General features: G+C 71.1%; 51 protein-coding genes (2 of these 51 only partly in view). 24 read left to right on the top strand and 27 right to left on the bottom strand.

The features are described 5' to 3' along the window. The 3 genes from ACWD2L_RS01175 to ACWD2L_RS01165 form a co-directional block, all read left to right on the top strand. On the top strand, positions 1-366 hold the end of the coding sequence (locus ACWD2L_RS01175; RefSeq protein WP_351330306.1) for a cellulase family glycosylhydrolase. The gene continues 1,563 nt to the left of window position 1, outside the view; 366 of the gene's 1,929 nt are visible here — the last part of the coding sequence; its start codon lies beyond the left edge, outside the window; it ends in the stop codon at positions 364-366. 6 nt (positions 367-372) lie between these two features. Next, complete coding sequence (locus ACWD2L_RS01170) at positions 373-2,613, top strand: glycoside hydrolase family 3 N-terminal domain-containing protein (protein ID WP_351330308.1); 2,241 nt, start codon at positions 373-375, stop codon at positions 2,611-2,613. Between the two features lie 89 nt (positions 2,614-2,702). Beyond that, a complete protein-coding gene (locus ACWD2L_RS01165; RefSeq protein ID WP_351330310.1) occupies positions 2,703-3,599 on the top strand; it encodes a hypothetical protein in 897 nt (298 codons plus the stop codon). A 41-nt stretch (positions 3,600-3,640) separates the two neighbouring features. Here ACWD2L_RS01165 and ACWD2L_RS01160 read toward each other — a convergent pair whose 3' ends face one another. Then, positions 3,641-4,459, bottom strand: coding sequence for an alpha/beta fold hydrolase (locus ACWD2L_RS01160; RefSeq protein WP_351330312.1), 819 nt, complete (start codon positions 4,457-4,459; stop codon positions 3,641-3,643). Between the two features lie 47 nt (positions 4,460-4,506). Continuing rightward, positions 4,507-5,178: a DUF4097 family beta strand repeat-containing protein gene (locus ACWD2L_RS01155; RefSeq protein ID WP_351330314.1), complete on the bottom strand. Its 672-nt coding sequence runs from the start codon at positions 5,176-5,178 to the stop codon at positions 4,507-4,509. A gap of 250 nt (positions 5,179-5,428) precedes the next feature. On the opposite strand from ACWD2L_RS01155, the gene ACWD2L_RS01150 reads away from it, so the two are divergent. From ACWD2L_RS01150 to ACWD2L_RS01140, 3 genes are all read left to right on the top strand, one after another. Further along, a complete protein-coding gene (locus ACWD2L_RS01150; protein ID WP_351330316.1) occupies positions 5,429-6,187 on the top strand; it encodes a GbsR/MarR family transcriptional regulator in 759 nt (252 codons plus the stop codon). 53 nt (positions 6,188-6,240) lie between these two features. Next, entirely contained in the window at positions 6,241-7,215 is a 975-nt protein-coding gene (locus ACWD2L_RS01145) for an ornithine cyclodeaminase family protein (protein ID WP_351330318.1), read from the top strand. Between the two features lie 91 nt (positions 7,216-7,306). Then, positions 7,307-8,038, top strand: coding sequence for a class I SAM-dependent methyltransferase (locus ACWD2L_RS01140; protein ID WP_351330320.1), 732 nt, complete (start codon positions 7,307-7,309; stop codon positions 8,036-8,038). Between the two features lie 8 nt (positions 8,039-8,046). On the opposite strand, the gene ACWD2L_RS01135 is transcribed toward ACWD2L_RS01140, so the two are convergent. Genes ACWD2L_RS01135 through ACWD2L_RS01105 form a run of 7 tightly spaced genes read right to left on the bottom strand, consistent with a single transcriptional unit; the run spans position 8,047 to position 15,621 of the window. After that, entirely contained in the window at positions 8,047-8,859 is an 813-nt protein-coding gene (locus ACWD2L_RS01135) for an SDR family NAD(P)-dependent oxidoreductase (RefSeq protein ID WP_351330322.1), read from the bottom strand. Between the two features lie 4 nt (positions 8,860-8,863). Beyond that, positions 8,864-10,357 carry an aldehyde dehydrogenase family protein gene (locus tag ACWD2L_RS01130; protein WP_351330324.1) on the bottom strand — a complete coding sequence of 498 codons (1,494 nt, stop codon included), beginning with the start codon at positions 10,355-10,357 and terminating at the stop codon, positions 8,864-8,866. After that, positions 10,354-11,202, bottom strand: a complete 849-nt coding sequence (locus ACWD2L_RS01125; protein ID WP_351330326.1) for an ATP-binding cassette domain-containing protein — start codon at positions 11,200-11,202, stop codon at positions 10,354-10,356. The genes ACWD2L_RS01130 and ACWD2L_RS01125 overlap by 4 nt, the downstream gene beginning before the upstream one ends. After that, entirely contained in the window at positions 11,195-12,235 is a 1,041-nt protein-coding gene (locus tag ACWD2L_RS01120; protein WP_351330328.1) for an ABC transporter ATP-binding protein, read from the bottom strand. Before ACWD2L_RS01120 ends, ACWD2L_RS01125 begins: the two co-directional genes overlap by 8 nt. After that, on the bottom strand, positions 12,232-13,107 hold the full coding sequence (locus ACWD2L_RS01115) for an ABC transporter permease (RefSeq protein ID WP_351330330.1): 876 nt from the start codon (positions 13,105-13,107) through the stop codon (positions 12,232-12,234). The genes ACWD2L_RS01120 and ACWD2L_RS01115 overlap by 4 nt, the downstream gene beginning before the upstream one ends. Then, a complete protein-coding gene (locus tag ACWD2L_RS01110; RefSeq protein ID WP_351330332.1) occupies positions 13,107-14,054 on the bottom strand; it encodes an ABC transporter permease in 948 nt (315 codons plus the stop codon). The genes ACWD2L_RS01115 and ACWD2L_RS01110 overlap by 1 nt, the downstream gene beginning before the upstream one ends. Before the next feature lie 16 nt (positions 14,055-14,070). Next, the gene (locus tag ACWD2L_RS01105; protein WP_351330334.1) at positions 14,071-15,621 is read right to left on the bottom strand and encodes an ABC transporter substrate-binding protein; all 1,551 of its coding nucleotides are present in this window, start codon (positions 15,619-15,621) and stop codon (positions 14,071-14,073) included. A 122-nt stretch (positions 15,622-15,743) separates the two neighbouring features. On the opposite strand from ACWD2L_RS01105, the gene ACWD2L_RS01100 reads away from it, so the two are divergent. The 4 genes from ACWD2L_RS01100 (at position 15,744) to ACWD2L_RS01085 (ending at position 19,413) form a co-directional block, all read left to right on the top strand. After that, positions 15,744-17,174, top strand: coding sequence for an amidase (locus ACWD2L_RS01100; RefSeq protein ID WP_351330335.1), 1,431 nt, complete (start codon positions 15,744-15,746; stop codon positions 17,172-17,174). Continuing rightward, positions 17,171-17,947: a FadR/GntR family transcriptional regulator gene (locus ACWD2L_RS01095; RefSeq protein ID WP_351330337.1), complete on the top strand. Its 777-nt coding sequence runs from the start codon at positions 17,171-17,173 to the stop codon at positions 17,945-17,947. The genes ACWD2L_RS01100 and ACWD2L_RS01095 overlap by 4 nt, the downstream gene beginning before the upstream one ends. A 104-nt stretch (positions 17,948-18,051) precedes the next feature. Further along, positions 18,052-18,249 carry a hypothetical protein gene (locus ACWD2L_RS01090; protein WP_351330339.1) on the top strand — a complete coding sequence of 66 codons (198 nt, stop codon included), beginning with the start codon at positions 18,052-18,054 and terminating at the stop codon, positions 18,247-18,249. 27 nt (positions 18,250-18,276) lie between these two features. Further along, complete coding sequence (locus ACWD2L_RS01085) at positions 18,277-19,413, top strand: NAD(P)/FAD-dependent oxidoreductase (protein WP_351330341.1); 1,137 nt, start codon at positions 18,277-18,279, stop codon at positions 19,411-19,413. 27 nt (positions 19,414-19,440) lie between these two features. Here the strand turns inward: ACWD2L_RS01085 and ACWD2L_RS01080 are convergent, their stop codons facing one another. Beyond that, complete coding sequence (locus ACWD2L_RS01080; RefSeq protein WP_351330343.1) at positions 19,441-21,384, bottom strand: primary-amine oxidase; 1,944 nt, start codon at positions 21,382-21,384, stop codon at positions 19,441-19,443. Positions 21,385-21,583: 199 nt separating this feature from the next. On the opposite strand from ACWD2L_RS01080, the gene ACWD2L_RS01075 reads away from it, so the two are divergent. After that, a complete protein-coding gene (locus tag ACWD2L_RS01075) occupies positions 21,584-23,068 on the top strand; it encodes an aldehyde dehydrogenase (RefSeq protein ID WP_351330345.1) in 1,485 nt (494 codons plus the stop codon). 157 nt (positions 23,069-23,225) lie between these two features. Here the strand turns inward: ACWD2L_RS01075 and ACWD2L_RS01070 are convergent, their stop codons facing one another. From ACWD2L_RS01070 to ACWD2L_RS01045, 6 genes are all read right to left on the bottom strand, one after another. Further along, complete coding sequence (locus ACWD2L_RS01070; protein ID WP_351330347.1) at positions 23,226-23,984, bottom strand: SDR family NAD(P)-dependent oxidoreductase; 759 nt, start codon at positions 23,982-23,984, stop codon at positions 23,226-23,228. Next, positions 23,981-24,343 carry a hypothetical protein gene (locus tag ACWD2L_RS01065; RefSeq protein ID WP_351330348.1) on the bottom strand — a complete coding sequence of 121 codons (363 nt, stop codon included), beginning with the start codon at positions 24,341-24,343 and terminating at the stop codon, positions 23,981-23,983. The genes ACWD2L_RS01070 and ACWD2L_RS01065 overlap by 4 nt, the downstream gene beginning before the upstream one ends. 56 nt (positions 24,344-24,399) lie before the next feature. Then, on the bottom strand, positions 24,400-25,545 hold the full coding sequence (locus tag ACWD2L_RS01060; protein WP_351330349.1) for an acyl-CoA dehydrogenase family protein: 1,146 nt from the start codon (positions 25,543-25,545) through the stop codon (positions 24,400-24,402). Between the two features lie 125 nt (positions 25,546-25,670). After that, positions 25,671-27,173: a PAS domain-containing sensor histidine kinase gene (locus ACWD2L_RS01055; protein WP_351330351.1), complete on the bottom strand. Its 1,503-nt coding sequence runs from the start codon at positions 27,171-27,173 to the stop codon at positions 25,671-25,673. Between the two features lie 9 nt (positions 27,174-27,182). Next, the gene (locus tag ACWD2L_RS01050) at positions 27,183-27,812 is read right to left on the bottom strand and encodes a response regulator transcription factor (RefSeq protein WP_351330352.1); all 630 of its coding nucleotides are present in this window, start codon (positions 27,810-27,812) and stop codon (positions 27,183-27,185) included. Continuing rightward, complete coding sequence (locus ACWD2L_RS01045; RefSeq protein WP_351330353.1) at positions 27,809-29,281, bottom strand: APC family permease; 1,473 nt, start codon at positions 29,279-29,281, stop codon at positions 27,809-27,811. The genes ACWD2L_RS01050 and ACWD2L_RS01045 overlap by 4 nt, the downstream gene beginning before the upstream one ends. A 155-nt stretch (positions 29,282-29,436) precedes the next feature. Here ACWD2L_RS01045 and ACWD2L_RS01040 point away from each other — a divergent pair, with 155 nt between their 5' ends. Beyond that, positions 29,437-30,471 carry an AraC-like ligand-binding domain-containing protein gene (locus tag ACWD2L_RS01040; RefSeq protein WP_351330354.1) on the top strand — a complete coding sequence of 345 codons (1,035 nt, stop codon included), beginning with the start codon at positions 29,437-29,439 and terminating at the stop codon, positions 30,469-30,471. Between the two features lie 25 nt (positions 30,472-30,496). Here ACWD2L_RS01040 and ACWD2L_RS01035 read toward each other — a convergent pair whose 3' ends face one another. Next, entirely contained in the window at positions 30,497-31,036 is a 540-nt protein-coding gene (locus tag ACWD2L_RS01035) for a flavin reductase (protein ID WP_351330355.1), read from the bottom strand. A gap of 98 nt (positions 31,037-31,134) precedes the next feature. Here ACWD2L_RS01035 and ACWD2L_RS01030 point away from each other — a divergent pair, with 98 nt between their 5' ends. Then, complete coding sequence (locus ACWD2L_RS01030) at positions 31,135-31,821, top strand: hypothetical protein (protein ID WP_351330356.1); 687 nt, start codon at positions 31,135-31,137, stop codon at positions 31,819-31,821. 25 nt (positions 31,822-31,846) lie between these two features. Here the strand turns inward: ACWD2L_RS01030 and ACWD2L_RS01025 are convergent, their stop codons facing one another. Both ACWD2L_RS01025 and ACWD2L_RS01020 read right to left on the bottom strand, forming a co-directional pair. Further along, positions 31,847-33,226 carry a C1 family peptidase gene (locus ACWD2L_RS01025; protein WP_351330357.1) on the bottom strand — a complete coding sequence of 460 codons (1,380 nt, stop codon included), beginning with the start codon at positions 33,224-33,226 and terminating at the stop codon, positions 31,847-31,849. A gap of 138 nt (positions 33,227-33,364) precedes the next feature. Next, the gene (locus tag ACWD2L_RS01020; RefSeq protein WP_351330359.1) at positions 33,365-33,751 is read right to left on the bottom strand and encodes a VOC family protein; all 387 of its coding nucleotides are present in this window, start codon (positions 33,749-33,751) and stop codon (positions 33,365-33,367) included. A gap of 251 nt (positions 33,752-34,002) precedes the next feature. Here ACWD2L_RS01020 and ACWD2L_RS01015 point away from each other — a divergent pair, with 251 nt between their 5' ends. The 4 genes from ACWD2L_RS01015 (at position 34,003) to ACWD2L_RS01000 (ending at position 38,405) form a co-directional block, all read left to right on the top strand. Further along, complete coding sequence (locus ACWD2L_RS01015) at positions 34,003-35,205, top strand: NAD(P)/FAD-dependent oxidoreductase (RefSeq protein ID WP_351330361.1); 1,203 nt, start codon at positions 34,003-34,005, stop codon at positions 35,203-35,205. Between the two features lie 70 nt (positions 35,206-35,275). After that, positions 35,276-36,715: an MBL fold metallo-hydrolase gene (locus ACWD2L_RS01010; RefSeq protein WP_351330363.1), complete on the top strand. Its 1,440-nt coding sequence runs from the start codon at positions 35,276-35,278 to the stop codon at positions 36,713-36,715. Next, positions 36,712-37,551 (top strand): sulfite exporter TauE/SafE family protein, encoded by an 840-nt coding sequence (locus tag ACWD2L_RS01005; protein WP_351330365.1) that lies wholly within the window; start codon positions 36,712-36,714, stop codon positions 37,549-37,551. Before ACWD2L_RS01010 ends, ACWD2L_RS01005 begins: the two co-directional genes overlap by 4 nt. A 53-nt stretch (positions 37,552-37,604) precedes the next feature. After that, the gene (locus ACWD2L_RS01000) at positions 37,605-38,405 is read left to right on the top strand and encodes a GntR family transcriptional regulator (RefSeq protein ID WP_451187042.1); all 801 of its coding nucleotides are present in this window, start codon (positions 37,605-37,607) and stop codon (positions 38,403-38,405) included. A 24-nt stretch (positions 38,406-38,429) separates the two neighbouring features. Here the strand turns inward: ACWD2L_RS01000 and ACWD2L_RS00995 are convergent, their stop codons facing one another. After that, complete coding sequence (locus ACWD2L_RS00995; RefSeq protein ID WP_351330368.1) at positions 38,430-39,602, bottom strand: FAD-dependent monooxygenase; 1,173 nt, start codon at positions 39,600-39,602, stop codon at positions 38,430-38,432. A gap of 76 nt (positions 39,603-39,678) precedes the next feature. On the opposite strand from ACWD2L_RS00995, the gene ACWD2L_RS00990 reads away from it, so the two are divergent. Then, the gene (locus ACWD2L_RS00990; protein WP_351330370.1) at positions 39,679-40,251 is read left to right on the top strand and encodes a TetR/AcrR family transcriptional regulator; all 573 of its coding nucleotides are present in this window, start codon (positions 39,679-39,681) and stop codon (positions 40,249-40,251) included. A gap of 34 nt (positions 40,252-40,285) precedes the next feature. Here the strand turns inward: ACWD2L_RS00990 and ACWD2L_RS00985 are convergent, their stop codons facing one another. The 3 genes from ACWD2L_RS00985 to ACWD2L_RS00975 form a co-directional block, all read right to left on the bottom strand. Then, a complete protein-coding gene (locus ACWD2L_RS00985) occupies positions 40,286-40,897 on the bottom strand; it encodes a TetR/AcrR family transcriptional regulator (protein ID WP_351330372.1) in 612 nt (203 codons plus the stop codon). Positions 40,898-41,101: 204 nt separating this feature from the next. After that, positions 41,102-42,553 (bottom strand): flotillin family protein, encoded by a 1,452-nt coding sequence (locus ACWD2L_RS00980; RefSeq protein WP_351330374.1) that lies wholly within the window; start codon positions 42,551-42,553, stop codon positions 41,102-41,104. A 101-nt stretch (positions 42,554-42,654) separates the two neighbouring features. Next, complete coding sequence (locus tag ACWD2L_RS00975) at positions 42,655-43,170, bottom strand: hypothetical protein (protein ID WP_351330376.1); 516 nt, start codon at positions 43,168-43,170, stop codon at positions 42,655-42,657. Positions 43,171-43,347: 177 nt separating this feature from the next. On the opposite strand from ACWD2L_RS00975, the gene ACWD2L_RS00970 reads away from it, so the two are divergent. Next, positions 43,348-44,409, top strand: coding sequence for a PucR family transcriptional regulator (locus ACWD2L_RS00970; protein WP_351330378.1), 1,062 nt, complete (start codon positions 43,348-43,350; stop codon positions 44,407-44,409). Positions 44,410-44,579: 170 nt separating this feature from the next. Here the strand turns inward: ACWD2L_RS00970 and ACWD2L_RS00965 are convergent, their stop codons facing one another. The 3 genes from ACWD2L_RS00965 to ACWD2L_RS00955 all read right to left on the bottom strand — a co-directional run bounded on the left by ACWD2L_RS00965 (position 44,580) and on the right by ACWD2L_RS00955 (position 49,301). Continuing rightward, positions 44,580-46,502, bottom strand: a complete 1,923-nt coding sequence (locus ACWD2L_RS00965) for an alkyl/aryl-sulfatase (protein WP_351330379.1) — start codon at positions 46,500-46,502, stop codon at positions 44,580-44,582. Between the two features lie 206 nt (positions 46,503-46,708). Further along, entirely contained in the window at positions 46,709-47,803 is a 1,095-nt protein-coding gene (locus ACWD2L_RS00960; protein ID WP_351330381.1) for a zinc-binding dehydrogenase, read from the bottom strand. Between the two features lie 37 nt (positions 47,804-47,840). Next, entirely contained in the window at positions 47,841-49,301 is a 1,461-nt protein-coding gene (locus ACWD2L_RS00955; RefSeq protein ID WP_351330383.1) for an aldehyde dehydrogenase, read from the bottom strand. 204 nt (positions 49,302-49,505) lie between these two features. Here ACWD2L_RS00955 and ACWD2L_RS00950 point away from each other — a divergent pair, with 204 nt between their 5' ends. The 5 genes from ACWD2L_RS00950 (at position 49,506) to ACWD2L_RS00930 (ending at position 55,329) form a co-directional block, all read left to right on the top strand. Beyond that, positions 49,506-50,663, top strand: coding sequence for an acyl-CoA dehydrogenase family protein (locus ACWD2L_RS00950; protein WP_351330385.1), 1,158 nt, complete (start codon positions 49,506-49,508; stop codon positions 50,661-50,663). Between the two features lie 44 nt (positions 50,664-50,707). Continuing rightward, entirely contained in the window at positions 50,708-51,862 is a 1,155-nt protein-coding gene (locus tag ACWD2L_RS00945; protein ID WP_351330387.1) for a thiolase family protein, read from the top strand. A 9-nt stretch (positions 51,863-51,871) separates the two neighbouring features. Next, positions 51,872-52,765 (top strand): acyl-CoA thioesterase, encoded by an 894-nt coding sequence (locus tag ACWD2L_RS00940; RefSeq protein ID WP_351330389.1) that lies wholly within the window; start codon positions 51,872-51,874, stop codon positions 52,763-52,765. Between the two features lie 14 nt (positions 52,766-52,779). Continuing rightward, positions 52,780-53,544 carry a crotonase/enoyl-CoA hydratase family protein gene (locus tag ACWD2L_RS00935; RefSeq protein ID WP_351330391.1) on the top strand — a complete coding sequence of 255 codons (765 nt, stop codon included), beginning with the start codon at positions 52,780-52,782 and terminating at the stop codon, positions 53,542-53,544. An 84-nt stretch (positions 53,545-53,628) separates the two neighbouring features. Next, a complete protein-coding gene (locus tag ACWD2L_RS00930; RefSeq protein ID WP_351330392.1) occupies positions 53,629-55,329 on the top strand; it encodes a class I adenylate-forming enzyme family protein in 1,701 nt (566 codons plus the stop codon). 68 nt (positions 55,330-55,397) lie between these two features. Here ACWD2L_RS00930 and ACWD2L_RS00925 read toward each other — a convergent pair whose 3' ends face one another. Then, on the bottom strand, positions 55,398-56,959 hold the 3' portion of the coding sequence (locus tag ACWD2L_RS00925; RefSeq protein WP_351330394.1) for an alkyl/aryl-sulfatase. It continues 310 nt past the right edge of the window; only the last 1,562 of its 1,872 coding nucleotides appear in the window; the start codon falls outside the window, past its right edge; the stop codon is at positions 55,398-55,400.

The following is a 56,959-nucleotide window of genomic DNA, read 5'->3' as shown; positions in this document are numbered from 1 at the left end:
GCGACGGACGCGCACGGCCGTCCGGCGCTGCTCGTCAACGAGATCGGCGCGGGCCGGACGATCCTCGCCACGTACCCGCTGGAGCACATGGCCGCACGCTCGGCGCAGGTGAACCCGGAGCAGACGCACCGGCTGTACGCGGCGCTCGCCGATGTCGCGGGCGCGGCTCGCCCGGTGACCGTGGACACGCCGCTGGTCAGCGCGGACACCCTCGTACACGAGGACGGGCGGCGGTTCTTGTGGCTGGTCAGCCAGGCGGAGGAGGAGCTGACGGTGCGTCCGTCGGACCGGCTCGGCAAGCCGCTCGACGAGGTGACGCTCGCACCGTACGGGGTGCGGGTCATCGAACTGGACACGGAGGCCTGACACACCATGGAGCTGTACCAGGACGCGGGAGCGCCGGTCGCCGACCGGGTGTGTGACCTGCTCGGCCGGATGACGCTGACCGAGAAGGTCGGCCAGGTCAACCAGCGGATGTACGGCTGGGACGCGTACGAACGTACGGCGGAGGGGCACCGGCTCACGGACGCCTTCCGCGAGGAGGTGTCTCGGTTCGACGGGATGGGCGCGCTGTACGGACTCCAGCGGGCCGATCCGTGGTCCGGTGTCACCTTCGCCGACGGCATCACGGCGGCGGACGGGGCGCGGGTCGCCGACGCGGTGCAGCGACATGTCATCGAGCACACGCGACTCGGCATCCCCGTCCTGATGGTGGAGGAGGTGCCGCACGGCCACCAGGCGCTCGACGGCACCGTGCTGCCGGTGAACCTGGCGGTCGGCGCCACCTGGGACCCGGACCTGTACCGGGAGGCGGCGGCAGCCGCGGCGGCCGAACTGCGGGCCCGTGGCGGGCACGTCGCGCTCGTCTCCGCGCTCGACCTGGTGCGGGACCCGCGCTGGGGCCGCGCGGAGGAGTGTTTCGGCGAGGACCCGTACCTGGCGGCGCGGCTCACCACGGCACTGGTGGAGGGGATGCAGGGCGCGGGTGGGACTTTCGGTGCGGACCGGGCCGCCGTCGTGCTCAAGCACTTTGCGGGGCAAGGGAGTTCGGTGGGCGGGCGGAACAGTGCCGCCACCGAGATCGGCGCCCGCGAGCTGCACGAGATCCACCTCCCGGCGGCCCTCGCGGGCGTGCGGGCAGGGGCGGCGGGCGTGATGGCCGCGTACAACGAGTTCGACGGCCTGCCGTGTGCGGCCTCGCACGACCTCCTCACCGGGTTGCTGCGCGAACGCTGGGGCTTCGAGGGCCTGGTGATGGCGGACGGCTGCGCGCTCGACCGTCTGGTGCGGCTGGCCGGCGACCGGCCGTCGGCGGCGGCGCTCGCGCTGTCGGCGGGCACGGACCTGAGCCTGTGGGACGGGGTGGTCCCGGAGCTGGGGACGGCGGTGGAGCGCGGCCTCGTCCCGACCTCGGTGTTGGACACGGCGGTGGCCCGCGTCCTGACACTGAAGTTCCGCCTCGGTCTCTTCGAGCACCCCTACGCCACCGAGGGGTCGCCCGAACAAGGGGTCCACACACAGGAGTTGAGCGAACGAATCGCGCGCGCCTCGATCACACTCCTGCACAACAACGGGGCGCTGCTCCCCCTCGGGTCCGACAAGAAGCGCATCGCCGTCATCGGCCCGAACGCCGACTCGATCCCGCAGCAGATCGGCGACTACACATCACCCCAGCGCCCGGACAGCGGTGTCTCGGTGCTCGCCGGGCTGCGGGAGACCGGCGCGGATGTGACGTATGCGCGCGGCTGTGACCTGGTGGGCGACGACTGTTCGGGGATCGCGGAGGCCGTGGAGCTGGCCGCCGCGTCCGATGTCGCGGTGCTCGTGCTCGGCGGCTCCAGCGCACGCGAACACGACACGCTCTTCGATGACAACGGCGCCGCGGTCATCGCCACCGGCAACCCGACGGAGATGACCTGCGGCGAGGGCGTCGACCTCGCCGACGTCCGGCTCGGCGCCGGGCAGCGGGCGCTCGCCGCGGCGGTGGCGGCGACCGGTACACCGTGCGTGGCGGTGCTGATCCAGGGCCGACCGCACGCGGTGCCCGAACTCGCGGGCGGGGCAGGCGCGTTGGTGAGCGCGTGGTACCCGGGCCCGTGGGGCGGCCGAGCCGTCGCGGACGTCCTCCTCGGCGCCTGCGAACCCAGCGGACGGCTCCCCCTCTCGGTCCCCCGCTCCTCCGGCCAACTCCCCGTCTTCTACAACTCCAAGGACCACGGCTTCCGCGGCTACGTCGACGAACCCGGCACACCCCTCTACCCCTTCGGCCACGGACTGTCGTACACCACCACCGAGTTCGGCACGCCACGCGTCTCCGAGGGGGTGTGCGAGGTCGAGGTCACCAACACCGGGGCCCGGCCGGTCCGCGAGACGGTGCAGCTGTACGTGCGCCGGGTCGACGGCGCGACGTCCTGGCCCCGCGTCCGTGAACTGCGCGGCTTCCAACGCGTGGACCTGGCACCGGGCGAGAAGGCCACGGTCACCTTCGCCCTCGACGACACGGTCCTCGCCTCGGTGACCCGCTCCCTGGACCTGGCCGTGGAACCGGGCACGTACGAGATCGAGACCGGGCCCTCCTCGGCCTCCACGCGGTCCGCGACGCTGACCGTCTGACCATCCTCGGCGGTGAACCCGTTCCGGCTCTGGCGCGTCACAGGGGCACCGGAGCCGGCCAAGGGCCCGGGTGTCGTCCAGGAGGTCACATGCGCATCGGGGCGGTTCGCCGCGGCAGGCTGACGGCGGGGGGCGTCCTGTCCACCATCGGGCTTGTCGCCGCGGCCGCTTGCGGCAGCGGGAAGGTGGCGGAGGGCGGCGGGGACGCGCTCGCCGAGCGGGCCCGGCGGGTGGCCGACGCCTGGGACGGCTCGTCGGCGGCCGCGGCGTGGCGGGCCGGCTACCACCCCACCGGGGAGGCGGTCCAGCTCCCGCGCGGCGGCCTGCGCGGCGTCGCCGACCAACAGGCGTACGAGCGACAGAACTTCAAGGTGCGCGGCACGCTGCCCGGAGCCGGGGCGAAGGACGGCAAGGTGACCTGGGCGGCGGCAGGCGGCGAGTCCGTCACCCGGCCCCTGGTGGGGGCGAAGGAGGCGTACGAGAGTCCGGCGGGGCTGCGTGTCGATGGAGTGCCACAACTCATGGTCGAGCGTGTGGAGTTGGGTCGGATGAGGATGTCCACCAGTCGCGGTCCGGCATCGGTTCCCGCCTGGGTCTTCACCCTCGCCGGGTACGCCTCCCCGCTGAAGCAGGCCGCCGCCGTCCCGTCGAAGACCCCCCGGCCCCCGATCGAGGCGGCCCACGACCTGCCGGGCTTTCCGCTCGACCGCCTGCTCCGGGTCTCCGCCGACGGGCGCGCGGTGACCGTCGTCGCCATGCACGGTGTGTGCGCCGACGGGCCCGCGGTGGACGTGTTGGAGACTCGCGGCAGCGTCGTGCTGTCCGCCTCCGTCACCGGCCGGGAGGACGACCGGAACTGCACCTCGCAGGGGAAGTTGGAGCGGGTCGAGGTGCGGCTGAGCAAACCCCTGGGCGAGCGTGTCCTGCTCGACGCGCACTCCGGAAAGCCGGTTCCCTACCGGGGCACGAACGGACTCAACCCGTGAGTACGGCGACCCGGAGGAACCGGGCCGCCGTAGGGGGGGTGTCACCGACGCTCGGCGTCCAGCGCCGCGACCTTGCGGACGGCCTCGGCGATGGCCTGGTGGTCCTTCTTCAGGATCGCCCCGTGGTTGCTGGCGACCTTGGCGTGGATCTCGATGTGCGCGTTGCGGGCGGTCACCTCGGCGAGACCGGCACGGATGCGCTCCTGCTCGTCGCCGCGACTGCCGAAGGACGAGCCGGAAGCCACCACGTAACTCGTAGGGACAGTGATGGCATCGAGCACCGCGCCCAGTTCGCTCTTGCCGCCGATCCTGCCGAGTTCGATGTTGCTCTCGGCCATCTGCGCGGCGGACATCCGCGGGATCAGGCCCGTCGGTCGGACCAGTGGCGCGAGCCGACCGACGCGCCGGAACAGCTTCCGGACCCGCGCCTCCATCACCTCGTCCATCCAGTCGTAGGGTTGCGCGCCGTCGACCAGGACCGCGCCGATGGCGCGCTCCGGGTTCCGGCTCGCCCAGTGCGCGCCGACGTACGCGCCGTAGGACCAGCCCACGATGAGCGCCCGGTCGACCCCCCTGGCGGCGAGCACTGCGTCGACGTCACGGACGGCGGCCTCGAAGGAGTAGTCCGCCGAAGTCCCCGACTTCCTGCCGCGGGCCCGCTCGTCGTAGGTGATGTGCCGCCACCGCGGGCCGAGGTCGGCGAGGACCCGGCGCCAGTAACCCTGCGTGGCGAACTGGCCGTTGAGGTAGAGGACCGGGATGCCGGGGCCGCCGGAGTCGGTGACGGCGAGGGCGGTGTCGTCGACCTGGACCATGCCGGTCCACGGAGCGGCGGCCGAGGGTGCGGTGCGGTTCGTCATGGCTTCTCCTGGTGCGACGGATCGGTGGGTTGGTGGGTCGGGTGGTGTCACAGGCTGCGGGCGGTGATGTCCCCGTGGCCGGTGGTCGCGTGGACGGTGAGCTGGGACTTGGCACCCTCGGAGTTCGTCAGCGAGTTGTGGATCCGGCCGTAGCCGGTACCCGCGTCGAGGGTGGCGGAGACACCATGGGCGGCTTCGACCGTCACGTTGCCCATCTGGGTGTTCAGTTCGAGCGCGCCCGATGTGGCCTCGGCGATGCGGATGTCCCCCTTCTGCACCTTGATGTCGGCGGGACCGGTCAGCCGGCCGACCGTAACATCACCGGCGTAGGAGGACAGCCGCACGCCCGCGGCCTCGTCGATCTTCACGGCGCCGTGCGCGCCCTCGCAGGCGAGCTCGCCGAGCCGCCCGACGCCGCGGAACTCCACGGCGGCCGAGATGGTCTCGATGCCGGATCCGGCGGGCAGTTGGACCGTCACCTCGATGGCTCCGGACGCGCCGAGGAGCTGGTTCTTCTCGGCCGGGGCGGCGACCCGCAGGACACCGTCGGCGAACTCGACGGTGGTCTGCTCGGCGGCCTTCACGTCGCGGCTCTTCGAGGAGTCGGCGGGGCGGACATCGACGGTGGTGTCGGCGCGGTCGGCGGCGATGACCTGGACTCGGCCGGCCGGGAGGCGCAGGACGGCGGAGATGGCGGCGGGGGTGTCGAACTTCTGCATTGTGTGCTCCTTGAGCTGTCGTCGTTTCGCCGTTTCGCTGTTTCCGATGAGTGAAAAGCTACGTTGCGTTTCGTGATCCATCAACATACTTGTTGCACTCTAATCCTTTAGTCGCAGGTCATTGTGCATATTTCGTTGCAACGGGTTGCGATCTAACGCAACAGAACGCGCCATTCCGTTGCAACGGGATGGCGGTGAACGCTACGCTGACCCGCGTCAGGTCCACACAGCAGACAAAGAGGTGCTCGCGATGCCGGGAGGCCGACTCACCCAGCAGGAACGGCAACAGATCTCGCTCGGGCTCGCCGACGGGCTCGCCTACGCCGAGATCGCCCGCCGCCTGGAGCGCCCCACCTCGACCATCACCCGCGAGGTGATGCGCAACGGCGGACCCAACTCCTACCGCGCCGACCTCGCGCACCGCGCCACCGAACACCGCGCCCACCGCCGCAAGCAGGCCGCCCCGCGCGAGCCCGCGGGCTCTTCGGGGCGGGACGACGAGGCGGTGCGCGCGTACGAGGAGACGTTCACGACCCTCCTCATGGGGCAGGGGCTGCCCAAGATGACGGCGCGCGTACTGACGTGCCTGTTCACCAGCGAGGCGGGGGGCGTCACCGCGTCCGAGCTGGTGCGGCGCCTGGACGTCAGCCCGGCCTCCGTCTCCAAGTCGGTGGCGTTCCTCGAGGAACAGGGCCTGATCAAGCGCGAGCGCGACACCGGACGCCGCGAGCGCTATCTCGTCGACGACGACGTCTGGTACCAGTCGTCGGTCGCGAGCGCCCGCGGCACCGCGCAGATCGCCGAGGTCGCACGGCAGGGCGTCGGGATCCTCGGCCGCGACTCCGCTGCCGCCGCGCGGCTCGAGAACATCGCCCGCTTCAGCAAGTTCATGAGCGAGAGCATCCTCCGCGCCGCCGACCAGGTGCGCGAAATCCTGCACACGAAGCCGGAGTCGGAGTCGGAAGAGAACACGGGCACGGACGCGGACGCGGCGGGGCCGGTCCACTGACCGTCCGGCGATACGGTGATCAACCGTCCTCGCCCACGCGAAGAGGAGCACAGGTGCAGAAGGCCGACAAGACGCAGAGCGACCAGCCGTCGAGGATCGAGTACATCGGCGCCGCCGAGCTGACGAAGCTGCTGCCGCCCCGCGAGGCGGTCGCGGCGATCCGTGAGGCACTCTTCGGCGACCTCGACCCGACGGCCGCGGGACCGCCCCGCTCGATCCTCGAACTCCCGGATGGTCAGGGCCAGTTGCTCGCCATGCCGTCCGCGTCCGAGTTCGGTGTCGGGGTGAAGGCGATCTCGGCCGTCCCCGCCAACGCCGACCGCGGCCTGCCCCGTATCCAGGGCGTCCATCTCGTCTTCCGCCCGCCGTCGTACGCACCCGCCGCGGTCGTCGACGGAGCGGCGCTGACCACACTGCGTACGCCTGCCGTGTCGGTGGCGGCGGTATTGCCGCTGCTTACCCGGCCGGGGCGGCGGTGGCGGGTCGTGGTGTTCGGCGCGGGACCTCAAGGGGCCGGTCACGTACGGACGTTGCGGGATGTCGGCGCCGATCTGGACGACGTGACCTACGTCGTACGGGACCCGTCGCGGGTGGATCCGGCGCTGGTCGGGGACGACCGGGCGGTGGCGACGGCGGACGCCGAGGCGTGGGTGCGGCGCGCCGATCTCGTGGTGTGCGCGACGCCCTCCCCCACCCCGCTCTTCGACTCGGCCCTCCTAGGCGACGACGCGGTCATCCTGGCCGTCGGTTCGCACGACGCAGACGCCCGCGAGGTGGACTCGGCCCTCACGGCCCGCGCCCAGGTGATCGTGGAGGACGTGGACACGGCGCTGCGGGAGTGCGGCGACATCGTGATCCCCGTGGCGGAGGGTGTGCTGCCGGCCGCGCGGCTGCTCCCCATGGCACGGGTCGTACGCGACGAGTCGCCGTACGCCACGGACCGGCCCGTGCTGTTCAAGGGTTCGGGGATGGCCTGGCAGGACGCGGTGGTGGCGGACGCGGCGGTGCGTGCACTCAACTCGCCCTGAGCCGACACCTCGTGGGACACGCGCACATGCAATGCCGAGTAGCCGAGTAATGGACGAGACAGCGACCCCGGCCGCGCCTACCGTCGACCCCATGGCTGACGCATGCTTCGGACACCCCCGGCTCGCCGCGATCTACGACCTCCTCGACCCCGACCGTGGCGACCTCGACGCCTACCTCCGAATCGCGGAGGATTTCGAGGCGCGCCGGGTGCTCGACATCGGGTGCGGCACCGGGGTCTTCGCGCTCCTCCTGGCCGCCCGCGGCATCGAGGTCGTCGGGGTCGACCCTGCCGCGGCCTCCCTGGACGTCGCCCGTGGCAAGCCCGGCAGCGAGCGGGTGCGGTGGGTCGAAGGCGACGCCACGACCCTCCCGCCGCTCCGGGTCGACCTCGCCACCATGACGGCCAACGTCGCCCAGGCGATCGCCGACCCATGGGCGTGGCAGAGCACATTGCGGGGCGCCTACGAAGCCCTGCGCCCCGGCGGACACCTCGTCTTCGAGACCCGCGATCCGGCACGCCGCGCCTGGGAGGAGTGGACCCTCGACCACACCCGTCAGGTGACGGACATCCCCGGCGTCGGGCCGGTCGAGACGTGGATCCAACTGACCGACGTGGACGGCCCGTTGGTGACCTTCCGCCAGACCTTCGTGTTCGCCTCGGACGGCGGCCGGACCCTGACCTCGGACTCGACGCTGGGCTTCCGGGGCAGGGAGGAGGTCGAGCGGGACCTGCTCGCGCACGGCTATGCGGTGACGGACGTCCGTGAGGCGCCCGGCCGCCCGGGGAAGGAGTTCGTCTTCGTGGCGCGGCGCCCGCTGTAGGGACCGACTCAGCCCGGTGGTGTGTACCGGCCGTCGATCGCCGTCCAGCCGCCGTCCACGAACAGCTGGCTGCCTGTCACGAAGGACGACGCGTCGGAGGCCAAGTAGACGACAGCACCCGCCAGTTCGTCGGGGCGGGACCAGCGGCCCAGGGCGCTCTTGTCGGCGTACGCGGCGGACCACTCCGGGACAGCGCGGATCTGCGCAGTCAGTGGGGTGGACACGACGCCCGGTGCGATGGTGTTCACGCGCACGCCGGACGGGCCCAGTTCGGCCGCCGCCGTGCGCGCGAGCTGGACGAGACCCGCCTTGGTCGCCGCGTACACACCCTGACCAGGTTCCACCGTCACGGCGCGGATCGAGCTGAAGCCGATGATGCTGCCCCGGCCGCGCTCCTCCATGCCGCGGCCGAACGCCCGCACCAGGTCGAAGGAGGCGCGCAGGTTGAGGGACACGACCCGGTCGAACTCCTCCGACGTGTAGTCGAGGAGGCGTTTACGGACGTTCGTCGCGGCCGTGAAGACGAGGATGTCGACCGGGTCGAGGTCCTCGGCCGCGCGACCGACCGCTTCGACATCGAGTACGTCCAGCGCGTACGCCGACATGCCGGGGGCCAGCGACGCCGACTCCTCGGCCGCCTTCAGGTCGCGGTCCGCGCACACCACCTGCGCGCCGTGCGCGGCCAGCGCCAGCGCACTCTCGCGGCCGATGCCACCGCCCCCGCCCACCACGACCGCCTTGCGACCGTCGAGGCGGAACAGGCTTGCGTAGTCGGTCAGTTGCGTCGGTTGCGGGGGTTGCGGGGAGTCCTGGGGCGTCACCGTGTCACCAGTCCTTCTTCGTCGTCGGGCGGATCACTGCCATCCGGGTCACCGTCAGTTCGTCGATCGCGAACCTCGGCCCCTCGCGGCCCGCCCCCGAGTCCTTCACGCCGCCATACGGCATGGTGTCGGAGCGGAAGCCGGGGACCTCGTTGACGATCACGCCGCCCGCCTCCAGGCGCTCCACGGCGGCGAACGCCGTGTCCAGGGAGGCGGTGTAGACGCTCGCGTGCAGCCCGTAGCGCGAGTCGTTGGCCAGGGCGAAGGCCGCGTCCATGTCCGGGACCGAGCGCAGGCACACCACCGGGCCGAAGACCTCCTCGCTCCAGACGGGCAGTGCAGGGTCCGGGTCCAGGAGGAGCACAGGACGCATTGCGCCATCCGTGATGTCACCGCCCACGGCGAGCACCGCACCCGACTTCACCGCCTCCTCGACCCACGTACGGACACGGTTCGTCGAGCCCTCGTCGATCAGCGCCGACACACGTGTCTCCGCGTCCCTCGGGTCGCCCGTCGCGATCCCCGGGATGCGTTGCTTCAGGAGCGCCACGAACTCCTCGCGCACCGCCTCCTCCACGATGACCCGCTGCACACTGATGCAGGCCTGCCCGGACGCGTAATAGCCGCCGCGCACGACCGCGTCCGCGGCGGCGTCGAGGTCGGCGTCGGCAGCCACCAACAGGGCGGCATTGGAGCCGAGTTCGAGGAGCGTCTTGGTGGGGGCGGCGTCACGCGCGATGCGGTGGCCGACGGCCGCGGAGCCGGTGAAGGAGACCGCGCCGACGCGGCGGTCCGTGGTGAGTGTCTCCCCCACCTCCGGGCCTCCGGTGACCAGTTGCACCGCCGACCGTGGCGCCCCGGCCTCCGCCAGTGCCTCGCGCAACAGGTGGACCAGCCACAGCGTGGCCAGCGGCGTCTGCGGGGCGGGCTTGGCGATGACCGGGCAGCCGGCCGCGAACGACGGTGCGAGCTTGTGCGCGGCGAGGAGCAGCGGGTAGTTGAACCCGGCGATGCCGACGACGACGCCGATCGGCTTGCGCGTCCAGAAGCCGAGCAGCCCCTCGCCCGACGGCAGCAGGTCGAGCGGCACCGTCTCGCCGTGCAGCCGAGCCACTTCCTCGGCGGACGTGCGCAGCGTCAGGAGCGTGCGGGCCACTTCCACCCGGCAGTCGACCAGGGGCTTTCCCGTTTCCAGGACGAGGAGGCGCTCGAAGTCGGCGCGGCGGGCGGCGATCGCGTCGTGCGTCGCCTGAAGGGCCGAGCTGCGGATGTGCGAGGGCAGGGCGCCGACGCGCGTGCGGATCGCGACCGCCTCGTCAAGGGCCCGGCGGGCCAGCGCCGTGTCGCCGACGGGCGCGCGGCCGATGACCGACCCGTCGTACGGGAAGCGCACGGCCTCGCTCGCGGGCGCCGGAAGCCAGGTGTCGCCGATGGGCAGTCCGTCGGGGAACTCCGCCAACAGGGCTTCCACGCCCGCGGGTTCTAGGTGAGAGGTCATGCGGGGCGCTCCTGATTGAGGTCGGCCGCCGTCACTCCGGCCAGCGCCTTCTCCAGCGTGGGCACGGCGGCGATCAGCCTGCGGGTGTACGGGTGTTGGGGGTTCTCGTAGAGCTCCTCGGTCGGCCCGCTCTCGACGATCTCGCCCGCCTGCATGACGGCGACGCTGTCGCACACGTGCCGTACGACGGACAGGTCGTGGGAGACGAAGACGAGGGTGAGGTTCAGCTCGTCGACGAGGTCGGCGATGAGGTTGAGGACCTGCGCGCGTACGGACACGTCCAAGGCGCTGACCGGCTCGTCGGCCACGATGATGTTCGGGCGCGGGGCCAGGGCGCGGGCGATGGAGATGCGCTGGCGCTGGCCGCCGGAGAACTGGTGCGGGTAGCGGCGCGCGGCGTCGGCGCCGAGGCCCACGGAGTCGAGGAGTTCGGCCACTCGCTCCTTGCGGTTCCCGATGCCCTGCGCGACGAGTGGCTCCGCCACGATGTCGCCCACCTTCATCCGTGGGTCGAGCGAGCTCATCGGGTCCTGGAAGACGAGTTGGAGGCGCTCGCGGACGAAGCGGAGTCGCCGTTCCTTGAGGCGCGTGATGTCACGGCCTTCGACCTCGACGGTCCCGCTCGTCGGCTTGTCGAGCCCCGCCAGGATGCGCAGCAGCGTCGACTTTCCGCACCCCGACTCCCCCACGATGCCGAAGCGCCCGCCGCGCGGCACGGAGAAGCTGACGCCGCGCAGCGCGTGCACGGGCTGGGAGGGCGTGCGCAGGGAAGCGCGCGGTCGGTGGTAGTCGCGGGTGACGTCGGTGACGCGGAGGGCGTCGCCGGTTGTCTGCTGTTCAGCCACGTCCTGCCTCCTGGGGGTCGGCGGTGCCCGCGTCCCGTACGCCGCCGTGGCCTCTCGGCACGGGGTGGAAGCACGCGTAGCCCGCGTCAGGGCCCGTCGCGGTCCACGCGGGGCGGGTCGCACACAGGTCGGTGGCCTTGGTGCACCGGTTGCGGAACACGCATCCTTCGGGAAAGGCGCCGGCCGATGGCACCGAACCGGCGATGGTGGCCAGTCGGCCGCGCTCGTCGACGGCCGTCAGGTCGGACGCGCCGATCAGGCCCTGGGTGTACCGGTGTCTGGGGCGTGTGAACACCTCGCGTACGGGACCGGATTCGACGATCCGGCCGCCGTACATCACCATGACGCGTTCGCAGGCAGTGGCAACCACGGCCAGGTCGTGCGTGATGAACAGGAGCGCCGAGCCGCGGTCCTTCACCCCGCGCACGATGAGGTCGAGGACGCGGGCCTGCACGGTGACGTCGAGCGCGGTGGTGGGTTCGTCGCACACCAGCAGTGCGGGGTCGTTGGCGAGGGCGATGGCGAGAACGACGCGCTGGCGCTGGCCGCCGGAGAACTGGTGCGGGTAGCCGCGCGCCGCGGCCGCCGGGTCCGGCAGGCCCACCTGGTCGAGGAGTTCCACGGCCGCGGCGTGCGCGGCGGCGCGGTCGGTCCGGGTGCGGTGGATGAGCAGCACCTCGGCGATCTGCCGGCCGATCCGCATCGTGGGGTTCAGGGCGGTCATGGGCTCCTGGAACACCATGGCCATGTCCTTGCCCCGTACGCGGGACATCCGCGCCTCGTCCGCCCCGACCAGGTCGTGGTCGACCCCGGCGAGCCGCACCGAGCCAGTGGCGTGCAGCCCTTCGGGGAGCAGTCCCATGAGGCTCAGCGAGGTCAGGGACTTGCCGGAGCCGGATTCGCCGATGAGGCCGACGCGTTCACCGGAGCGGATGGTGAACTCGACGTCCTGGACCAGTGGTTGGCCGCCTGCGGTGGTCACGTCGAGCCCGTGGACTCTCAGTACGTCGTCGCTCGCGGCAGCGGCGCTCATCGGTGATCCTCCACCTTGGGGTCGAAGCGGTCGCGCAGCCCGTCGCCGAGCAGGTTGAATCCGAGGACGGCCACCGCGATCGCGAGGCCGGGGAAGACGGCGAGGCGGGGCGCGGCGGCGAGGAGTTCCTGGCTCTCCTGGAGCATCCGGCCCCAGGACGGGGTGGGCGGCGGGGTGCCGAAGCCGAGGAAGGAGAGCGCGGCCTCGGCGAGGACGGCGATGGCGAAGCCGACGGAGGCCTGCACGATGATCAGGCTGCTGACGTTGGGCAGTACGTGGCGCAGCGCGATGGCGAACGGTCTGCGTCCGGCGGCGCGGGCGGCCAGTACGTACTCGGTGCTCATGACCTGGAGGGTGCCGCCGCGGATCAGGCGGGCGAAGCCGGGGATGGAGGCGATGCCGATGGCGACCATGGCGACGCCCGTCCCCGCTCCGTATACGGCGGCGAACATGATGGCGAGCAGCAGGGCGGGGAACGCGAGGATCAAGTCGTTGCCGCGCATGAGGAGTTCGCCGAGCCGGCGCGAGCCCATCCCGGCGAGGATGCCCAGCGGGACACCGACGACTGCGGCGACGCCGACCGCGACCAGGCCGACGTAGAGCGTCGTCCGCGAGCCGATCATGATCTGGCTGAAGACATCACGCCCGAACTTGTCGGTGCCGAACCAGTACTCGGCGGACGGGTCCTGCATCCGCACGGCGGGGTCGACCAGCGTCGGGTCGTGCGGCGTCCAGAGGAAGGACAGCAGGGCCACCGCGACCACGAGCGCGACGACGATGCCGCCGACAAGGAGGGAGCCGGGCAGGGGCCTGCGGCGGCGACGTACCGACACACCACCGTCCGAGATGTTCGAGATATTCGAAGCAGCCATCACCCACGCACCCTGAGTCGGGGGTCGATCAGCACATAGGCCAGGTCGACGAGGAAGTTCACGAGCAGCACCGCCGCCGCGAGGATCATGACGACGTCCTGCACGACGATGAGGTCCCGGCCGGCGACGCTGTCGAGCAGGAGACTGCCGAGCCCCGGAATCACGAAGGCGCGCTCAATGACGACGGCGCCGACGAGGAGTGTCGCCAGTTGCAGCGCCAGGACGGTGACGACCGGCACGGCCGCGTTGCGCAGCCCGTGCCGTACCAGTGCCTTCATCGGGCGCAGGCCTTTGGCGCGGGCGGTGCGCAGGTAGTCCTCGCGCAGCACGTCGAGCACGGAGCTGCGGACGTAGCGGGTGAGGACGGCGGCCTGTACCAACCCCAGTGACAGCGCGGGCATCAGCAGTTGCTTGAGGAAGAGCACCGGATCGTCGGCCGGTGGTGTCCAGCCGTTCGCCGGCAGCCAGCCGAGCCCCACCGCGAACACGGTGATCATGAGGATGCCCGCGAGGAACGCCGGTACGGCGACGCCCACTTGGGACAGCGCCGACAGCACGAGTCCGGACGGTTTGCGGTGCCGCACCGCCATCAGCGTGCCCAGTGGCACCGCCACGATGCAGGCGATCACCATGCCCGTTCCGACGAGCCACAGGGTGACCAGGAGGCGGTCGGCGAGCTGCGGGCCGATCGGTGTGTGCGAGATGTAGGAGTTGCCGAGGTCGAAGGTGACCAGGTCGTGCAGCCAGCTGACGTACTGGTCGACGAGGGAGCGGTCGAGGCCGAACTGTGTGCGCAGTTGGGACACCGCGGAGTCGGACGCCCCGGTCCCGAGGGCGACGCGCGCGGGGTCTCCCGGCAGCACCGCCATGAACGCGAACACCACGACGGAGCTCACGAACAGGCTCGCCAGCAGGATCGCGATCCGCTGCACCAGACGGACGATCATCGGTTCGGGCCGCCTTTCAGGACCGGTCGGTCCGGCCGGACCGGCTCAGGCCGGTGAGGTCCAGGGATTCGGTGACACTGTTGACCGGCAGTCCTGTGATGTCCGCGTCCGCCACCATCAGGTTCGGCAGCAGGAACAGCCAGTCCGCGGCGGCGTCCTTCGACAGCGTCCGGGCGGCGGCGCGCATCGCGGCGGCCTGCTCCTTCTGGCTGCCGGTGTCCGCCTTCGCCAACAGCTCGCGGAACGCGGCGTTGTCGTAGCGGGTGTAGTACTTCTTGTCGCCGAACACGGCGGGCATGTCACGGGGTTCGACGTGGGACATGATCGTCATGTCGTAGTCGGCGTTCTTGAAGACGGTGGTCAGCCAGGCCGCGGGGAACTCCAGCTGGCTCAACTCGACTTTGAAACCGGCCTGTTCGAGCTGACTCTTGACGACGGTGCCGCAGGCGGCGGCGTACGGCAGCGTCGGAATTCGCAGCCGTACTGTGCGCCCGGCCTCGCCCGATTCCTTGAGGAGCGTGCGCGCCTTGTCCCGGTCGTACGGGTACTGGTCGGTGAGGTCCTGGTACCAGGGGTCGGTGGGCGGCACCATGCTGCCGATGAGCTTGCCTCGTCCGCCCCAGCAGGTGTCGACGAGGGCCCGGTGGTCGATGGCGTAACGGACCGCCTGCCGGGCCTTCTTGCTCTTCATGGGCCCTGAACCGTTGTTCAGCGAGAGCATCACCTCGCCGTTGGTCGAACCCTCGATGACGCGGTACTTGGGGTTGTTCTCGAAGCGGTAGAGGGAGTCCGGTGACTGCATCGCGCCGATGACATCGATGGTGCCCGTGAGCAGCGCGTTGTTCATCGCCGTCGGGTCCTTGAAGTACTTCAGCGTGACCGTGTCGAAGTGCGGTGCGCGGCCCCAGTAGTCCGGGCGGCGGGCGAGGGTGATCGAGTCGCCGCGGTTCCAGCTTTTCAGCTCGTACGGTCCGGTGCCGACCGGGTCGGTGGCGAGCTTGTCGACGCCGGTGCGGCTGAACATGGCGCCCGTGCGGGTGGTCATCCGGTACAGCCAGTCGTTGCTGGGCCGCTTCAGCGTCACCTTCAACTCGTCGCGGGCGACGGCCCGTACGCGGTCGACGACGCTCATCTGTGCCTTGAGTGCCACGGTCCACTTGGGGACGACGCGCTCGATGGAGAACTTGGCGTCCTCGGCGGTGAACGGGGCGCCGTTGCTGAACTTCGCGTTCTTGGTGAGGTGGAAGGTGTACGTCCTGCGGTCCTTCGACAGCTCCCACGACCTCGCGAGCGACGGCTTGATCTTGCCGTGCTGGTCGAGCTTCACGAGGTTCTCGTAGACGTTGTAGAGCAGCGCCTGCGGGATGGCGGCGCCGTCGGTCTTCGTGAAGTCGAGGTTGGCGGGCTCGGCGGTGACACCGACCGCGAGGGAGTCGCCGGGGCCCTCGGGGCGGGATCCGGCGGCGGTGGAACCGGCGGAGCAGGCCGTGGCCAGGAGCAGAAGACAGCAGGCCAGGAGGGGCGCGGCCGTCCGGACGTGGTGCCCGCGCCGTCGGTCCTTGCTCATGCACGACACCTTCCGCCGTAACTGGCCTGACCAGTAAGCTCACTTGACAGGTACCGTGTCGACTTAGGCGGTACCTGTCAAGAGGGTGGTACCTGTCCACCGGCACGAGGGAGAGGGTGCGGATGTCCGCTGAACGGAACCTGGCCACCATGTCCGCCGTCGAGATGACCGCCCGCTTCGCGGATCGCACGGTGTCTCCGGTCGAGGTGCACGACGCCGTGCAGTCGGTGATCGAGGCGCGCGAGGGCGAGTTGAACGCGTTCTGGGTGCGGGACCCCGCCGAGTCCCGCAAGGCGGCAGCGGCGAGCGAGGCACGTTGGGCGGCCGGTGAGCCGCTGGGGCCGATCGACGGCGTGCCGGTGACCCTCAAGGAGAACATCGCCCGCAGAGGTGTCCCGATGCCTTCTGGCAACGCGGGGGTGGAGCCGGTGGTCCCCGAGCGGGACGCGCCGATCACCGCACGGGTCCTGGAATCGGGCGGATCGGTCCTCGGCTCGACCGTCATGCCCGACTGGGGCATGCTCTCCTCCGGTGTCTCCAGCCGGCACGGCATCACCCGCAGCCCCTGGAACCCGGCCTGGACGACCGGCGGTTCGAGCTCCGGGGCGGGCGCGGCGGCCGCGGGCGGGTACGGGCCGCTGCACGTCGGCTCGGACATCGGCGGCTCGATCCGGCTTCCCGGTACGTGGCTGGGCCTGGCCACCCTCAAGCCGAGCGACGGCCGAGTCCCGCTGGACACACCGTACTTGGGGCGGGCTGCGGGCCCGATGGCGCGCACGGTCGCGGACCTGGCCCTGTTCATGCGGGTCCTGAGCAGGCCCGACGCGCGCGACTGGACGAGCCTGCCGCCGCAGGACATCGACTGGTCGCGGCCGCGGAGCGAGGTGCGCGGGCTGCGGGTCGGCCTGCACCTGGACGCGGGGTGCGGAGGCCCGCGGGATCCGGAGGTGGTGGAGGCGGTGCGCAGGGCGGCCGACACTTTCGAGTCGGCGGGGGCGACGGTCGAACCGCTGGAGCCCTTCATGTCCCAGCAGCTCCTGGACGACCTGGACCTGTTCTGGCGGGTGCGCTCCTGGAACGACCTCCGCGCGCTCTCCCCCGAGGCGGCGCTGCGCGTCCATCCGTACATCATGGGCTGGTGCCGCGAGGGCGCCGACGTGCCCGGCACGCGGGTGCTCCGCTGCTACCAGCAGATCATGCGCATCCAGGCCCTGACGGTGGCGGCGACGCTCCCCCACGACATCGTGCTCTCGCCGGTGGCGCCTGTGGCAGCGTTCGCGGCGGAGCAGCCGATGCCGTTCATGGAACCGGGCAAAACGATGTCGCACATCGGCTTCACGGCCCCGTACAACATGTCGGGCCAGCCCGCCGCGACGGTCAACTGCGGCTTCACGGCGGACGGTCGGCCCATCGGCGTACAGATCTCGGGGCGCCGCTTCGACGACCTGGGCGTCCTCCAGGCGGCGGCCTGGTACGAGCGGAACCGTCCGGCCGAGGCCGTACCGCGCTGGCCCGACCGGGCCCCTCAGGGCAAGCAGGAGGAGACGCCGTGACGTCGGCAGACGGCGGGCCACGGTTTCAGCAGGTGGCGCCGGTACGGCTCTACCAGCGGATCGTCGAGCAGATCGAGCAGGCGATCGCGTCCGGGGATCTGAAGCCGGGTCAACGCCTGCCGAGTGAACGTGAGTTGGTCACGCAGTTCGGCGCGAGCCGCCCCACGGTGCGCGAGGCGCTGCGTGTCCTGGAGAGCGGTGGTCTCATCCGTTCCCGCCACGGCGACCCGCACGGCCCGGAGATCCTGCCGTTCACGACGGCCGGACTGGCCAAGGAGATGACCCGCCTGGCCCGCCTCGAGCACATCTCGATGGCCGAGCTGATCTCCTTCCGCATGATCCTCGACGGCTCGGCCGGCCAGCTCGCGGCACACCTGCGCACGGACGCCGAACTGTCCGCGATGGAGGAGACGGTGACGGCGATGACACACGCCATCGACGCGGGCCACGAGGAGTTCAGCACGGCGGACGTGGCGTTCCACGAGGTGGTGGCGCGGGCCAGCCGCAACGCGCTGCTGGAGGTCTCCAACCAGGTCGTCCGCGGAGCGGTCCGCACCCTGATCGCCGACAAGGTCGCCCACGCGGACAACCGCGAGGCCCTGATGCGCACGTCACTCCGCCACCACCAGGAGGTCCTGGAGGCCATCCGCACCCACGACGGCCTCGCGGCGGCCCGCATCTCACGCCGAACGCTGTACGACTACTACGCGGGGTATGTGCCGGAGGAGGACCAGGCACCGTTGCTGGCGCTGGTGGACGGGGAGGAGGACTGATCACCGTGTCAGGCCCAGACAGGTCCGGGTCACGTATCCGATCCGGTGGATCGAATGGGTGAACGGCCCCACCGAGCACTGGCGTTCGGCACTAGCCTCGCGTCATGAGTGATGAGCGATTGGAGTTTCGTGCCGGGCGCGACGACTACGGAATGGCGCGTTGGGTGGACGGACTGGTGCAGGAGCGGGAGCAGCGCGGCGACGAGTTGTGGGTCAAGGTTCTGCCTGCGTACTCCGCGTCGGACGAGGACGCTCAATGGGTACGGCAGGACGAAGTCCGCGGGGCGTCCGGCCTCTCGTAGACCCAAAGTGCCGCAAGGGGGACCTGCGTGAGGATCGGGTACGGGACGAAGCCGCCCGAGCGGGTCGGAGTTGTCGGAGTGGGGGTGCTCGGGGCCTGTGTGGGGTGGCATCTGGCGCGGCGCGGTGTGCGGGTGGTTCTGCTCGATGCCGGGCGGGTCGGCGAAGGCGTCAGCGACTGGTCCTTTTCGTGGGTCAATGCCAGCAACAAGACCGTCAGCAGGTCGTACTTCGACCTGAACGTCGCGGGGCTCGCGGCGCACCGTGAGCTGGCCTGGGTGATCGGGGCGGGCTCGTGGTGGCATCCCACCGGTCATCTGCGCTGGGCTGACGGTGTCGCGGCGGAGGCAAAGCTCGTGAAGACGGCCGAGCTGCTGGGGAGGTGGGGGTATCGGGTCGAGGCGTGTACGGGGGCCGAGGTGCGGCGCCGATTCGAGCCCGCGCTCGCCCTCCCCGACGAAACCCGCGTGCTGTTCTACCCCGACGAGGCCTGGGTGCAGGGGCGGCGGCTCGTCGGCCGGCTGGTCGAGGAGGCCGTCGCGGCGGGCGCGGAACTACGGGCCGGCGCCGCCGTGCGGGACATCGGCACCGGGGCGGACGGAAGTGTCAGGACACTTGTCCTCTCCGATGGCAGCACACTGGACGTCGGCACCGTCGTGAACGCCGCAGGACCCGACGCCTCCCACGTCGCCGGGCTCGTCGGACGTCACCTGCCGATGCGCCGGGAGCCCGGCGCCGTCACACGGATCGAGTGCGCCGAGGTGCCGGTACGCCGGGCCATGCACACACCGCACATCGAGATTCGCCCCGACGGGAACACGTCCGTGGTGCTCCACAGTCGCGAGATCGACGCGCTTATCGCCGCGGACGAGGGCCCCGCGGATCCGCACGATCTCGGGCAGCTGCTCCACGCGTCCGCACAGCGCGTCGTCCCCGCGCTCGGAAACGCCCGCGTCGCACGGACACGTGTCGTCAACCGGCCCATCCCCGCCGACGGATTCCCCTCCGTGGGAGCCGTGCCGGACGTGCCGGGCTACTACGAAGCCGTCACTCACAGCGGCATCACCCTCGGCCCGGTCATCGGCCGGCTGCTCGCCTCGGAGATCCTCGGCGGGCGGAGCGACGAGCTGCTCGCGGGCTTCCGGCCCGGGCGGTTCCCCGGCTAGCGGAAGGTCACCCACCTCCACGGCTACTCATTCATGACAGTCCGACGTCCCGCACGCCCCGTGCGCGGACGTCGAACGCGGCACGTCCAGCGTCGGATTGCGGTCGAAGAAGCCGAACGGTTTGAGTGTGAAGCCCGTGCGGTCGACCGGCATGATCGGCCAGTCCTCGGGGCGCGGAGCGTGGGTGAGGCCGAAGGTGTGCCACAGGGTGAGGGGCCGGCCGTCGAGGTCGCGGTCCGCCGCGGCGTACGCGGGCAGGCCCGCCCCGCCGGGGTGCTGGTTGACGAAGTCGCCCGCCGGATAGCGCTCGGCGGCGTCGGAGCGGGTCACCCAGAGATGCCTCGTGGCGAAGGCCGCGCGCGCGGCGACCGAGGACGCCGGATCGGCGAGCAGGGTCGGTTTCCCCTCCGGGAACAGTGCGTAACCGACCGGCCGGCCCAGCTGGTTGAGGGATTCCGGGTTGGTGACATGCCATGTGCGGTCGGCGGCCGGGTCGGCGTCGCGCTGGGCCGCGCGCTCGGTGAGCAGCGGGGTGCGGCGCAGCGTGAAGGCGTTGCCGCGCCGGTTCTCCGGGCCGACCGGTACGCGGACGGCGTCGACCTCCTCGACGCGGTTGGCGATCCCGTCGACGGCCATGTCGAGGCGTGCGCAGAACAGGTGTTGGTGGAAGGGGGCGCCGAGCCCCGGCGCGATCTCGGCCCGGAACCGGTCGTCGCCCTCGTACGCGGCCGTGAAGACGACACCGGTCGCCTTGGCCTCGAAGGCGATGGTGCCGTCGAGGTACAGGTACCAGTAGAAGCCGTAGTCGTAATTGCCGATGGTGGTGAAGAAGGAGAGCACCATGCGGCGCTGGCGCCGGGTCTCCGCCGAGCCCGCCCACAGGTCGGTGTGTTTCCAGAGGATCCCGTCGTCCTCCTCGTGCAGGCAGATCGCGTTGCGCAGCGTTCTCGGTTCGCCCTGCTCGTCGGCGATGACGGCGTCCAGGTATGTGATGTCGCCGACGCAGTCGCAGCCCAGTTCAAGGGAGTTGGCGCAGCGACCGATCAGGTACTCGCCGGTGTCGAAGTAGTTCTGCCAGGAGCGCACCGGGGACGGGTCGGCGTAGGGCACGACCATTTCCGCGATCGAGGCGCGGTGCACGATCGGGCGGGTGCGGCCGGTGTCGCGGTCGGCGAAGGCGACACGGTGCAGGACGAGTCCCTCACGGGCGTCGAAGCCGATGTCGAGCGACCAGTTCTCCCACGTCAGGCGGTGGCCGTCGAGGGCGAAGCTCGGGCCTTCCGGCTGGGTGATCTCGATGGGGCGCTGGGTGGTGCGCGGCGCTCCCGCGACCTCGAGGTCGTCGAAGTTGCCCGAGCCGGTGGGGACGGGGACGGGTCCGAGGTCGATGACCTGGTCGACGGTGCGGTGGGTGACATCGACGTAGCCGACGAGCCCGTCGACGGGGTGCGCCCAGGCGTGGTCCGCCTCGTGGTCCTGCACGAAGGCCAGTCCGCGCAGGATGCGCCGTCCGCTCTCCTGCGGGTACTCGTCGGTGTACGCACCGGCGGACAGGGGTGCGACCCGCACCTTCCGGACGTCGAGGCCCCGGCCCTCCAGGGCTGCGAGCCACCGTTCGTCCTTGGCGAGCAGCTCCTCGACGGCGCCGAACTCCTCTTCCAACACCGGCAGTTGCCCGTCCTTCACCGGGTCGAGCCGCCGGTCCGTCACCACGCGCCGGTCCGCCAGGGACACCACCACGTCGTGGGCGGGCGCCCCGGCCGTGTCCTGGAGCAGGACCCGCACCCGGCGCCAGTCGCACGTACCGGCCCCGCCGTCGAACAGGGCTTCCTTCGCGGGCTCTTCGAGCCCTAGGTAGGCGAAGCGGGTCGTGTCGGCGAGCAGGCCCGCGGCGCTCAGGATGTTCCGGGCAGTCCGGATCTCCTCGGCGGTCACCGGTGCGAGCGGATCGTGATCGTGCAGGTCACTCATGAGACGCTCCCGAAGCTTTGCCGTACGTCCGTGTCACCGCGAACGTAGGCCGGTGGAATCGCGCCGGAGCGGCAGCGCGTGCACGCGTAGGCGCCATTGCGTGCACCCAGTGGTGTCCCGCGCCGCGCGCGAAGGGTCAGGGTCGCAGCATGCCGTCCCCGCCGGGAACGGTCCACCGAGCGACCTACGGAGTACGCACATGGACCATCGCCATGACCACCTCTACATCGGCGGAACGTGGGTTCGCCCCAGCACCGAGCGGCGCCTGACGCCCGTCGACCCGAGCACGGAGCTGCCGCTCGGGTCGGTTCCCGAGGCGGTGGAGGCGGATGTCGACGCGGCGGTGCACGCCGCCCGTACCACCTTCGACTCCCTTGGAGGCTGGGCCAGTTGGGATCCGGCGCGGCGCGCCGAGGTGATGGAGCGGTTCGCCGCGGAACTGGACGCGCGGGCGCAGGACATCGCGACGCTGGTCAGCGCGCAGAACGGGATGCCCGTGAGCATCGCCCGGCAACTGGAGGTCGGCTACCCCGGCGCGGTGCTGCGCTACTACGCGGGTCTGGCCCGCGAGACCGCGTTCAGCGAGGTGCGTACCGGGCTGCTCGGCGGCTCGGTGGAGGTGCGCCGGCTGCCGGTGGGGGTCGTGGCGGCGATCGTGCCGTGGAACTATCCGCAGGTCCTATCCATGTTCAAGATCGCGCCCGCGATGGCGGCCGGCTGCACGGTGGTGCTCAAGCCGTCCCCGGAGACGGTGCTCGACACGTTCCTGGTCGCCGAGGCCGCGCAGGCCGCCGGGGTGCCGGCCGGGGTCCTCAACATCGTTCCGGGCGGGCGCACGGCGGGCTCCCACCTGGTGGCGCATCCGGGCGTGGACAAGGTCGCGTTCACCGGCTCGACGGCCGCGGGCCGCGCCATCGGCGAGACCTGCGGTCGCCTGCTGCGGCCCGTGACACTGGAGTTGGGCGGCAAGTCGGCCGGCATCGTCCTCGACGACGCCGAACTGGACCCGGCGGCCATCGGTCAGGACCTCGTCGCGGCGACGCTCACCAACAACGGCCAGACCTGCTTCCTCAGCACCCGCGTCCTCGCCCCGCGCGGCCGCTACGCCGAAGTCGTCGACCTCGTCACCGACCTGGCCCGCTCGCTGCCCGTCGGCAACGCCCTCGACACGGAGACCCTGATCGGCCCTCTGGTCAGCGCCGCACAGCGCGAACGGGTCGAGGGGTACGTGGCCAAGGGCCTCGCCGAGGGCGCCCGGCTCACCACGGGCGGCCGCCGCCCCGCCGGCCTGAGGCGCGGCTGGTTCCTGGAGCCGACCGTCCTCGCCGACGTCGACAACTCCTGGACCGTCGCCCGCGAGGAGATCTTCGGCCCGGTCCTGTGCGTCATCCCCTACGAGGACGAGGAGGACGCCGTCCGCATCGCCAACGACTCCGACTTCGGACTCGGCGGCACCGTATGGACCGCCGACCCGGAACGCGGCACGGCCGTCGCCCACCGCGTGCACACCGGCACGATCGGCGTGAACGGCTATCTCCCGGACCCCGTCGCCCCGTTCGGCGGCACGAAGACGAGCGGCCTGGGCAGCGAGCTGGGGCCCGAGGGGCTCGCGGCGTATCTGCGGTTCCAGAGCGTGTATGGCGTGGGCACCAGCCGAGCCAAATCAAGCCCCGCCGGCGATTGAGGCGCGGGTCCGGGGCAGCCATATCCACCCCTCCGACGACCGCCGAGCGGGGACCGGACCAGCCATATCAAGCCCCTCCGGCAATTGAGGAGCGGGGTCCGGGGCGGAGCCCCGTGGCGTGGGGGCGGCCCACCGCCACGGGCCGGTGGCTGGGCGGTCACCGCATGAACAGCCCCCCGTTGGCGTCCCAGCACGCCCCCGTCACCGTGTCCGCGTGCTCCGCGGAGAGCAGGACGACCATGTCGGCGATGAACTGCGGGCGGCCGAGGCGGCCCACCGGGATCATCGCCTCGGTCTGCGCGAGCTTCTCCGGGTCCACGGTGCGCCGCACCACCGGCAGGTCCTGCGGCCCCGGCGAGACGGCGTTGACGGTGACGCCGCGCGGGCCGAGGTCGCGGGCGAACACCTTGGTGAGCGTCGCGACGCCGCCCTTGGACGCCGCGTAGTGCGCCCCGGTCGCCGTGCCGCCGTTCTGGCCCGCGAGCGAGCCGAGGTTGACGATGCGTCCGTAGCCTCGCTCGGCGAAGTACGAGCCAAAGACCTGGCAGCCGAAGAAGGTCCCGTGCATGTTGGTCTCCACCACGGCGGCGAAGCTCTCCGGGGTGATGTCCATGAGTGACTCGACCTTGGAGTGCCCGGCGTTGTTCACGAGGACGTGCACCGCGCCCCAGCGTTCGACGAGCCGGTCGCGGGCGCGGGTGAAGGCGTCCTTGTCGCGGACGTCGAGGGCGAGGCCGACGGCGTTCTCGCCGGTGGGGTCGAGTTCGGCCGCCGCCTTGACCGCGGCCTCCTCGTCCAGGTCGGTCAGGGCGACCCGGTATCCGTGGTCGTAGAAGCGTGCGGCGATGCAGCCGCCGAGGCCGCCGGCGGCGCCGGTGACCAGGACCACGCGCTCCCCCGTGCCCTCGGGGCTCACTTCGTCACGTCCGGGAGCGGACGGCCGACGCGGGCCTCGATCTTCATGTACCGCCACAGGCCGTGCTCGCCGACCTGCACGGTACGGAAGAGGTTGCAGGCCGCGGCGACGGTCGGCTGGTCCACGACGTCGGCGAGGACATAGCTGGTCCAGGGCCAGGAGCCGGAGGGACCGACCATGTGCTGGTCGTCGTCGATGGTGCCGATGACGTTCAGTCCCGGCAGTTCGTGCAGTTGGCGCAGCATGCTGGTGAAGCCGTCCCAGACCGCCTTGCCCTGCCCGGTCGGCAGGTCGAAGAAGTTCTGGTTGACGCCGATGCAGAACAGCACCCGCAGAGGTGTCTGGGGGGAAGCGGACATGTGGGTCACACCTTTCTTAGGGGTTCTCATGCCGTAGGGGTTCTCGTGAGCAAAGGTCAGATATAGCCGGGGAACGGGTCGACGCCCATGAGCACCGCCCCCGCCCCGTCGTACAGGCCCTCCTGCAAGAACGCGTGCTGCGGCACCACGGAGGCGTCCCGCAGACAGCGCTGCATCGGGCTGCCGTCCGCGATGGCCCGGATGCCCGCGAGTTGGTAGGCGCTGCGGGCGACCTCGAAGGAGTCCTGCGCGAGGGCCGTGGAGGCGAGGCGCAGCAGGCTCGCCTGGTGGTCGGTGGCCGGGTCGCCGCGCAGCACGGTCTCCCACACCTCTTCGGTGATCTCGTAGAAGAACGCGCGGGCCGAACGCAGCCGGGCCTCCGCGCGGCCCACCGCGATCCGGTACGCGGCACGGTCGGCCGCGACCGGGCCTCCGGTGTAACTGGCGCGCCCGCCCTCCGTGATGACCTGGTCGAGCGCGGCCCGCGCCACGCCGAGGCCGACGACGGCGAGGACTTGGGCGGCGTAGGGCACGGCCGGGTAGCGGTAGAGCGGTTCGTCGACGGTCGGCTCGCCGCCGCGGACGAAGGTCCACTTCTCGGGTACGACGACGCCGTCCACGGCGAGGTCGTGGCTGCCGGTGCCGCGCATCCCGATGACGTCCCAGTTCTCGACGATCTCGACGTCCTCGGGGCGCAGCACCGCCGTGCGCGGCCGGCCCGCCCGGTCCTCGCCCACCTTGATGCCGACGCCGAGGGCGTCGGCTCCCTTGCAGCCGCTCGCGAACTTCCAGCGGCCCGAGACCCGGTAGCCGCCGTCGACGGGTTCGGCGGCCTGTACGGGGAAGAGGCCGCCGGCGAAGGCGACGTCGGGCCCGTCCGCGTACAGCCGCTCCTGGGTCTCCAGTGGCAGCGCCGCGAGATAGATCAGGGAGGAGCCGAAACTCGCGACCCAGCCGGCCGACCCGTCGACCCGCGAGATCCGCTCGATCAGGCGCAGGAACGCGGCCGGTGGCAGTGGTTCGCCGCCGAATCGGCGGGGGGCACTGGCGCGGTAGAGGCCCGCCTTCTTGAATTCGGCGATCATGTCGCGTGGTACGTGCCGCGCGGTCTCGAATTCCGCCCTGCGCTCGGCCACCAGGTCAAGCACGTGCTCGAAGGCCGCTTCGGTGGCGGTCGAGGGCGGGTCCAGCGTCTGTGTCATGAGTAATTCCCCTGCCTGGGCTGCGAGTTGATCGCTCGAACTCGATGCACTCATCACGCTATGCGGGTCACCGTGAGCCAACAATTGGGAATGGGTGGTGGAGCGTAGGGGATTTCCCTGATCGTTTACGCCGCTGGGGCCCGCAGCGGCAGTCTGAACCGGAAGACGGTGCCGTGCGGGGAGTTCGGGAACGCCTCGATCTCGCCGCCGTGGCGGGTGATGATGCGGTGGCTCAGGGCGAGGCCGATGCCGTGTCCGTTGCCCTTCGAGGTGAACACTCCGTCGAAGATCCGCCCGCCCGAGGACGCCGGAAGGCCGCCGCCGGTGTCGCGCACCTCGACCTCGGCCCAGTCGGCGTTCCTGCGGGTGCAGATGGTGACCTCACCCGGTTCGTCGGGCCAACGGGCCATCTCCTCAAGCGCGTTGAAGGCGAGGTTCATGACGACCTGCCCGATGAGCACCTTCTCGCAGCTGACGGGCAGGTCCTCCGGCGCCCGTTCCCAGCGCACGGCGACCTGGTGCGCCCTGGCCCGTACGTCCACGAAGTAGGCGCAGTCGGCGACGATGTCGTTGACGTCGACGGACCGTTTCGCGTCCTCCAGGCGCACCACGTAGGCGCGCAGGCTCGACAGGATCGTGGTGGCGCGCTCCAGTTGGCGGGTGGCGTGGTCGAGGCCCCAGCGCAGCGAGCCGGACTCAGGGGTGTCGTCGATGCGGCCGAGTGCGCCCGCGACGAAGTTGTGGGCGGCCGCGATGGGTTGGCTGACCTCATGGGCGATGGCCATCGCCATGTCACCCATGGCGTTGTAGCGCGCCAGGTGGTTGAGGTACTGGGCGTCGCGCCGGTGTTCCTCCTCGGTGTGCACCGTGTCGGTGATGTCGTGGAAGAGGAGAAGCAGGCCCCGCAGGTCGTTCTCGATGTCGATGTACTGGCTGCGCGCCGCGAACCAGCGCTCGGGTCCGCCGCCGGCGTCGTCGGCGACCGCGAGGCGGTAGCGGGCGTCGGTGGGCCGGCCGCCGCGTGAGGTGTCCTTCAGTACGTCGCGCAGGACGGCGGTGGAGTCGGCGGCGAGGAACTCGGTGAAGTCGCTGCCGTGCAGGTCGTCGGGGTCCCGGTCGAGCAGGATGCCGGCCGATTCGCCCGCGAAGACGATACGGCCGTCGTCGTCGAGCACGACGATGCCCTCGTCGAGGTTGCGCAGGAACGCTTGGAGCCTGGCCTCGGTGCGGGTGAGGTCGCGGCGGGTGGCCTTCTCCTCGGCGATGTCGCGGAACTGCACCATGACGACGGGGCCGGTGGAGAGTTCCACACGCTTGGCGAGCGCCTCGCTGAGGATGTCACTGCCGGACTTCGACCGGTAGCACCACTCGATGCGGCTGCGGCCCTCGTCGGCGGCCCGTTGCAGCCAGGCGACGCCGATGTGCCGCGCGTACTGCGCCGCGTTGGAACTCATGTCGGGGGCCTTGAGCGGCTTGAGCTCGTCGAGGGTGAAGCCGAACGCGGTGAGCGCGGCCGGGTTGGCCCACAGGATGTCCTTGGTGTGTGCGTCGTGCACCAGGACGCAGTGGTCGATGACCTCGAAGAGGCGGGCCAGGTCGGGGCAGGCGAGGTCGGCGGTGGCGGGCATCAGGGTGTGTCACACCTCTTCGGGGCGCAGGCCGCAGCGCATCATGTCGCCGATGAGGGCGCCGAGGGTGTCGGCGTGCGTCTTCTCGCGGATGCGCGCACGGTGGGCGTCGACCGTCTTCAGGCTGATGCCGAGCTGCCGCGCGATCACCTTGCTGGGGATGCCCTCGACGACCTGGCGCAGGATCTCGCGTTCCCGCGGGCTGAGGTGGGTGATCCGCTCACGCAAGGAACGCTGCTCGGCGCGGCGCGCGTAGCGCTCACCCGCCACCCGCAGGGCCTTTTGCAGGATGTCGAGCAGCCGCTGGGGATCGTACGGCTTCTCCAGGAAGTCGACGGCTCCGGCCTGAAGAGCGCGCACCGACATGGGGATGTCACCGTGCGCGGACACGAAGACGATGGGCAGCGCCGCGCCCTGGGCGTTGAGGAGTTCCTGTACGTGGAATCCGCCGATGCCCGGCATGCGTACGTCGAGGACGAGGCAGGCCGGGCGGTCCGGGTCGAAGGCGGCGAGGAAGGTGTCGGCGTCGGTGAACCACTCCGTTTTGATGTGCACGGATTCCAGCAGCCAGGCCAGGGAGAGGCACAGTTGCTCGTCGTCGTCGAGCACGTAGACGAGGTCGGGCGCCGGTTCACTCATGATTCCTCGCTTCCATCGTACGTGCGTGCCCGCTCCGCCCCGCCCGGCCGCAGCAGGCCGAGGACCACTCCCCCGGCGAACACCGCGACCACGGTCAGTTCCAGGACCAGCGCCGTGCCGCCGGACGCGGAGACCAGGGTGGTGAAGTTGCGCAGCGCCAGTACCGTCGCGCCGCACAGCAGGGCGATCGCCAGCAGCGGAGCGAGCACGGTGTGCCAGATCCTTTCATCGAGCCGGGTTCTGCGGAAGAACACGATCACGGACATCGAGGTGAGCAGGTACAGCAGCATGAGGGCGAGCACGCTGACGCCGCCGCCCCAGGTCAGCAGCGTGAGCACCGGGTCTGCCCCGGCGACGGCGAACGGCACGACGAGGACCGCGGCGAGCGCCGTCTGCGCCAGGCTCGCCGCATACGGCGCCCCGTGCCGGTTGGTGCGGGCGAGCGCGCGGGGCAGCACCCCGGCCCGGCCGAGGGAGTGGAAGTAGCGGTTGATCCCGTTGTGGAAGGCGACGACGCCCGCGAGCAGCGAACTGGCCAGCAGGACCTGCGTGACATCACCGGCCCAGCCGCCCAGCGTCTGCGTGAGGGGTGTGAGGACGACGGAGGTGGCATCGCCTTCCCTCAACGCGCTGAGCGCGGCGCCCTGGACGCGGTCCGCGCCGTAGTAGCTCACGATCATCCAGGAGACGAAGGCGAAGAACAGCGAGATCACCGCGACCGACACATAGGTTGCCCGAGGCACCGTGCGCGCGGGGTCCCGTGCCTCCTTCGCGTACAGGGCGGTCGACTCGAACCCGAGGAGGCAGCCGATGGCGAAGGTCAGCGCCACTCCGGGCGCGCCGGTGAAGAAGGCGGAGGGGGCGAACGACCCGGCGATGTCGAGGCCGTGCGGGCCACCCCCGCCGAGGAGTTCACGGCCGGCGAACAGCAGCAGCACCGAGGTCTCGGCGACGACGAGCACAGCGAGCAGCCGCGCGCCGAGCTCGATGTTCAGACAGCCGAGCGCGTGCACGAGGAGCATCGTGGCGAGCGTCCACACCCACCACGGCATGTCGAGCGAGAGGTAACGCTGTCCGAGTCCTTGCGCCACCACGCCGTACAGGCCGTAGAGCGCGGCCTGCGTCGCGCTGTAGCAGAGGATCGCCGCCTGCGAGGCGCCGACGCCGAGCGGCCGGCCGAGGCCGCGGGACACGTACGCGTAGAAGGCGCCCGCGTCGGTCACGTGCCGGCTCATCGCGATGAACCCGACGGCGAACAGGGCGACCATGACGCCGACCACGAGGTAGACGGCGGGCGCCGCGCCGCCGTTGCCGAGGCCGAGCGGGATGGGCAGGGTCCCCGCGACGCCGGTCAGGGGCGCCTGCGCGGACAGCACGAAGAACACCATGCCGGCCACGCCCACGGCGCCCTTGCGCAGCCGGGTGCGCGGTTCCGGTGCGGCTTCCGGTCGTGCGGGCTGCTCGATCACGCGGTCTCCCTGGGGCCGGAGTTCGATGGGGTCGGGACGAACTGTGCGCGCGGCGGGCGGTCCTGGAGTGCGGGCGCGTGCATCCGTTACCGCCTTTGCATGCACGCATACGCGGACTACCTTGATCGAAAGTCCTCCGGCGGGTGGAGCGCAGCATGCCTTCGTACGTGAGTCCCGAGTCCGTGAGCACCGAGTGCACGAGCACCGAGTACGTGACCACCGACGGCGTCGCCCGGGGCGACCGCTTCGAGCACTGGGCGCGGGAGATGTCGCAGGTGTTCGGCGGGCTCGACACCCGGCCCGTCGCGGCGGACGCCTTCCACGCCACGGCCACCTGCGACGCGCTGGGACAGCTCCTGCTCGGCTCCATCAGCGCGGGGCCGCTGCGGGTGCGGCGCACCGAGCGGCTGACGGCGCGGAGTGAGGTCGACCACTACAAGGTGGCGCTCCAGGTCGCCGGCACATGTGTCGTCGAACAGGACGGCGTGTACGGGGCGTTGGGGCCCGGTGACCTCGCGATCTGCGACACCACACGCCCGTACGCGTTCCGCTACGACACCTCCTTCCGCACCGTGCTGATGCTGGTGCCGCGGGCGATGCTGCCGGTGCGGCCCGAGGCGGTGCGCGGTCTCACGGCACGCCGGCTGGCCGGGGAGAGCGGGGTGGCGGCCGTGGTGGGTCCCTTCCTGCGCTCGCTCGGCGAACAGGCCCGTACCTGCGCGGGACCCGCGGCGACGGGCCTCGCCGACGGGGCGGCGTCGCTGATGACGGCGCTGCTGTCGGAGAGCCTCGACCGTGCGGCACCGGCGGAGCCGGGGCACGCGATGATGCTGCGGATCCGCGCGCACATCGACAGCCGCCTCCCGGACCCGGGGCTCACACCGGACTCGATCGCCGAGGCGCACGGGATCTCCCGCCGCTATCTGTTCAAGCTGTTCGCCGCCGAGGACCTGACGGTCGCGGGCTGGATCCGGACGCGCCGCCTGGAGCGGTGCGCGCGGGATCTCGCGAGCCCGGCGGCGCTCCGGCAGCCCATCGGCATGATCGCCGCACGCTGGGGTCTCCTTGACGGACGCCACTTCAGCCGGGTGTTCAAGACGGCGTATGGCCAGACGCCACGCGACTTCCGTCGCCGGGCGCTCGCGGAGCGGGTCCCTCACGACCGCGTCGGCGCGGACACCGACGGGTAGCTCTCTGCGCGCCGGAGCGCGCCCGTCACGCGGTCAGCGACTCGGGGATCGAGTGGAACTGGCGACGGAAGTAGACCAGCGCGCCCGCCCCGTCCTCCCCGACGAGCACCCGCTCGGCCTCGATGAACATCACGGTGTGCGAACCCTGCTCGGCGGTGCCGGTGACTCGCCCGACGACCGAGGCGGCGGAGCCCTTGAGCACCGGTACGTCGGCGAGTGTGTGGTCCCATACGTCGCCGCAGGCCGCGAAGCGTTCCTCGGCGGGCACACCACCCGCGAAGGCCTTGGCGACGTCGGCGTGGTCGGGCCCGAGGACGTTGACGCAGACCCGCCCGTTCTGCGTGAACAGGTCGTGGCTGCGGCTGGACCGGTTGATGCAGACGAGCATGGTGGGCGGTTCGTCGGTGACGGAGCAGGCCGCGCTCACCGTGATGCCGGCGCGACCGCGCGGTCCGTCCGTGGTGACGATGTTGACGCCTGCGGAGAGGTTCGCCATCGCGTCGCGGAACGATCGTTGGTTCGTGGTGAGTTGGCCCACCGCTGCGCTGCGTGTCACGGGTGTCATGGCTGTCACGGTAGGGCGGGGCGGGTGGCTCGCGATATCCAGACTTCCTCCGCGGCGCTTAAGGATTTCCCCTATGTTCGTGGCCGCATACTGCACGGGTGACGATGTCTTCGCTTCCCGCAGGGCTGACGCTCTGCCACGACCTGACGGCCGCCGCATGGGTCCGCGAGGCCCTGCCGGACTTCGCGGCCGGCATGATCGGTTCGCTACTGCCTGCCGGGTACGAGCGGTACGTACGTGTGCTGCATCCGTCCGGATGCGACGAGGACGACGATGCCGATACCGACGACGGGCCGGGCGAGGGTACGTTGCCGGGTCCGCTGGCCGCGCCGTTGGCGTCGGTCCTGAAAGGTTGCACGGCCACACCCGACGACTGCTGCTTCGGGGTGTGGGAGGGGTGCGGATACTTCGACGACGGCACGGTGACGGCCGTGCTCACCAGCGGGACGGGCATCTCATCGTGGCGGGTGCGGCCGGCCGTCGACATCGCGGACGCGCCGCGCCTCGAACTCCCCCACCGCGGGTACGCCGTGTTCCAGGGCCCGGTCGACTCCGTGACCGCCCTGGCAATGGTGGTCGCCGGTGAGGTCGGGGAGGGCGCCGAGGTGGCCAACGCCCTCGTACCCGACCTGTGGTGGCCCGCCGACCGCTCCTGGTTCGTGCACGGCGACACCGATCTCACAGCGACGTGGATCGCCTGCTCCGCCACGGCGGCGGAGCAGGTCCTCGCGCATCAGGCCCTGGACGCCGTGGTGATGCCCCCGGACTCACCGGTGCTCCCCTGAGGGCCGGTTGACAACCGGTTGACGGTCAGTCGGCGAGCGCGCCCATCGGATCCCAGGTCGGCAGCACGATCGGCGGCTCGTCGAGGGCGGCGGAGAGCTCCGGCGGGAGTGCGGAGCGGCGGACGGCGACCTCGAAGACGTGCTCGCCGAACCACGAGTCGTTCATGGTCCAGAAGCCCTTGTCGGCCTTCTCCTCGCCCCAGCTGTTCTCGACCCGCCAGCGGCGCGGCACACCGTCCACGACGTCGACGCCGGTGAAGAGCATCGCGTGGGTCATCTGCGTCTCGTGGTGGAGGAGCCGGTCCGCCTTGTCGAGCGCGAACGACGCGTCGTAGACGGCCTCGTAGTCGAAGAGTGCGGCGTCCCAGATGCCGAGGTCGGCGCGCATCTGCTGGCCGACGTCGCAGCCGAACCAGACCGGCTCGCCGGCCACGACGGCCTCCATGGTGAGCCGCTTGAGCAGGTCGATGTCCGCGTTGAGGTAGACGACGGGCGGGGCCTCGACGATGTTGCCCAGGTGCTCGACGGTGAAGGTGCGGCCGGCCGGGCTGGACTCACGCGGGTCGTGGACGAGGCACACGTACTCGTCGAGGGGTATCTGCACATACGCCTCGGCGAACTCGGTGGGTGTCGTCCAGCCGTCGCGGTGGAACTCCTGGTCCTTGTCGCGCCACTGCCACAGGAACGTCTGCGGCGGCGTGCCGAGATGGATGCTGAGCACGCGGTGGACGGCGCCGAGCACCTCCGTCTTGCGGGCCCGCTGCGCCTCGACACCCTCAACGGCCGCCGCGCGCAGATCGCGCGCACCTTGCCGGAGCAGACTCATCAGGGCCCGGTTCATCGGCCCGGTCGCCGAGGAGCTCTCGGTCTCCGGCATCGCCGACTTGGGCACCAGGCCGTGCTTGGCGACCAGCGCCACGAACATGTTCCACTGCCCGCCGTCACTGATCGGGTCACCGAGCAGGTGTGCCACCGTACGGTCGTCGACGTCGCGGTCGGAGGTGTCGATGACACTCTCCAGGAAGTGGTTCGCGCGCTCGAACTTGTCCCACCACAGCACGTAGTTCTGGGAGAACTCGAAGTCCTTCACACCGAGCTTCTCCGCGGCGCCGACGCGCAGCAGGTTGAGCCCGGCGAACATCCAACAGCGGCCGCTGCGCTTCTGGTTGGTGACCTTCCAGTCGTCCAGGTGGTGCGAGACCGAGTGGTCGATGGCGGTGACGATCCGCCGGTCGAGGGCGATGTCGTCCACCGTCGTCTGCGTCACGGCGTTCTGCATCAGCCGGTTCGCGGGGCGGGCGGCGAAGTCCTTCTCGTAGGCCTCGAGTTGTGCCGGAGTGAGACTGCGGTCGCTCTCGGCTGGAGCGTCGGTGGACTGAGAGGTGTGCGCATGGCCGAGCGTCACGGTATCCGGTTCCCATTCTCGAATCGGCCCGTGCTCGCGCGGGGGCCTTGGCAGGTTAAAAGGGGCAATGCGCTCTCACAGTCGCACGGCCGTTCTAGCCAGTCAACGGACCGGTGCCCCTGCCGGTGTATCCCACACTCACCCCTCGACGTCCTGCGGATACCACCGGAGTTCGACGGTGTTCCCGTCCGGATCCTTGACGTACACGGACTGCGCCTGCCCCCGCGCTCCCCAGCGCGACACCGGCCCCTCAAGAACGTCGAACTCCCCCGAGTCGACGACCTCCTGCCAGTCCAGCGGGTCGACGACGAGACAGAAGTGATCGACGTTGGACTCGGTCCGCGCGGCGGCGAACAGATCGATGACCGTACTGCCGTCGATCCGTACGGACGGGAACGACACCTTCCCGTCCCGCCACTCCTCCACCCGCTCGGCCACGAGCCCCAGCCGGCCGACGTAGAACTCGAGCGACTTGTCGACGTCGGCGACGTTCAGCACCAGGTGATCGAGAGCTTTGACTCGCATGATGACGGTCCCCGTCCGTGGTCGCTTGCACTGTCATGCACTGCCTAGCCGAGGAGCGACCGGTCGGCAAGGACTGTTCGGCGTCACCGGTCCTCCAGTACCTCGGCCCCGATGGACGGCCATGTCGCACGGACCACCTAAATGTACGTACAGCTTACGCCGGAACCCCCGCGGTCACTTGTACGTCGGCGGGCGCACGCCCTAGCCTAGATGTACGTACATTACGCAGCGCATGACCGGGAGGGATTTCCTTGGCGACCAAGCAGCACCACCGGACGGTGATCGTGGGCGGCGGCTCGGCCGGTGTCTCGGTCGCGGCGCGGCTCCGGCGGGCCGGCGAGCGGGACATCGCGGTCCTCGACCCGAGCGAGCGGCACTACTACCAGCCGCTGTGGACGCTCGTCGGTGGCGGACGGGCGCCGCTGAAGGAGAGCGTCCGGCCGCAGCGGTCCGTGCTACCGAAGGGCGTCCGGTGGATCCGGCGCGCCGCGGTCGCCGTCGACCCCGAGGCCCAGGAGGTGAGCCTGGACGACGGAGGTTTCGTGCACTACGACCACCTCGTGGTCTGCGCCGGCATCCAGCTGGACTGGGACGGCGTGCCCGGCCTCGGCGCCGGACTCGGCCAGAACGGGCTCTCCAGCAACTACCTGCCGCACACCGCCCCCGCGACCTGGCGTTTCATCCGCGAGACCCGATCGGGCAGCGCCGTGTTCGGCATGCCGCCCGGCGCCATCAAGTGCGGCGGCGCCCCGCAGAAGATCGCCTACCTCGCCGCCGACCACTGGCGCCGGGAGGGCGTCCTCGACCGGATGGACATCCACCTGGTGCTCCCGACGGACACCATCTTCGGTGTTCCGGAGTTCGCGCGGGTCCTGGAGGACGTGGCCCGCCGGTACGGCATCCACGTCCACTACGGCAGCGAGGTCACCGAGGTCCGCCCCGACGCCCGCGAGATCGTCGTCAGCGACCTCGGCACGGGCGACAAGACGACCCTCCCGTACGACATGGCCCATCTCGTGCCGCCGCAGAGCGCCCCGGACTGGATCAAGCGGAGCCCGCTCGCGGACGCCGCGAACCCGGCCGGCTACGTCGAGATCAACCAGCACACGATGCGGCACGTCCGGTACCCCAACATCTGGGCCCTCGGCGACGCCGGCTCCTCGCCGAACTCCAAGACCGGCGCGGCCGTTCGCAAACAGGCGCCCGTGGTCGTCGAGAACCTGCTCGCCACGATGCACTGCCGGGAGCCGCTCGCCGTCTACAACGGCTACTCCTCGTGCCCGCTGACCACGGCCCGCAACAAGATGCTGCTCGCCGAGTTCGACTACAGCGGGCGGCCCGCCCCCTCCATCCCGCTGATCGACACGGTCCGCGAGCGCACCGACATGTGGTACCTCAAGCGGCACGGTCTGCCGTTCCTGTACTGGAACCTCATGCTCCGCGGCCTCGCGTGACCCGCACGCCTAACCCACACGCCTAACCCGCACACCTCCCCCGAGCACCTTCGTGACCCAGGAGTCCGTCATGCCCCAGGAGCCCGTCACCCACGACGGCGCAGGACCGCTGATATTCGTGCAGTTCTACCTCGACTGCCTCTCGCACGCCTCGTACCTCATCGGCGACCGCACCACCGGCCGCGCCGTCGTGGTCGACCCCCAGCGTGATGTCAACGAGTACCTCACCACCGCCGCACACCACGGCCTCACCATCGAGCGCGTCATCGAGACCCACGTCCACGCCGACTTCCTCTCCGGCCACCTGGAACTGGCCGAGCGCACCGGCGCCCCCATCTCCTACGGCGCCGAAGCCGACGTCGACTTCGACACCGAACCCCTCGCCGACGGCCGGCACCTCCGCCTCGGGGAGGTCGACCTGGAGATCCTGCACACACCGGGCCACACCCAGGAATCGGTCTGCGTCGTCGTACGCGAGCACGCGGCCGACCCCGTCCCCTACGGCGTCCTCACCGGCGACACCCTGTTCATCGGCGACGTCGGCCGCCCCGATCTGCTCAGCGCGCGCGGCCGGTCCGCCGAGGAGATGGCCCGCGCCCTCTACCGCTCCACCCGCGAGCGCCTGCTCACCCTCCCCGACGCGACCCGCGTCTTCCCGGCGCACGGGGCAGGATCTGCCTGCGGCAAGAACCTGTCGACGGCGCTGAGTTGCACGCTCGGCACCCAGCGCGTCACCAACTACGCCCTTGCCGACATGCCCGAGGACGCGTTCGTCGAGGTCGTGACATCCGGCCAGGCCGCGGCGCCCGCCTACTTCTCGTTCACGTCCGAGCGCAACCGCGAGGCCCGCCCGGTGCTCGACGAGGACGCCCCCGTCTCCACGCTCACCCCGGACGCCGTACGGGAGTCCGTCGCCGACGGCGCGAGCGTCCTCGACACACGCGACCCGGACGCCTACGCCGCCGCGCACCTTCCCGGCTCGGTCAACGTCCCGCTCGGCGGCCGGTTCGCAGAACTATGCGGCGAGGTGCTCCCGGCCGGGGCCGACCTCGTCCTGTGCGGGGACCCCGCCACCGCGCGCGAGGCCCGCAACCGGCTCGCCCGCATCGGCTACGACCGGGTCGTCGGCGCCCTGCCCGCCGACGCCCTGAGTGCCGAGCACGTGACGTCGACGCCGCGCATGGAGGCACAGGCCCTCGACGCCCGCCTCGCCGACAACCCCAGGGCCTTCACTGTGCTGGACGTACGCGCCTCCGGCGAGATCGACGACACCGGCACCGTCCCCGGCGCCCGCACCATCCCGCTGCCCGAACTCGTCGCGCGAATAGACGAGTTGGCGCCGCATCGGCATCAATCGCTCGTCGTGATGTGCGCCAGTGGCAACCGCTCGTCCGTGGCCGCCTCCGTGCTCCGGGCCCGCGGCTTCGACGCCGACGACCTGCGCGGCGGCTTCGCCGGATGGCGCGGACCGGTCGAGCACCCGGCCGGTGGGGGCGGCGTCCCCGCGTGAACGTCCTGATCGTCGCCGTGCTCTGCGGCGCCGTCGTCGGCCTCGCGCTCGGCGGGCTCGGCGGCGGCGGTGGTGTGCTCGCGGTCCCGGCCCTCGTCTACCTCCTGGGCGTGGACCCCGCCGACGCGGGCACCACCAGCCTGCTCATCGTCGCCGTCACCTCGGCCACCGCCCTCGCCCGGCACATGGGCACCGGCACCGTGCGCTGGCGGACCGGCGTCCTGTTCGCGGCGGTCGGCGCGGTACCCACCATCGGGGCGTCGATGCTCGCGCACCGCCTGCCGCAGTCCCTGCTGACCGGTGCGTTCGCCATCCTGGCCGCGGTGGCCGCCACGGTGATGCTGCGCGGCACCCGCACGTGTGGTGAGGCGGTGCCGCCGGACACCGGGTCGCCGGTGACGGCGACGGCCGGGCACGCACCCAGCCTCGTACAAGTACGAGAGGCACAGCGATCGGCGACCACTCGGGCCGAGCCCGTGCGGACCGCCGGGGCCGGGGCCGGGCTCGGTGCGGTGACCGGTCTCCTTGGGGTGGGCGGCGGGTTCCTCGCCGTGCCCACACTGGTGTCGGTGCTGCGGCTGCCGATGCGGGCGGCCGTCGGCACCAGCCTCGTCGTCACCCTCCTCAACTCGCTGGTGTCCCTCACCACACGTATGACGACCGAGGGTGTCTCCATCGACCCCGCCGTGCTCGGCCCCTTCGTCGGCGCCGCGATCCTCGGGGCGTGGGACGCGCGGCGGCTGGCGGCCAGGCTGTCGGGACCGGCGTTGCAGCGCGCGTTCGCGGTCCTGCTGCTCGCGACGGCGGCGTTCATGCTGGTGGACGCGTTCGTGTGAGCGCGGCCAGGAGTTCGACCGGTGGTTTGCACCGTCTCCTCAAATCGACGAGCATGCATCCCGTGCCCACCAGCAGCTCGCAGTCCGGTCCTCGTCCGCTCACCCGGACCAAGGGCAAGCCGCTGTGGTCCCAGCTCCGCGCCGATCTGTTGCGGCGCCTCGAGGACGGCGAGTTCCGGGACGTCTTCCCCGGCGAGCACGACCTCGTCGCCGAGTACCAGGTCAGTCGGCACACCGTCCGCGAGGCGCTGCGCACGCTGCGCACGGAGGGGCTGGTGACGGCGCAGCGGGGCAGGGTGTCGCGGTTCGCGGCGAGCCGGCCGCTGGAGCAGAAGGTCGGCGAGGCGTACAGCCTCTTCCGCTCCGTCGAGGAGGTGGGGGCGGTCCAGCGCAGCGTGATCCGCCGCCTCGACGAGCGCGCCGATGGCGTGATCGCGGCCCGCCTCGGCCTGGAGGAGTCCACGCCACTCGTGCACCTCGAACGCTTGCGCCTCGCCGACGGGGAACCGCTCGCCGTCGACCGCGTCTGGCTCCCCGCGGACGTCGCCCGCCCGCTCCTCGCCGTCGACTTCACACACACCTCGCTCTACGACGAGCTGGAACGCCACTGCCGTACGCACATCAGCGGCGGCTGGGAGCGCATCCGCGCCGTCGTACCCACCCGCGCGGAGCGCACGCTGCTCGGCTGCCCCGATTCCACGGCGCTGTTCGCGATCGACCGGCTCGGTCACGACGCGGCCCACCGCCAGGTCGAATGGCGCCAGACCCTGGTCCGCGCGGACCGCTTCACGGTGGCCGCGGCCTTCTCCGCGGACGACGGGTACCGCTTGGGCGCGCCGGTACCTACGCCCTGACGAGCCCGGCCACCGGGGTGAGTGTCAGTCAACTTCCGTGTGGCGGAGGCTTGGTGGGGTCCAGTCGTGGTGCCGGAGGATCATGCGGACGGCGGCGCGGGAGGGCGTCAGGCGCATCGCCGTGTTGCGCAGGGCGACGCGCAGCGGATGGCTGAGCCGCTGGCCCATGCGTCCGGCCTGACGCGCGGCGCGTGCGACGGCCTGGCTGCGAGGCCGTCGTTCGGCGTCGTACCGGGTGAGGGCGGCCTCCACGGTGGGCTCGGAGCCGAGGGCGGCGGCCAGGGTGACCGCGTCCTCCAGCGCCTGGCACGCCCCCTGCCCCAGGTTCGGTGTCATGGCGTGCGCCGCGTCCCCGAGCAGCGCGATCCGGCCGACGGCGTACGAAGGGAGCGGCGTACGCAGCTCGTTGACGTCGTGGTGCAGCACCGCGTCGGGGTTCGTCGCGTCGAGAAGCGCGGGGATCGGCTCGTGCCAGGTACGGAACCGGCGGCGCAACTCGCCCAGTGGGTCGTCGAACCGCGTCCCTGCGGGGAGGTCGAGGACCGCGTGCCATTCGGCGCGGCCGTCGGGGAAGGCGATGTGCCCGAACTCGACGCCGTGGCCCCAGGTCAGCTCGAAGTCGGTGCGCAGACCCATCGGTTGGTCGGTGATGGCGCGCAGGACGGCCGAGCCGCTGTGGACGGGTCCGGGGTGGGAGGGGAAGAGCTGGCCGCGGAGCCTGCTGCCGATCCCGTCGGCCGCCACGACCAGATCGGCGTCCAGAGTCGTGTCGCCGCACTCGACCTGCACCGCCCCGGGACCACACTGCCCGACCGGTCCGGCCTCCCGGCCAATGCGCAGCACTTCGGCGGGCAGGGTTTCGCGCAGAAGCCGGTGCAAGGTGGCACGCGGGATCCCCATGATGGGTGTGCCGACCGCGTTCTCCAGCGCCGCACCGTCCATCCGGGCGAGCCAGTGGCCGCCCGGTGTGCGGGTGCCTCCGGTGTACTGCCCGCGCGACGCCTGCCGCACCGCCTCCCCCACACCGAGTTCGTCCAGCGCCCGGAGCCCGTTGGCGGCCAGCGAGATGCCCGCGCCCACATCGTCGAGCACGGCCGCGCGCTCGACGACGGTCGCCTTCCAGCCGACGCGGCGCAGTCCGATCGCCGCGGCGAGCCCACCGATTCCGCCTCCGACGACGTCCGCACGTCCGCCCATACCGACCCCTCCACCCGCCTTCTACACCTGTAGAAGGCGGACCTTACCCGAACCTCTACAGGTGTAGAAATGAGCCATGGCGACAACGGGCAGGGCAATCGACCGGCGCACCCTCCTCGCGGACGCGGCGCTCGACGTACTCGCCGACGACGGGATCCGCGGCCTCACCCATCGCGCGGTGGACCGCCGAGCCGCCCTGCCGACAGGCACCACATCGGCGTACTTCCGTACCCGGGCCGCTCTGCTCACCGCACTCGTCACGCGCCTCGCCCAACTCGACCAGGCGGAGCTGCAGTCGACGGCCGAGGACCTCGTCCCACTGCGCACCGCGAACGACATCGTGAACGGCTTGGCGCTGCTGGCCCGTCGGCGTCTCGCAGGCAAGGGCCGCCGCCGCTCGCTGGCCCGCTACGCCTGCACGGTCGAGAGCGTGCGCGACCCGGAACTGCGGGAGATCCTCGTCGCCCGCGAGAACGCCGGCCGCGAGGCGGTTCGCGCGTTCCTCGCCGAGCGCGGTGTCGCGGACGCCGAGACCCGCACGCACACGCTGCTGTCCTGCGTCGACGGCCTGATCCTCGACGCTCTCGTGAGCGGGGGCGACGTACCGCGCGAGGCCCTGGAGGGCCTGGTGACAGCGGCCCTGCGGTAGGTACTCGACCCACCGTCGGGTGCGCCGACCGTCCTCACTTGCGGCCCGCGCGCCGGACGGAGCGCGGCCGGTACTCCACCACCGTCAGCGCCAACGACACGTACCGGTCGACGAGTTCGCCCGGGGTGACCTCGCCGTCGGTGCGGTACCACTGGGCGATGGCGTTGCACATGGCGATCACCGCGCGGCGGGCGTCGTCCGGGTGGGGGGTCAGGAACACGCCGTCGGCGACGCCCCGTTCGATGACCTCACGGAACTGCTGGGTGCCGCGCTCCTCGTTCTTGCGGTAGCGGGCCAGGTGCTCGGGTTCCAGGCTGCGGCCCTCGGTCAGCACGATGCTGCTCTTGACCGGGTGCTCGATACGGAACTGGACCGTCGCGGTGACGAGGGCCTCCAGCTGCTCCGCGGGATCGTCGCCGGCCTCTTCGAGCGCGGTCCCGCAGGCGCCGAAGTAGGCGTCGAGGCCCTCTTCGAGGATGGCGACGAGCAGGTCCTGCTTGCCTTTGTAGTAGTAGTACAGCGCGGAGAGGCTGACCCCGGCGCGCCCCGCGATGTCGCGGATCGAGGTGGCCCCGTAGCCCTGCTCGGAGAACTCTTCGCGGGCGGCCTCGATGATCGCCTTGTGACCTGCGGGGCGAGTGGACACGATGCTCCGATCTGCTGGGCCGCTCAGTCCGCCCCGCCACTGAACATCCGTACAGCCGGCGACGGCGCCGTCATCGTAGCGCCGCGTGTCCCCATCGCCGAGCCCGCAGCGGAACTCGTACGGCAGGGACTCCCCGCTTCTCCCACGAGGGGCGGGGAGCCCCGTGCCGAACGAACGTTAAGCCGTTGACGACCAGTCAGACGGTCAGTCGGTGATCTCGATGTGGCCGTTCGCCGATTCGGCGCCGGCAGCCGCTTCGGCGGGCTTCGGGGCAGGCACCGCCGCACCCTTGCCGCCAGTGAGGTTCTTCAGCAGCGCGGCGAGGTCGACGCCGGTCGTGGAGTTCAGAAGTTCCACGCCCTGGGCGACGTTGTCGGTGACCGTACGGGACAGCTGGCTCGCGCCGTCCGTGGAGATCACCGTCATCTTGTCGACGGCGCTCAGCGGTTCGGACGCCTTGGCGACGACCTGCGGCAGCACCTCGACCAGCATCTGCAGCACGGCCGCTTCGCCGTACTGCGCGAACGCGTCGGCCTTCTTCTGCATGGCCTCGGCCTCGGCGGCGCCCTTCGCACCGATCGCCGCCGCCTCGGACTCACCCTCGAGACGGACCGCGTCCGCGAGCGCGGCACGGTGCGCCTTCTCGCCCTCACCGGTCAGGCGGGACCGCTCGGCGTCCGCCTCGGCCTGCTTCACCAGGCCGATCCGGCGGGCCTCGGCCTCCTGCTCCGCCTGGTAGCGGGCGGCGTCGGCGGGCTTGCGGACCTTGGTGTCCAGCTCGCGGTCGGTCAGGGCGGCCTGGCGCTGGGCGACCTTCTCCTGCTCGGTCAGCACCTCCTGCTGCCGGGCGGCGTCGGCGAGCGGGCCCGCCGCGTTCGCCTGCGCGGAGGCCTGGTCGGTCTCCGCCTTGATCTCGGCCTGCTTCAGCGCGAACGTGCGCTGCGCGATCGCGATCTCCTCCTCGGCCTTCAGCCGCGCCTGCTCGGCGGCGCGGCGTGCGACGGCCTCGGCGATGTCCGCCTCCTGCCTGGCGCGGGCGGCCTCGGGCCGGCCCAGGTCCTCCAGGTACGAACCCTCAGTGGTGATGTCCTGGATCTGGAACGCGTCCAGGACCAGGCCCTGTCCGGACAGCGACGCCTCCGCCTCCTCGGCGACCTGCCCGGCGAACGCGGCCCGGTCGCGGATGACGTCCTCCACCGACATGCGTCCGACGATGGAGCGCAGCGCACCGGACAGCACTTCCTGGGTGAAGCCGACGATGCCGTCCTGCTGCATCAGGAAGCGCTGGGCGGCCGCCCGGATCGAGTCCTCGGTGCCGCCGACCTTGACGATCGCGACGCCTTCGAGGTGCGCCTTGACCCCGCGCAGAGTGACCGCGCCGCGCACCGCGACGGGGATGTGCCGCGAGGACAGGTCAAGGGTGAACTTCTGCTGTACGAACGGGACGACGAAGACGCCGCCGCCGACCACGACCTTCTGGCCGCTGTTGTCGGTGATGACGTGGCCGGTCTCCGGGTCGGTGGACTTCTTGCCGCGCCGCCCGGTGACGATGAACGCCTGACTGGGCCCCGCGACCTTGTAGCGGGTGATGACGACGAGCGCCAGCAGGACCAGGAGTACGACGACTCCGGCCACGGCGATGGTGACAGGGCTCATGATGGCTTCCCCCTCTGCCCCCTCGCCTCCCGGCGAACGGCAGTCGGTTGGTGATGGTGCGTGCGGTTCATATGGTTCGTGGCGGTGCCCGCGGACGGTGGTCAGCGGTCGACGGTGCGGACCTCGACCGAGGTCGGCGACAGGAGGTCCGCCACCCACACCTCGGCGCCGCGGCCTACCGCGACCGCGCTCTTCGCCGAGAACTTCGTCGGCTGGCCCGCGAGGTGCAGCAGCACCTCGCCGTATCCGTCGACAGGGATGGCGGTGACGACGGTGCCCGCGCTGCCGACGAGGTCGGCGCCGCGGGGTGTCACCGCGGTCTGGTCGCGCATCAGCGCGCGGGTCACCTTCCACGTCAGCCAGCCGGCGCCGCCCCCCGCGACGGCGCCGACTGCGGTTGCGGGCCCAGCACCGAGGTCGGTGGTGCCGAGCACGATCGCGCCGCCGAACCCGAGCATCGACACGAAGCCGGCGATCACGGGCAGCGACAGCAGTCCGTCGAAGAGCCCGTCCAGGGCCCCGATCCCGTCGAAGAGCCCCTCCAGCACCCCGTCGAGCACCAGGGACAGGACGAGCAGCACCACTCCCGCGATGCCGAGCCCGAGAAACCACGTCATGTCACTGACCCCCTGGCTCTCCTGTTTCCGCGTGCACTGTGTGCTGCCCTGAACGTTGTCATGGGCAACCACCTGAAGTACCTTCCGGATCCCGGCAATCTTTACGCGATTTTGATGCCTACTTGCGCATACGTTAAAAAGTCCGGGGAGTAGAAGGCACGGCGATGGGGGGTGGGCATGACGTCGCAGCAGGACGTACCCGACGGGTATCTGGACGGGTACGTGCAGGCGGTGGCGGACGCCGCCGCCACGGGACGCCGGCTGACCCGGGACGAACTCGACGCGCGCCGCGCGCTGGGCGAGCGCGCCGCGCAGGCGGGGCTCGGGCTGCGTGCCCTGGTCGCCGCCCATCTCGCGCGGACGCACACCGGCAACATCGGCGCCAGGGTGACGGTCGACGCCGTCGTCGCGGCCAGCGCGCAGGCCATCGACGCGTTCGCCGAAGGGTACGAGCGCGCGCAGCGCCAGACGATGCGCCGGGAGGAAGCGGCACGCCGCGAGTTCATCGACGACCTGCTCTACGGCCGCAGCGACCTGGGCAAACTGGGCGAGCGCGCCGAGCGTTTCGGGCTGCGCCTGTCCGGCGAGCACGCCATTGCGGTGGCCCGCGGCGACGCCGCGTACGAGGAGGGCGACACCGTCGCGCGCGAGATCGAAAGCGCGGTCATCGCACGCTTCGGCAACCGGAACATCCTGCTGACCACGAAGGAAGGGCGGCTCGTCTGCATCGCCCCCGGTGACCAGAGCGAGGTCCTCACCTACTTCGCCAAGCAGGCGTACGCCGCTGCCGAGGGCGGCCAGGTCGCCATCGGCCGCCCGCAGTCAGGGCCCGGCGGCGTCGTCCAGTCCTACGAGGAGGCGCTGGGCGCGCTCGACCTGGCCACCCGTCTGGGCCTTGACACCCCGGTGCTGCACTCGGCCGACCTCCTCGTCTACCCCGTCCTCACGCGCGACCGGCAGGCCATGACCGACCTGGTCCACAACACGCTGGGCCCGCTGCACCAGGCACGCGGCGGCGCCCAGCCGCTGATCGACACGCTCATGGCGTACTTCGACTCCGGCTGCGTGTCGGCCGAAGCGGCCCGCCAACTCTCGCTCAGCGTACGGGCGTTCACGTATCGCCTCGCCCGCATCCACCAGCTCACGGGCATCGACCCGGCGGTCCCGGCCGACCGCTACACGCTCCAGACCGCGGTGATCGGCGCCCGCCTCATGGACTGGCCGACGGACACCGTCTGACACGAAGGACCTCCACCGTGCGGGGCCGCGGCGGCTGCCACGCGGGTTCGGACCCCAACGGGTGATGCTGACCAACGTGCCCCAGGTTGGCGTGGCCGCAGGTCAGGCCCATGCTGTGGGCCATCGTGCGCGGCGGGCGCATCCCAGGCCATCGGCAGACTGCTGCCCGTTCAGGGCGTCACGATGTCGAAGTTGGGGTCGAACGTGTCGATGAGCTCGGCCAGCGCCGGAAGGACGGTGTCGTCGCCGTCGAGTTTGATCTTTCCGGCCTCGGCGAGCGGGGCCGCGCCCGCCGGGTTCAGCAGCACACCCACCAGTGCCGCCTTGGGGCCCGTGACGGTGAGTCGTGTGTCCGGCGAGGCACCGCGACGAGCGTTGAGGACGCCGCGCGCGACCCACATCGTCCACGTCTCGCCGTTATCGGCGTCGGTGTCGGTGTCGGTGAAGCAGAAGTCGATGCGCAGGTCGGTCTGTGCTGCCTTGTCGCCGACCACGTGGACGGCGACGTAGTCGAAGAGGATGTCGATGGGCATCGCGAGGATCGTGTCCGGGCTCGCGGTGGCGAACGTGGCAGGCTGGACTCCCTCGCGCAGTTCCTTGGCCGCGGTGAGGAAGATGCCGCGCCACTGCGGCCCCTCGGCCTGGTAGCCCATCTGCTCGTAGGCGTCGGCTTGGAGGTCGCGGGCCGGCTGGTTGTCCGGCTGCGCGAAGACGAGGGCGTGCAGGATCTGCGCGGCCCAGCGGTAGTCGCCCGCGTCGAAGGCCCGCCGCCCCTCGGCCAGGACCTGGTCCGCGCCGATCAGGTCGACGAAGCGGCGGGCCGACTCGGTCGGCGGGTGCGGGTGCAGGGACACGGGGTCGCCGTCCCACATGCCGAGTTCCTTGGTGAACACCGCGCGGACGTCGTGGTGAAGCGTGCCGTGGTAGCCGCGGTTGAACCATTTGCGACCCAACTCCGCTGGCAGTTCGATGACTTCGGCCGCCTCCAGAGGCGTGTATCCCTTGTTCGCGAGGCGCAGCGCCTGGTCGTGGATGTACTTATAGGTGTCACGCTGTGACGCCAGGAACGAGGTGACAGCCTCGTTCTCCCACACCGGCCAGGTGTGCGGGCCGTAGTGCACCTGTGCCTCGTCGCCCCATCGCTCCAGCGTCTCGTCGAGGTAGCGGGCGAAGTTGCGGGCGTCGCGGGTGCGGGCGCCGCGCAGGGTCTGGACGTTGTGGAGGGAGTGGTTGGCGTTCTCGGCGCAGGTGAGGGCGGCCAACTGCGGGATCCAGATGTGCATTTCCTCGGGCGCCTCGGTGTCCGGGGCGTAGAGGAACTCGAATTCGAGGCCGCCCAGGTCACGTCTGGCGCCGGTCTCCGTGATGGCGTCGGTCGGCGAGATGTAGGAGACGGTCACACCTGGGACGGTCGTGATGCCGATGCCGCAGGTCACGCAGCCGGTCGCGGAGTAGTCGAGCAGGCTGTCGAAGGCGTAGGACGCGCGGCGGGACATGGCGTTGCCGGCGATCACGTTCTCGCCGATGGCGTGCTTGTCGAAGGAGGCGATGGTGCCTGGAGCGACGATCGGGACCTTGCCCGACGCGACGTCCTCGGCGCTGACCACGCCCTTGACGCCGCCGTAGTGGTCGATGTGGGTGTGCGTGTAGACGACCGCGGCCACCGGCTTGTCGCTGACGTGCTCGCGGATCATGGCCATGCCCTGCGTGGCCGCCTCGACCGAGGCCATGCAGTCGACGACCACCAGTCCGGTGTCACCCTCGACGACGGTGAGGTTCGCGATGTCGTTGTTGCGCACCTGGTAGATGCCGTCGACGACCTTGAACAGGCCGCCCTTGCGCATGAGTTGCGACTGGCGCCACAGGCTCGGGTTCACGGTGTCCGGTGCCGGGGCGTCGTCGGCGATGTAGTCGAACCGGCTCGCGTCGAAGATGACGCGGCCATCGGTGGCGTACAGCTTGTCGGGGAACGGGGCGATGAACCCGCGGTCGTTGTCGGCAAAGTCCTGCCGGTCGTCCATGGCATACCGGGCGACGGCCGCGCGGTTGACTTCGGCGGTGGCGGGCGTCGCACCCTTGGGCGTGTAGGCCATGACGGCTCCTCCTGCCCGCGGCGGCCGGGCCTGCCTGTTCTGGGCGCCGGACACAGTGGGCCAGTTCGACTGACAGCCACGCTCCCCGTGGGCGCTCAGCACCGCGAGGCAGGTCGGCCGTTCGAGTGAACGGCGCGAGCCCTCCGGGCAAGGGCCGTGCGGTGTGCCACGGTCGCGTCCGACCGCACGGCTCCTTGCCCCTGACGTCACTCGGCGATGTCGATGACGGTTCGCAACGCCTCACCGGTGTGCATCTGGCGGATCGCCTCGTTGATGTCCGTGAGCGGGACACGGTGCGTGATCATCGAGTCGAGGTCGATGCGGCCCGCGCGCCACAGGTCGATGATCGTGGCGTACGTACGCCGGATGTCGTCGCCCCCGTAGAACGAGGGCAGGATCGCCTTCTCGCTCATGACCAGCTCCGCCATGCTGATGTCGGGCAGGTCGGTACGGGAGCCGGCGCCGACCAGACAGACCGTGCCGCCGAGGCGGGTCGCGTCGTACGCGGCGCGCAGGGTGGCGGACTTTCCGACGGCCTCGAAGGCGTAGTCGACGCCGAAGCCACCGGTGAGCCGCTTCACGGTCGCCGCCAGGTCCTGTGGCGCCACAGCCTCGGTGGCACCGAATTTCAGGGCCCAGTCGCGGCGGTTCGCTGTGGGATCCACGGCGATGATCTGCGCCGCGCCCGCGACCTTGGCCCCCTGCAGGATACTGATGCCCACTCCGCCGAGGCCGATCACGACGACCGACGAACCCGGCTTCACCTTCGCGGTGTTGAGGGCGGCACCGACGCCGGTGGTGACGCCGCAGCCGATGAGCGCGGCGATCTCGTACGGGACGTCGTCGGGGATGGGGATGGCCGCGTAGGCCGCGATGACCGTCTCCTCGGCGAAGGTGCCGGCGCCGAGCATGCCGGGCACGGTCGTCCCGTCCGATCCGGCGTGTCCCGTATGGAAGTTGGGCGTGCCGAGGTTGCGGTAGCCGCTGCGGCACATGTGACCCTCACCCCTCTTGCACGAGGGGCACCTGTCGCAGGGCGGCATCCAGCAGACGATGACGCGGTCGCCCGCCTTGACATGAGTGACGCCCTCGCCGACCTCGACGACCTCGCCGGCTCCCTCGTGCCCGGGGACGAACGGGGCGGGGTGGGTGAGCACCCCGCTCATGGCCGACACGTCGGAGTGGCACAGGCCGGCCTTGTGCATCTTGACGCGGACCCGGCCGGGGCCGAAGGAGACGGTCTCGGCGTCGACGACGTCCAGCGTCTCGTCGCCGGTCTGGTGCAGGACTGCTGCGTGCATGCGCGAAACTCCTTTTTGAGTAAGGGGGTTGGGAAAGTCAGGACCGGGCCGGGGCGGGCAGGTTGACGGTCTTGTGCTCGAAGTAGGCGGCCAGCCCCTCGGGCCCGAACTCGCGGCCGATGCCGGAGTTCTTGTAGCCGCCGAAGGGCGCGGCGAGATCGAGACGGAAGCCGTTGACCGTGATGGTGCCGGTGCGGATCCGGCGGGCGACGGCGGTGGCCCGCTCGGTGTCGGACCCGAACACGGCGCCGGACAGGCCGAATTCGGAGTCGTTGGCCAGCTCGACGGCCTCCTCCTCGGTCTTGTAGCGGATGAGGCAGACGACGGGGCCGAAGATCTCCTCGCGGGCGATCCGCATGTCGTTGGAGACGTCGCCGAAGAGGGTCGGTTCGACGTACCAGCCGGTGCCTTGGCCCTCGGGGACGCCGCCGCCGGTGAGGATCTTCGCGCCTTCCTCCTGGCCGATGCGGATGTAGTCGAGGTTCCGCTGCTGCTGCGCCTTGGTCACCATCGGGCCGACGACGGTCGTCGGATCGGCCGGGTCGCCGACCTTGAGCGCCGCGAAGGCGCCTGTCAGGGCCGCGGCCACTTCGTCGTAGCGGGAGGCCGGGACCAGGACGCGGGTGAGGGCGACGCACGCCTGGCCGCTGTTGGCGGCGCAGGTACCGCCGACGATCGCCGGGACCGCGACGGAGAGATCCGCGTCGTCGAGGACGATCGCGGCGGACTTGCCGCCCAGTTCCAGGGATACCCGGGTGAGGTTCTGGGCGGCCGCCGTCATGATCGCCTTGCCCGCGCCGACGGAGCCGGTGAACGCGACCTTGTCGATGCCGGGGTGCGCCACCAGGTAGGCGCTGGTCTCGCGGTCGGCGGGCAGCACGCTCAGGACGCCGTCGGGCAGTCCGGCGTCCGCGCACACCTGCGCCAGCCAGTTCGCGTCCAGCGGCGTCTCCGGCGACGGCTTGAGGATGACGGCGCAGCCCGCGAGGAGCGCCGGGGCGAGCTTGCCCGCGATGGTCAGCTGGGGCACGTTCCACGGGGTGACGGCGGCGACGACGCCGACGGGCTCGCGGCGTACGAGGACGGGGCCGCCGGTTCCCTGACGTTCGCCCTCTTCCTGGAACCGCGTGGCGGCAGCGAGTGCCGTGGTGAAGACGCCGACGGCGGACAGCGCCTGCCCGCGGACGGCGAACAGCGTCGGGGAACCGTTCTGCACGCTGATCAGTTCGGCGAGTTCGCGGTGGCGGGCGGCCAGGGCGTCCTTGGCGCGGCTGACGATCTCGGCGCGCTCGGCGAGTGCCATGCGGGGCCAGGGCCCCTGGTCGAACGCGGCGCGTGCGGCGGCGACCGCGCGGTCCACGTCGGCCGGGGTCGCGTGCGGGACGCGGCCCACGACCTGTTCGGTCACCGGCGAGACCACCTCGATGGTGTCGGACCCGGCGGGTTCGACCCAGCGGCCGCCGATGAAGAGCGTGTGATGTTCCAGGATCTCGGTCACGCAGGAAGACTGCTCTGCATTCGTCACATTGGCAAGCGTTGACTCACGACACCGAGGCCAAGCAGCCTTCTTACTGGGAATATGCAATCAAGACTCTGGACACAGAGGTTATTGCGAATTAACTTAGGCGCCGTTCGGCGATGCCTGTCGAGTAGGCCGAGGCCGAGCGGCCCGTGGTCGGGCAGGCCAGGAAGGAACGTGACCGTGCGTCGCACCGTGTTCACCGAGAACCATGAGGATTTCCGTACGACGATCCGGGCGTTCCTCGCCGACGAGGTCGTCCCGCACTACGCGGACTGGGAGCGTCAGGGCCACGTCCCGCGCGAGCTGTACCGCAGGCTCGGCGCGCTGGGCGTGTTCGGCATCAACGTGCCGGAGGAGTTCGGCGGCGCGGGCGTCACCGACCTCACGTACCTGGCCGTGCTGCGCGAGGAGTGCGGGCGGGTGGGCATCGTCCTCGGCGCGGAGTCCGTGCACACCTGCCTCGTACTGCCCTATCTGCTGAAGTTCGGCAGCGACCGGCAGAAGCGGTGCTGGCTGCCCGGCTTCCTCTCCGGCGAGATCATGACCGCCATCGCCATGACCGAGCCCGGAACCGGCTCCGATCTGGCGGGCATCGCCACCCGCGCGCGACTCTCGGACGACGGCACGCACTACGTTCTCAACGGCGCCAAGACCTTCATCACCGGAGGCGCTCGGGCGGATCTGATCCTGGTCGTGTGCCGCACGACGCCGTACGACCCCGGGAACAGGCGCGCCGGTCTGTCGATCCTGTGCGTGGACACGGGTTCGGAGGGCTTCGCGGTCGGCCGCAAGCTGGACAAGATCGGTCTGCGGGCACAGGACACCGCCGAGCTGTCCTTCACCGATGTCCGCGTCCCCGTGGAGAACCTCCTCGGGGAGGAGGGCGCGGCCTTCTCGTACCTGACGCACAACCTCGTCGTGGAGCGTCTCGGCGCCGCCGTCGGCGCCTACGCCAACGCCGCCGGGGCGATCGGCCTCGCCCGGGACTACGTACAGGAGCGCGAGGTCTTCGGCAGACCGGTGGCCGGGTTCCAGAACACCAAGTTCGTGCTCGCCGAGTGCGCCGCCGAGGTCGACGCCGCGCAGTGCCTCGTCGACCGCGCCCTGGCCGAGCACGCGGCGGGCGAACTGACGCCCGCCGACGCCGCCCGGGCCAAGTTGTTCTGCACCGAGGTCGCGGGCCGCGTCATCGACAAGTGCCTTCAACTGCACGGCGGTTACGGCTACATGCTCGAATACCCGATCGCCCGCCTATACGCCGACACCCGCGTCAACCGGATCTACGCCGGGACCAGCGAGGTCATGAAGACGATCATCGCCAAGGACCTCGGGCTCTGAGCCCGTTGCCCGCTGTCTGCCCCACGTTCCCCAGGAGGACCCTCATGCGCGACGCAGTGATCGTCGACGCCGTACGCACCCCGGTCGGCAAGCGCGGCGGCTCGCTCTCCACGCTGCACTCCGCTTCGCTCTCCGCGCACGTTCTCAAGGCGCTGGCCGAGCGCAACCACCTCGACCCGGTCCTCGTCGACGACGTCATCTGGGGCTGCGCCTCGGCGGTCGGCATGCAGGCGGGCTGTGTCGGACGGGCCGCCGTGCTCGCGGCCGGCTGGCCCGAGAGCGTGCCGGGGCTGACCGTCGACCGGCAGTGCGGCTCGTCACAGCAGGCCGTCCACCAGGCGGCGGCCGGGGTCGTATCCGGGCAGTACGACGTGGCCGTGGCCGGCGGCGTCGAGATCATGAGCCGACTCCCGCTCGGGACGACGCGCGGCGACGGCAGTTTCGGCGAACCGTTCGGCCCGGACGTCTTCGCCCGCTACGACGGCGTCCGCTTCAACCAGGGAATGGGCGCCCAACTGATCGCCGATGAGTACGGCATCACGCGCGCGGAGATGGACCAGCACGGCCTCCACTCCCACGAGCGGGCCACCCGCGCCGTCGACGAGGGCCGCTTCACAGCGCAGATCGCCCCCGTCACCCTGGACAACGGCGCCGTCTTCGCCACCGACGAAGGCATACGGCGCGGCTCCAGCATGGAGACCCTGGCCGGGCTCAAGCCGGCCTTCCGCACTGACGGTTCGATCACCGCGGGGAACGCCTCGCAGGTCTCCGACGGCAGCGCCGCCCTGCTCGTCACCACCAGCGAGTTCGCCGCGTCCCAGGGCTGGACCCCGATGGCCCGCGTCCACACCGCCGTCGTGACCGGCACCGACCCGGTCACCATGCTCAAGGGCCCGATCCCGGCGACCGCCAAGGCGCTCAAGAAGGCCGGTCTCGCCCTGGACGACATCGGCGCCTACGAGATCAACGAGGCGTTCGCCTCTGTCACGCTGGCCTGGCTGCGTGAGACCGGCGCCGACTACGGGCGGATGAACCCGCTCGGCGGCGCGATGGCCATCGGCCACCCCATCGGCGGCTCCGGCGCCCGCCTCATGACCACGCTCGTCCACCACATGCGCGACAACGGCATCCACTACGGCCTGCAGTCCATGTGCGAGGGCGGCGGCATGGCCAACGCCACGATCCTCGAACTCCTCTGAGGGCGCCTGGTGTTGCACGCGACGCCGCTGGCTGGACGCCAGGACTTCGGCGGGTTCCTCGGCCTGGAGCGACTGGACCGGGACCTGTTCCGCGGCTGGTGCCATGACGGCGTTCCGCTGCGCGCCTTCGGCGGTCAGGCCCTCACGGCGGCGGGCCGCACCGTGCCCGACGGCCGGGCCGTGCACTCCCTGCACGGCTACTTCCTGCGCGCCGGGGACACGTCCCGCCCGCTCGACTACCGCGTGGAGCGGGTGCGGGACGGATCCTCGTATCTGTCGCGCAGGGTCACCGCGGCGCAGGACGGCGCGACCGTCTTCACGCTGTCCGCCTCGTTCAAGCGGCCGGAACACACCGACGACCGACAGCCCGCGATGCCGAGCGCTCCCGGGCCCGACGAACTCCCCGACCTGTACGAGGTCTGGGAGCGCACCAACCCCGACGACTACGTGCAGGCCGAGTTCCGTCGCGTCCTGGACATGCGGTACGTTCCCGGGCCCGCCGAGCCCGTGCCCGGCATGACGAAGCAGAAGCTGTGGATCCGCTCGCGCGAGCGGCTGTCCGACGATCCGCTGCTGCACGCCTGCGCGCTCACGTACGCCTCCGACCTCTTCCTCGCCCCGGCCGTCGCCCTGTCGACGGACCTGCCCCGGATGCTGCGGGACACACCGGCCTCGGTGTTCCTGACCTCCCTCGACCACGCGGTCTGGTACCACCGGACGTTCCGCGCCGATGAATGGATGCTGTTCACCCAGCGCAGCCCCACCGCGGGCGACGGGCGCGGGCTCGCCTTCGCCGACGTGTGGAGCGTCGACGGCCGGCTCCTCGCGCACGTCGTGCAGGAGACGGTGGTGCGCCCGGCCCGGCCCACGGCGTCCGAACTCCCCCTTCCCTCCTCCCGTTAAGGAGCCGAACCACCATGTCCGACCTCGTCCTCACCTCGTTCGACGACGGTGTCGCCGTCATCACGATCAACCGCCCCGAGGCACGCAACGCCGTCAACCGCGCCGTCGCCGACGCGGTCGCCGCGGCCGTCGACGAACTCGACGCCCGAGACGACCTCGTCGTCGGCGTCGTCACCGGCGCGGGCGGCACGTTCTGCGCGGGCGCCGACCTCAAGGCGCTGGCCGCCGGAGAGCGCTCGGGCATCCCGGGCCGCGGCTTCTGCGGCGTGACCGAGACCCCGCCCGCCAAGCCGCTGATCGCCGCCGTCGAGGGATACGCGCTCGGCGGCGGCACCGAACTGGCCCTCGCCTGCGATCTGGTCGTCGCCGCCGAGAGCGCCCGGTTCGGCCTGCCGGAGACCAAGCGCGGCCTGATCGCCGCCGGTGGCGGCCTTGTCCGCATGCCGCGGAAGATCCCCGCCAACATCGCCATGCAGTACGCGCTGACGGGTGACTTCCTCGACGCCCAGCGGGCGTACGACCTGGGCATGGTCAACGAACTGACTCCGGCGGGCGGGGCGTTGGACGGCGCGCTGGCCCTGGCCCGCCGGATCGCGGCGAACGGGCCGCTCGCCGTCCGCACGACCAAGCAGATCGTGACCGAGTCCTTCGGCTGGCCGGCCGAGGAGACGTGGACCCGCAACACCGCCGCGTGCGCCCCGGTGTTCGCCTCGGTCGAGGCCAAGGAGGGGGCGCGCGCCTTCGCCGAGAAGCGCCGACCCACCTGGACCGGACGCTGACGGCCCAGCTACGAGGACACCGGGTGATCCACAACTAGAGTCCCGAGACAACGCTCGGGCATGACCGGACAAAGGAGTTCTGGCATGACCACCGCCTGGCCCGCAGGGCTGCCCCGCACGCTCGACTATCCCGACGGCACCATCGCGGACCTTCTCGCCGGTTCCGCCCATGCCTACCCCGACCGGACCGCCCTGATCGACGGCGAGGTGCGGCTGAGCTTCGCCCAGCTGCACGAACGCGCGTTGCGGGTCGCCCAGGGGCTGCGCGACCAGGGCATCGCACCGGGCGACGCCATCGGCCTCCACCTGCCCAACTCGGTCTGGTTCACGGTCGCCTACTACGGCACCCTGCTGGCGGGCGCCTCCGTGGTGCCGCTCAATCCCACCCAGCCGGCGCTCGCCCTGCGCCAACAGCTCGACGACTCCGGCGCGGTCGCGGCCTTCACGCACCCCGCGGTCGCGACACCGCTTGCGCAGGCTCTGGAAGGGTCGGCCGGCATCCGGTTCGTCTGTGTGACGCCCCCGACGGCCGCGGCGCCTGCCGCCGACCGGCCGGACACCGCTTTCGCGGTGCCCACCCTCGCGTTCGACGACCTGATGAAGGCTCCGGCGACTCCGCCGGCGAAAGTGTCCGGCGACATGGTGGCGCACCTGGCGTTCACCGGCGGAACCACGGGCGTCCCCAAAGCGGTACGGGTCCTGCACCGCAACCTGGTCAAGAACGTGCTCCAGGTGGCATGTTGGCGCAGCGCCGCCGTCCCGTTCACGGACGAGCAGGGCCGCATCATGCTGCGCCATGTGCCGGAGGCCCGGACCGCGCACCACATCCCGCTGGGCGCGGCGACCGGCATCTCCATCGCTCCGCTCTTCCACGGCATGGGCATGGTCAGCCAGAGCGTCTTCGCCGCCGCGGGGCTCTCGATGGTGGTGTTCGGCCGGTTCGACGCGGTCAGGTATCTGGACACCATCGAGCGGATGCGTGTCCATGCCATCACGGGTTCCCCGGCCCTGTGCCATGCACTGCTGGCCGTCGCGGACGTGCGGGAGCGCGACCTGACATGCGTACGTGTGGTCAGCAGCGGCTCCGCACCCATCAACCCGGCCGCGGTCGCGGAGCTCACGGAGATCTTCCCGAACGCCGTGGTCAGTGACGGCTACGGGCTGACCGAAGCCACGATGGGTGTCGCGATCAGTCCGCTGGACACGACGCTGCCCCGTCCGCAGGGCAGCACCGGCCTGGCGCTCTTCGACACCGAGATCCAGATCAGGGACATGGACGGCGTCACGCCCAAGGCGGCGGGCGGGAAAGGCGAGGTCTGGGTCCGGGGCCCGCAGGTCACGGCCGGCTACCTCGGCCACCCGGAGCTCACCGCGGGGCAGTACGTCGACGGCTGGCTGCGTACCGGAGACCTCGGCACGCTCGACGAGCAGGGCTGGCTGTCGCTGGTGGGCCGGGCGAAGGACATGCTCATCTACAAGGGCTACAACGTGTACCCGGGCCCGCTGGAGAACATCCTGCGCGAGCACCCGGCGGTCGCCCAGGTGTCCGTCGTGGGCCGGCCGCACGCGGAGCACGGCGAGATCCCGGTAGCCTTCGTCACTTTGAAGACCGAGGCACACACGGCCGAACCGGACTTCCTGGCACGGGAGTTGATGGAGTACGTCACCGAGCGCGTCGCCCCCTATCAGCGCGTCAGGGACTTGGTGATCGTGGAGCAACTCCCGCTGTCGGCCACCGGCAAGATCCTCAAGTCGGAGCTGCGCAAGCGAGCGGCCGAGTCCTGAGACTTCCGGGCAGGCGAAAGGGGCCGGGCGGAGTGTGACTCCGCCCGGCCCCTTCGGGTACCCGGCCGCTACGGCAGCACGATCGGGAAGTTGCGCGCGGGGTTCTCCAGCAGGCCGTGGAAGGTGGACAGGACGGTGACGTCGCCGTCCACCGTGACGGCTCCGGAGCCGATCGCCTCGGGGAATGAAGCGTGCTGAGCCAGCACCGAGTTGAGCGTGGTCCGCGCCAGGCGCAGCGTCAGCTGCGGCGCCTCGCCGCCGGGGGCGTCGCCGCGCATCGGCGTGAGGACGCCGTTGCCGACGAGCAGGGTCCACACCTCGTCGGTGTCGGTGAACTCCCAGCGCAGCAGCAGCCGGTGGGCGGCCGCGCGCGGGCCGTCGAGACGTACGGCCATCGAGTCGAAGATCTGCCCGGTGCCGAGAGCCGCCAGCATGTCGATGCTGTCGACGCGGGGTGCGCCCTTGCCGCGCCTCTCCTGTCCCGCCTCGCGCAGTTCCTTCGCGCCGGTGAGGTAGATGTTGCGCCAGGTGCCGTTCTCCTGGGCGTGCCCCAGCTGCTCGTACGTGGCGATCTGCAGCTCCCGGGCGGCCAGGTGCTCCGGCTCGGCGAACAGGACGTGGTTCAGGAGTTCGGCGGCCCAGCGCAGGTCGCCGCCCTCGAACGCCTTGCGGGCGGACTCGACCGTGGCGTCCGCGCCGCCGATCGCGGTGACGTACCGCTCGGCCTGCTCGACCGGCGGGTGCTGCCACAGGTGTGCCGGGTTGCCGTCGTACCAGCCCATGTAGCGCTGGTAGATCGCCTTGACGTTGTGACTGATGGAGCCGTAGTAGCCGCGCGCGCTCCAGGCCCGGCCCAGCTCGCCGGGGAAGCCCTGGATCTCCTCGGCGATCTCGGTGCCGGTCAGTCCGCGGTTCATCAGCCGCACGGTCTGGTCGTGGAGGTAGGCGTACGCGTCACGCTGCTCGGTGAGCATCCGCATGACCTGTTCCCGCCCCCAGGTCGGCCAGTTGTGGGAGCCGATGAGCACATCGGCCTCCGGGAAGAGCTGGATCGACTCCGTGATGTACGAGGCCCACGCGTGGGCGTCGCGGACCTGGGCGCCGCGCAGGGTGAGGACGTTGTGCAGGGTGTGGTTGACGTTCTCGGCGATGAGCAGGACCTGGTGGTCGGGCAGGTAGAAGTTCATCTCCGAGGGAGCCTCGGTGTCAGGGGTGAGCTGGAAGGCGAGACGCACCCCGTCGAGCACCAGTTCCTGGCCCGTCCCGGTGATGTCCTGGGTCGGAGGAACAAGGCCGACGGTTCCGGTGGACAAGGCCTGCCCCAGGCCGAAGCCGACCGCCGCCTCGGGGCCGACGGGCAGCGAGCGGCCGTACATGAAGACGGCGCGCCGGAGCATGGCCGGCCCCGCGAAGATGTTCTCGCTGACCGCGTGCTGCATGAACCCCTCGGGGGCGATCACCGCGCACTCGCCGGCCTCGACCGCCTCCGTGGTGGTGACGCCGAGCACGCCGCCGAAGTGGTCTCCGTGGCTGTGCGTGTAGATGACGGCCTTCACGGGGCGCTCACCGCGGTTGCGCCGGTAGAGCGCCAGGCCCGCCTCGGCGACCTCCTTGGAGGTCAGCGGGTCGA

Source organism: Streptomyces sp. NPDC002754 (genome assembly GCF_053592315.1).
Note: the sequence above shows the minus strand (reverse complement) of the source record. Positions and strands in the feature narration are given on the sequence as shown.

Bases quoted from the DNA above. Each gene is read 5' to 3' on its own strand.
- ACWD2L_RS01035 (WP_351330355.1), bottom strand. From the start codon at position 31,036: ATGACACCCGTGACACGCAGCGCAGCGGTGGGCCAACTCACCACGAAC.
- ACWD2L_RS01170 (WP_351330308.1), top strand. From the start codon at position 373: ATGGAGCTGTACCAGGACGCGGGAGCGCCGGTCGCCGACCGGGTGTGT.
- ACWD2L_RS01065 (WP_351330348.1), bottom strand. From the start codon at position 24,343: ATGTCCGCTTCCCCCCAGACACCTCTGCGGGTGCTGTTCTGCATCGGC.
- ACWD2L_RS00960 (WP_351330381.1), bottom strand. From the start codon at position 47,803: ATGCACGCAGCAGTCCTGCACCAGACCGGCGACGAGACGCTGGACGTC.
- ACWD2L_RS01060 (WP_351330349.1), bottom strand. From the start codon at position 25,545: ATGACACAGACGCTGGACCCGCCCTCGACCGCCACCGAAGCGGCCTTC.
- ACWD2L_RS01150 (WP_351330316.1), top strand. From the start codon at position 5,429: ATGCCGGGAGGCCGACTCACCCAGCAGGAACGGCAACAGATCTCGCTC.
- ACWD2L_RS00945 (WP_351330387.1), top strand. From the start codon at position 50,708: ATGCGCGACGCAGTGATCGTCGACGCCGTACGCACCCCGGTCGGCAAG.
- ACWD2L_RS01020 (WP_351330359.1), bottom strand. From the start codon at position 33,751: ATGCGAGTCAAAGCTCTCGATCACCTGGTGCTGAACGTCGCCGACGTC.
- ACWD2L_RS00930 (WP_351330392.1), top strand. From the start codon at position 53,629: ATGACCACCGCCTGGCCCGCAGGGCTGCCCCGCACGCTCGACTATCCC.
- ACWD2L_RS01100 (WP_351330335.1), top strand. From the start codon at position 15,744: ATGTCCGCTGAACGGAACCTGGCCACCATGTCCGCCGTCGAGATGACC.
- ACWD2L_RS00990 (WP_351330370.1), top strand. From the start codon at position 39,679: ATGGCGACAACGGGCAGGGCAATCGACCGGCGCACCCTCCTCGCGGAC.
- ACWD2L_RS00995 (WP_351330368.1), bottom strand. From the start codon at position 39,602: ATGGGCGGACGTGCGGACGTCGTCGGAGGCGGAATCGGTGGGCTCGCC.
- ACWD2L_RS01110 (WP_351330332.1), bottom strand. From the start codon at position 14,054: ATGATCGTCCGTCTGGTGCAGCGGATCGCGATCCTGCTGGCGAGCCTG.
- ACWD2L_RS00980 (WP_351330374.1), bottom strand. From the start codon at position 42,553: ATGAGCCCTGTCACCATCGCCGTGGCCGGAGTCGTCGTACTCCTGGTC.
- ACWD2L_RS01075 (WP_351330345.1), top strand. From the start codon at position 21,584: ATGGACCATCGCCATGACCACCTCTACATCGGCGGAACGTGGGTTCGC.
- ACWD2L_RS01130 (WP_351330324.1), bottom strand. From the start codon at position 10,357: ATGACCTCTCACCTAGAACCCGCGGGCGTGGAAGCCCTGTTGGCGGAG.
- ACWD2L_RS01140 (WP_351330320.1), top strand. From the start codon at position 7,307: ATGGCTGACGCATGCTTCGGACACCCCCGGCTCGCCGCGATCTACGAC.
- ACWD2L_RS01090 (WP_351330339.1), top strand. From the start codon at position 18,052: ATGAGTGATGAGCGATTGGAGTTTCGTGCCGGGCGCGACGACTACGGA.
- ACWD2L_RS00975 (WP_351330376.1), bottom strand. From the start codon at position 43,170: ATGACGTGGTTTCTCGGGCTCGGCATCGCGGGAGTGGTGCTGCTCGTC.
- ACWD2L_RS01115 (WP_351330330.1), bottom strand. From the start codon at position 13,107: ATGGCTGCTTCGAATATCTCGAACATCTCGGACGGTGGTGTGTCGGTA.
- ACWD2L_RS00935 (WP_351330391.1), top strand. From the start codon at position 52,780: ATGTCCGACCTCGTCCTCACCTCGTTCGACGACGGTGTCGCCGTCATC.
- ACWD2L_RS00970 (WP_351330378.1), top strand. From the start codon at position 43,348: ATGACGTCGCAGCAGGACGTACCCGACGGGTATCTGGACGGGTACGTG.
- ACWD2L_RS01050 (WP_351330352.1), bottom strand. From the start codon at position 27,812: ATGAGTGAACCGGCGCCCGACCTCGTCTACGTGCTCGACGACGACGAG.
- ACWD2L_RS01055 (WP_351330351.1), bottom strand. From the start codon at position 27,173: ATGCCCGCCACCGCCGACCTCGCCTGCCCCGACCTGGCCCGCCTCTTC.
- ACWD2L_RS00965 (WP_351330379.1), bottom strand. From the start codon at position 46,502: ATGGCCTACACGCCCAAGGGTGCGACGCCCGCCACCGCCGAAGTCAAC.
- ACWD2L_RS01040 (WP_351330354.1), top strand. From the start codon at position 29,437: ATGCCTTCGTACGTGAGTCCCGAGTCCGTGAGCACCGAGTGCACGAGC.
- ACWD2L_RS01160 (WP_351330312.1), bottom strand. From the start codon at position 4,459: ATGACGAACCGCACCGCACCCTCGGCCGCCGCTCCGTGGACCGGCATG.
- ACWD2L_RS01155 (WP_351330314.1), bottom strand. From the start codon at position 5,178: ATGCAGAAGTTCGACACCCCCGCCGCCATCTCCGCCGTCCTGCGCCTC.
- ACWD2L_RS01010 (WP_351330363.1), top strand. From the start codon at position 35,276: ATGCCCCAGGAGCCCGTCACCCACGACGGCGCAGGACCGCTGATATTC.
- ACWD2L_RS01105 (WP_351330334.1), bottom strand. From the start codon at position 15,621: ATGAGCAAGGACCGACGGCGCGGGCACCACGTCCGGACGGCCGCGCCC.
- ACWD2L_RS01165 (WP_351330310.1), top strand. From the start codon at position 2,703: ATGCGCATCGGGGCGGTTCGCCGCGGCAGGCTGACGGCGGGGGGCGTC.
- ACWD2L_RS01120 (WP_351330328.1), bottom strand. From the start codon at position 12,235: ATGAGCGCCGCTGCCGCGAGCGACGACGTACTGAGAGTCCACGGGCTC.
- ACWD2L_RS01000 (WP_451187042.1), top strand. From the start codon at position 37,605: ATGCATCCCGTGCCCACCAGCAGCTCGCAGTCCGGTCCTCGTCCGCTC.
- ACWD2L_RS01080 (WP_351330343.1), bottom strand. From the start codon at position 21,384: ATGAGTGACCTGCACGATCACGATCCGCTCGCACCGGTGACCGCCGAG.